Annotated in this window: 48 protein-coding genes (1 of these 48 cut by a window edge); 33 read left to right on the forward strand and 15 right to left on the reverse strand. The window is 55.6% G+C overall.

The window, feature by feature from the left end; translation table 11 throughout:
* Positions 1 to 1,005: the start of an EAL domain-containing protein gene (locus AB1S56_RS03040; RefSeq protein WP_340871287.1), read on the reverse strand. 1,641 nt of this gene lie to the left of the window's left edge; the window shows 1,005 of its 2,646 coding nt (coding positions 1-1,005); it begins with the start codon at positions 1,003 to 1,005; its stop codon lies beyond the left edge, outside the window.
* Between the two features lie 206 nt (positions 1,006 to 1,211).
* On the opposite strand from AB1S56_RS03040, the gene AB1S56_RS03045 reads away from it, so the two are divergent.
* From AB1S56_RS03045 to bcp, 4 genes are all read left to right on the forward strand, one after another.
* The gene (locus tag AB1S56_RS03045) at positions 1,212 to 1,652 is read left to right on the forward strand and encodes a MarR family transcriptional regulator (RefSeq protein ID WP_340871288.1); all 441 of its coding nucleotides are present in this window, start codon (positions 1,212 to 1,214) and stop codon (positions 1,650 to 1,652) included.
* A gap of 48 nt (positions 1,653 to 1,700) precedes the next feature.
* Complete coding sequence (locus tag AB1S56_RS03050) at positions 1,701 to 4,934, forward strand: MMPL family transporter (protein WP_340871289.1); 3,234 nt, start codon at positions 1,701 to 1,703, stop codon at positions 4,932 to 4,934.
* A 146-nt stretch (positions 4,935 to 5,080) separates the two neighbouring features.
* Entirely contained in the window at positions 5,081 to 6,136 is a 1,056-nt protein-coding gene (locus AB1S56_RS03055) for an asparaginase domain-containing protein (protein ID WP_340871291.1), read from the forward strand.
* Between the two features lie 15 nt (positions 6,137 to 6,151).
* The gene (bcp, locus tag AB1S56_RS03060; protein WP_340871293.1) at positions 6,152 to 6,625 is read left to right on the forward strand and encodes a thioredoxin-dependent thiol peroxidase; all 474 of its coding nucleotides are present in this window, start codon (positions 6,152 to 6,154) and stop codon (positions 6,623 to 6,625) included.
* A 97-nt stretch (positions 6,626 to 6,722) separates the two neighbouring features.
* Here bcp and AB1S56_RS03065 read toward each other — a convergent pair whose 3' ends face one another.
* Complete coding sequence (locus AB1S56_RS03065) at positions 6,723 to 8,633, reverse strand: LTA synthase family protein (RefSeq protein ID WP_340871294.1); 1,911 nt, start codon at positions 8,631 to 8,633, stop codon at positions 6,723 to 6,725.
* A gap of 250 nt (positions 8,634 to 8,883) precedes the next feature.
* Between AB1S56_RS03065 and AB1S56_RS03070 the strand changes: the two genes are divergently transcribed.
* The 6 genes from AB1S56_RS03070 to AB1S56_RS03095 all read left to right on the forward strand — a co-directional run bounded on the left by AB1S56_RS03070 (position 8,884) and on the right by AB1S56_RS03095 (position 15,379).
* The gene (locus AB1S56_RS03070) at positions 8,884 to 9,855 is read left to right on the forward strand and encodes a M15 family metallopeptidase (RefSeq protein WP_340871296.1); all 972 of its coding nucleotides are present in this window, start codon (positions 8,884 to 8,886) and stop codon (positions 9,853 to 9,855) included.
* Positions 9,856 to 10,002: 147 nt separating this feature from the next.
* Positions 10,003 to 11,433: a cardiolipin synthase gene (gene cls / locus AB1S56_RS03075; RefSeq protein WP_340871297.1), complete on the forward strand. Its 1,431-nt coding sequence runs from the start codon at positions 10,003 to 10,005 to the stop codon at positions 11,431 to 11,433.
* Between the two features lie 439 nt (positions 11,434 to 11,872).
* Positions 11,873 to 12,265 (forward strand): transcriptional repressor, encoded by a 393-nt coding sequence (locus tag AB1S56_RS03080; protein ID WP_340871298.1) that lies wholly within the window; start codon positions 11,873 to 11,875, stop codon positions 12,263 to 12,265.
* A complete protein-coding gene (locus tag AB1S56_RS03085; RefSeq protein WP_340871299.1) occupies positions 12,244 to 13,020 on the forward strand; it encodes a response regulator transcription factor in 777 nt (258 codons plus the stop codon). Before AB1S56_RS03080 ends, AB1S56_RS03085 begins: the two co-directional genes overlap by 22 nt.
* Before the next feature lie 183 nt (positions 13,021 to 13,203).
* Complete coding sequence (locus AB1S56_RS03090; RefSeq protein WP_340871301.1) at positions 13,204 to 14,661, forward strand: catalase; 1,458 nt, start codon at positions 13,204 to 13,206, stop codon at positions 14,659 to 14,661.
* Positions 14,662 to 14,884: 223 nt separating this feature from the next.
* Positions 14,885 to 15,379, forward strand: a complete 495-nt coding sequence (locus AB1S56_RS03095; RefSeq protein WP_340871303.1) for a cytochrome c biogenesis protein CcdC — start codon at positions 14,885 to 14,887, stop codon at positions 15,377 to 15,379.
* 115 nt (positions 15,380 to 15,494) lie between these two features.
* On the opposite strand, the gene AB1S56_RS03100 is transcribed toward AB1S56_RS03095, so the two are convergent.
* Both AB1S56_RS03100 and AB1S56_RS03105 read right to left on the reverse strand, forming a co-directional pair.
* Positions 15,495 to 16,313: a hypothetical protein gene (locus AB1S56_RS03100; protein ID WP_340871304.1), complete on the reverse strand. Its 819-nt coding sequence runs from the start codon at positions 16,311 to 16,313 to the stop codon at positions 15,495 to 15,497.
* 52 nt (positions 16,314 to 16,365) lie between these two features.
* Positions 16,366 to 18,381, reverse strand: a complete 2,016-nt coding sequence (locus AB1S56_RS03105) for a M1 family metallopeptidase (RefSeq protein WP_340871305.1) — start codon at positions 18,379 to 18,381, stop codon at positions 16,366 to 16,368.
* 170 nt (positions 18,382 to 18,551) lie between these two features.
* Here AB1S56_RS03105 and AB1S56_RS03110 point away from each other — a divergent pair, with 170 nt between their 5' ends.
* From AB1S56_RS03110 to AB1S56_RS03135, 6 genes are all read left to right on the forward strand, one after another.
* On the forward strand, positions 18,552 to 19,076 hold the full coding sequence (locus AB1S56_RS03110) for a YwhD family protein (RefSeq protein ID WP_340871306.1): 525 nt from the start codon (positions 18,552 to 18,554) through the stop codon (positions 19,074 to 19,076).
* A 469-nt stretch (positions 19,077 to 19,545) separates the two neighbouring features.
* Positions 19,546 to 19,671 carry an S-layer homology domain-containing protein gene (locus tag AB1S56_RS03115; RefSeq protein ID WP_340871307.1) on the forward strand — a complete coding sequence of 42 codons (126 nt, stop codon included), beginning with the start codon at positions 19,546 to 19,548 and terminating at the stop codon, positions 19,669 to 19,671.
* 159 nt (positions 19,672 to 19,830) lie between these two features.
* Complete coding sequence (locus tag AB1S56_RS03120) at positions 19,831 to 20,469, forward strand: sigma-70 family RNA polymerase sigma factor (RefSeq protein WP_340871308.1); 639 nt, start codon at positions 19,831 to 19,833, stop codon at positions 20,467 to 20,469.
* Entirely contained in the window at positions 20,466 to 21,014 is a 549-nt protein-coding gene (locus AB1S56_RS03125; RefSeq protein WP_340871310.1) for a hypothetical protein, read from the forward strand. The genes AB1S56_RS03120 and AB1S56_RS03125 overlap by 4 nt, the downstream gene beginning before the upstream one ends.
* A 28-nt stretch (positions 21,015 to 21,042) precedes the next feature.
* Positions 21,043 to 22,272, forward strand: a complete 1,230-nt coding sequence (locus AB1S56_RS03130; protein ID WP_340871311.1) for a hypothetical protein — start codon at positions 21,043 to 21,045, stop codon at positions 22,270 to 22,272.
* 2 nt (positions 22,273 to 22,274) lie between these two features.
* Positions 22,275 to 22,988 carry a hypothetical protein gene (locus tag AB1S56_RS03135; protein ID WP_340871313.1) on the forward strand — a complete coding sequence of 238 codons (714 nt, stop codon included), beginning with the start codon at positions 22,275 to 22,277 and terminating at the stop codon, positions 22,986 to 22,988.
* A 106-nt stretch (positions 22,989 to 23,094) separates the two neighbouring features.
* Here the strand turns inward: AB1S56_RS03135 and AB1S56_RS03140 are convergent, their stop codons facing one another.
* On the reverse strand, positions 23,095 to 24,117 hold the full coding sequence (locus tag AB1S56_RS03140) for a GNAT family N-acetyltransferase (RefSeq protein ID WP_340871314.1): 1,023 nt from the start codon (positions 24,115 to 24,117) through the stop codon (positions 23,095 to 23,097).
* Between the two features lie 245 nt (positions 24,118 to 24,362).
* On the opposite strand from AB1S56_RS03140, the gene AB1S56_RS03145 reads away from it, so the two are divergent.
* Positions 24,363 to 26,453, forward strand: coding sequence for an Ig domain protein group 2 domain protein (locus AB1S56_RS03145; protein ID WP_340871315.1), 2,091 nt, complete (start codon positions 24,363 to 24,365; stop codon positions 26,451 to 26,453).
* Between the two features lie 68 nt (positions 26,454 to 26,521).
* On the opposite strand, the gene cyoD is transcribed toward AB1S56_RS03145, so the two are convergent.
* From cyoD to AB1S56_RS03175, 6 genes are all read right to left on the reverse strand, one after another.
* Complete coding sequence (gene cyoD / locus AB1S56_RS03150; protein WP_340871317.1) at positions 26,522 to 26,866, reverse strand: cytochrome o ubiquinol oxidase subunit IV; 345 nt, start codon at positions 26,864 to 26,866, stop codon at positions 26,522 to 26,524.
* A gap of 1 nt (position 26,867) precedes the next feature.
* Positions 26,868 to 27,512 (reverse strand): cytochrome o ubiquinol oxidase subunit III, encoded by a 645-nt coding sequence (gene cyoC / locus AB1S56_RS03155; RefSeq protein ID WP_340871318.1) that lies wholly within the window; start codon positions 27,510 to 27,512, stop codon positions 26,868 to 26,870.
* The gene (locus tag AB1S56_RS03160; protein WP_340871321.1) at positions 27,512 to 29,500 is read right to left on the reverse strand and encodes a cbb3-type cytochrome c oxidase subunit I; all 1,989 of its coding nucleotides are present in this window, start codon (positions 29,498 to 29,500) and stop codon (positions 27,512 to 27,514) included. Before AB1S56_RS03160 ends, cyoC begins: the two co-directional genes overlap by 1 nt.
* 30 nt (positions 29,501 to 29,530) lie before the next feature.
* On the reverse strand, positions 29,531 to 30,427 hold the full coding sequence (gene cyoA / locus AB1S56_RS03165) for a ubiquinol oxidase subunit II (protein ID WP_340871325.1): 897 nt from the start codon (positions 30,425 to 30,427) through the stop codon (positions 29,531 to 29,533).
* Positions 30,428 to 30,869: 442 nt separating this feature from the next.
* The gene (locus AB1S56_RS03170; RefSeq protein ID WP_340871326.1) at positions 30,870 to 31,151 is read right to left on the reverse strand and encodes a hypothetical protein; all 282 of its coding nucleotides are present in this window, start codon (positions 31,149 to 31,151) and stop codon (positions 30,870 to 30,872) included.
* 370 nt (positions 31,152 to 31,521) lie between these two features.
* Entirely contained in the window at positions 31,522 to 33,678 is a 2,157-nt protein-coding gene (locus AB1S56_RS03175) for a PBP1A family penicillin-binding protein (protein ID WP_340871327.1), read from the reverse strand.
* Between the two features lie 227 nt (positions 33,679 to 33,905).
* On the opposite strand from AB1S56_RS03175, the gene speE reads away from it, so the two are divergent.
* From speE to AB1S56_RS03210, 7 genes are all read left to right on the forward strand, one after another.
* A complete protein-coding gene (gene speE / locus AB1S56_RS03180) occupies positions 33,906 to 34,733 on the forward strand; it encodes a polyamine aminopropyltransferase (RefSeq protein WP_340871329.1) in 828 nt (275 codons plus the stop codon).
* Positions 34,734 to 34,933: 200 nt separating this feature from the next.
* The gene (locus AB1S56_RS03185) at positions 34,934 to 36,544 is read left to right on the forward strand and encodes a response regulator transcription factor (protein WP_340871331.1); all 1,611 of its coding nucleotides are present in this window, start codon (positions 34,934 to 34,936) and stop codon (positions 36,542 to 36,544) included.
* A 6-nt stretch (positions 36,545 to 36,550) separates the two neighbouring features.
* The gene (locus AB1S56_RS03190; RefSeq protein WP_340871371.1) at positions 36,551 to 38,329 is read left to right on the forward strand and encodes a sensor histidine kinase; all 1,779 of its coding nucleotides are present in this window, start codon (positions 36,551 to 36,553) and stop codon (positions 38,327 to 38,329) included.
* 184 nt (positions 38,330 to 38,513) lie between these two features.
* Positions 38,514 to 39,821 carry an extracellular solute-binding protein gene (locus AB1S56_RS03195; protein WP_340871333.1) on the forward strand — a complete coding sequence of 436 codons (1,308 nt, stop codon included), beginning with the start codon at positions 38,514 to 38,516 and terminating at the stop codon, positions 39,819 to 39,821.
* A 118-nt stretch (positions 39,822 to 39,939) separates the two neighbouring features.
* A complete protein-coding gene (locus AB1S56_RS03200; RefSeq protein WP_340871334.1) occupies positions 39,940 to 40,815 on the forward strand; it encodes a sugar ABC transporter permease in 876 nt (291 codons plus the stop codon).
* Positions 40,808 to 41,632, forward strand: coding sequence for a carbohydrate ABC transporter permease (locus AB1S56_RS03205; protein ID WP_340871335.1), 825 nt, complete (start codon positions 40,808 to 40,810; stop codon positions 41,630 to 41,632). The genes AB1S56_RS03200 and AB1S56_RS03205 overlap by 8 nt, the downstream gene beginning before the upstream one ends.
* Before the next feature lie 33 nt (positions 41,633 to 41,665).
* On the forward strand, positions 41,666 to 44,740 hold the full coding sequence (locus AB1S56_RS03210; protein ID WP_340871336.1) for a glycoside hydrolase family 2 TIM barrel-domain containing protein: 3,075 nt from the start codon (positions 41,666 to 41,668) through the stop codon (positions 44,738 to 44,740).
* Positions 44,741 to 45,327: 587 nt separating this feature from the next.
* Here the strand turns inward: AB1S56_RS03210 and AB1S56_RS03215 are convergent.
* The 3 genes from AB1S56_RS03215 to AB1S56_RS03225 form a co-directional block, all read right to left on the reverse strand.
* Complete coding sequence (locus tag AB1S56_RS03215) at positions 45,328 to 46,566, reverse strand: hypothetical protein (protein WP_340871338.1); 1,239 nt, start codon at positions 46,564 to 46,566, stop codon at positions 45,328 to 45,330.
* Complete coding sequence (locus AB1S56_RS03220; protein ID WP_340871372.1) at positions 46,559 to 47,089, reverse strand: sigma-70 family RNA polymerase sigma factor; 531 nt, start codon at positions 47,087 to 47,089, stop codon at positions 46,559 to 46,561. Before AB1S56_RS03220 ends, AB1S56_RS03215 begins: the two co-directional genes overlap by 8 nt.
* 146 nt (positions 47,090 to 47,235) lie before the next feature.
* Positions 47,236 to 47,886, reverse strand: coding sequence for a GntR family transcriptional regulator (locus AB1S56_RS03225; protein ID WP_340871339.1), 651 nt, complete (start codon positions 47,884 to 47,886; stop codon positions 47,236 to 47,238).
* Between the two features lie 188 nt (positions 47,887 to 48,074).
* Between AB1S56_RS03225 and AB1S56_RS03230 the strand changes: the two genes are divergently transcribed.
* The 8 genes from AB1S56_RS03230 (at position 48,075) to argS (ending at position 55,446) form a co-directional block, all read left to right on the forward strand.
* The gene (locus AB1S56_RS03230; RefSeq protein WP_340871341.1) at positions 48,075 to 49,037 is read left to right on the forward strand and encodes a phosphate/phosphite/phosphonate ABC transporter substrate-binding protein; all 963 of its coding nucleotides are present in this window, start codon (positions 48,075 to 48,077) and stop codon (positions 49,035 to 49,037) included.
* A 39-nt stretch (positions 49,038 to 49,076) separates the two neighbouring features.
* Entirely contained in the window at positions 49,077 to 49,874 is a 798-nt protein-coding gene (gene phnC / locus AB1S56_RS03235) for a phosphonate ABC transporter ATP-binding protein (protein WP_340871342.1), read from the forward strand.
* A gap of 2 nt (positions 49,875 to 49,876) precedes the next feature.
* Positions 49,877 to 50,668, forward strand: a complete 792-nt coding sequence (phnE, locus tag AB1S56_RS03240) for a phosphonate ABC transporter, permease protein PhnE (protein WP_340871343.1) — start codon at positions 49,877 to 49,879, stop codon at positions 50,666 to 50,668.
* Entirely contained in the window at positions 50,668 to 51,507 is an 840-nt protein-coding gene (phnE, locus tag AB1S56_RS03245; RefSeq protein WP_340871344.1) for a phosphonate ABC transporter, permease protein PhnE, read from the forward strand. Before phnE (AB1S56_RS03240) ends, phnE (AB1S56_RS03245) begins: the two co-directional genes overlap by 1 nt.
* A gap of 39 nt (positions 51,508 to 51,546) precedes the next feature.
* Positions 51,547 to 52,581, forward strand: coding sequence for a tyrosine-protein phosphatase (locus tag AB1S56_RS03250; protein ID WP_340871345.1), 1,035 nt, complete (start codon positions 51,547 to 51,549; stop codon positions 52,579 to 52,581).
* 126 nt (positions 52,582 to 52,707) lie between these two features.
* Complete coding sequence (locus tag AB1S56_RS03255) at positions 52,708 to 53,247, forward strand: DNA-deoxyinosine glycosylase (RefSeq protein ID WP_340871346.1); 540 nt, start codon at positions 52,708 to 52,710, stop codon at positions 53,245 to 53,247.
* Positions 53,248 to 53,323: 76 nt separating this feature from the next.
* Entirely contained in the window at positions 53,324 to 53,764 is a 441-nt protein-coding gene (locus AB1S56_RS03260) for a DUF1934 domain-containing protein (RefSeq protein WP_340871347.1), read from the forward strand.
* The gene (argS, locus tag AB1S56_RS03265; protein ID WP_340871348.1) at positions 53,761 to 55,446 is read left to right on the forward strand and encodes an arginine--tRNA ligase; all 1,686 of its coding nucleotides are present in this window, start codon (positions 53,761 to 53,763) and stop codon (positions 55,444 to 55,446) included. The genes AB1S56_RS03260 and argS overlap by 4 nt, the downstream gene beginning before the upstream one ends.
* Positions 55,447 to 55,476: 30 nt before the next feature.
* Here argS and AB1S56_RS03270 read toward each other — a convergent pair whose 3' ends face one another.
* A complete protein-coding gene (locus tag AB1S56_RS03270; protein ID WP_340871349.1) occupies positions 55,477 to 56,613 on the reverse strand; it encodes a S8 family peptidase in 1,137 nt (378 codons plus the stop codon).
* 360 nt (positions 56,614 to 56,973) lie between these two features.
* On the opposite strand from AB1S56_RS03270, the gene rpoE reads away from it, so the two are divergent.
* Complete coding sequence (rpoE, locus tag AB1S56_RS03275; RefSeq protein ID WP_340871351.1) at positions 56,974 to 57,549, forward strand: DNA-directed RNA polymerase subunit delta; 576 nt, start codon at positions 56,974 to 56,976, stop codon at positions 57,547 to 57,549.
* The last annotated feature ends 122 nt before the right edge of the window (positions 57,550 to 57,671 follow it).

Genomic DNA, 57,671 nt, shown 5'->3' on the forward strand with positions numbered 1-57,671 from the left:
GAAGGCGATTACGAAGGACCCCGAGCCGTCCGTCATCTTCTCCACATACATGAAGTGCTCCCTGTGCCATGTGTACAGCTCGTGGCGAGAAACCTCATGCACGGTGTGAGACAGGTACAGTGAGCTGTCTGTTCTCTTGTAGACGCGCTCCTCCATAGGATTTGACAGCTGGCCGATGGCGCCGTGCTGATTGGAGGCAACGATCACATGATTATTATCGACAAAGTGGAAGCTGTATGTATCCGTTGTATACCGGTCGATAACAAATTGCAGCTTGCGAAGCTGGACCTCCGTTTTCGGAGCAGTGGGCGATTCGCCTGTCGCTCCCCATTCCTTTTTGACCGTTGTGGTCGTCATATGGATCATGTCCTGTATGTATAAGGAAACTTCCCGGAATGAGCCGATACTGTTGACCAGCATATTGATCAGGAACGACAGCATGACAATGCCCAAGGCGAAATGGCGCAGGAGCAGGCTGATGCTGCCGGGCTCGCGTCTGATGCTGGACAGGCCGCACCAGCGGCTGAGCGGCACGTATTGGTAGAGCACCTCGGCGAACAGGGCGTTGAATATCGCGTTCAGCGTCAGGATACACACAATCAGCTTGCCTTCAATTCCGACGTCGGTGTAGTTCTGGCTGTATATGTAGTAAGTGAACGGAATGCCAAGGAAGACCCAGAAGATCACTGTCGAAGACAGCACCTTGCCGGTGTATCTCCGCAGCAGCAGTCCGACGACAAGCGCTTCCGTGATTCCGGTGACGATGAGGGGCGGATGGTCCATGAGAATGTAGCCTGCCAAGCCAACCGCTCCAGCCGTCATCAAGCCGCCCCACAGGCCGTATAGACGAAGGGAGAGAAGCACGAACAAGCTGGAAAGTGAGAAGCTCATGCCATATAGGAAAGGAATAGGCATCCATTTGCAAGCCACCGCCAGAAACGTACATGCGGCAAATGTAAGGGTGATTAGCCAAAGATTGCGGTTGGTCAATGTTGTTGGGCTCACATGCGTCCTCCTGATACGGGTGTGAAACAAAATTAGAAAAATTAAAATTTCGTGCAGTTTCCCTAATATTCGACAAAAACAACCATATTCCTTCTTCTAACCCCGCGTATTTACTGTGAAAAAATCATCGGTTGCGAAAGGCTGTACGGGTCTGATATAGTTCTATTATCGAATAGTTCGATAATAGAATTACTGGAGGAATGTATATGGAAGCCAGTCGGCTGATGGAATGGGTGCGCAGATACGAGATCGCCGACTTCATCGTAGAACGCAGGCTGCATGCGAAGGTGAAGGACATTATGCCAGAGGAGCTGACGGTGGAGCAGTTCAAGACGCTCCGGTATTTGCGCCATAACGAGCGATGCACGGCGTCGGAGCTGGCGGATTTTTTTTGCGTGGGCAAAAGCACGATAACGGCTGTCATTAATCGACTGTTCGACAAAGGCTTAATTAACCGCGTCCCGGAAGAGAAGGATCGCAGAGTGGTCCAATTGGTGCTGACGGCGGAGGGAATGAGCATCTGCGTTGCCATGGAGGAGCGGGTGCAGTCGGTACTGGCGGGCATTATGGATCAATTCGAGGAGAAGGAAGCCGTCCAGTTCATCGAGACGTTAGAGAAGCTGGCACAGGCTGCCATGAAGCTGTAGCTCAGGCATGCGTCAGGCAAAAGAGGATAAGAGAGAGGGAGAGAGACGATGAAGGTCATTCTGAAGCTGAAGTGGCTTGTGCTGCTTCTATGGATTGCCGGTGCAGCTGGCTTGATGCTGGGCGCCCCGGATATGGCGGAGCTGGTCCGCACCAAAGGCCAGATTGAGGTGCCGGAAGGGTATTCGTCGACAATGGCTGCCAAGCTGGAGAAGGAGATTGGCACAGCCTCCGGTGATGGCGAAGCCCAGGGCTCCGCTGAGGGCAGCGGCTCTGGCGGGTCCGGCGGCATGACGACGGTGCTGGTCTTCCATAAGGAGGAAGGCTTGTCTGACTCCGATTTAGCGCAGGTGAAGGGCGCGCTGGAGAAGCTGGGCTCGCCGGATGCGCGAAGCACGCTGGGCGTACAGTCGGTCATGACGCACTTCGATGTGCCTGAGCTGAAGGAGCAGATGGTGTCTGAGGACGGGAGCACCGTGCTGTCGCTTCTCTATGTGAAGGCAGACGGGCGCGAGCTGAAGCAGGTGAAGAGCGACTTGTACGAGGCGCTTGAGGACGTGTCCGTTGAGCACTATTATACCGGCAACTGGATCATTAATGAGGATGTTGTGCAGAGCTCCGAGGAAGGGCTTAAGAAAACGGAATTGATTACAGTCGGCTTTATTCTTGTTATTCTTTTTCTTGTATTCCGGTCTGCAGCGGCGCCGTTTGTGCCTTTATTCGCGGTGGGCTTCACATATTTGGTGTCGCAGTCGATCGTCGCTTTTCTGGTTCATTATCTTGATTTCCCCTTATCTAACTTCACGCAAATCTTTATGGTTGCCGTATTATTCGGCATCGGAACGGATTATTGCATCCTGTTGATCAGCCGCTACAAGGAGGAGCTGGCTCATCGCGGCGACAGAGCAGAGGCCATCACGCATACGTACCGAACGGCTGGCCGTACGGTGCTGTTCTCCGGCCTTGCGGTGTTCGTGGGCTTTGCCTCCATCGGCTTCTCGGAATTTGTCCTGTTCCGCTCCGCAGTAGCGGTGGCGGTGGGCATTGTGGTGCTGCTGCTGGCGTTGTTCACGCTTGTGCCCGTATTCCTCGCCCTGCTCGGCAACGCGTTGTTCTGGCCGTCCAGAGGCGGGCTGGAGCATAAGCCAAGCAGGCTGTGGGAAGCGGTTGGCAGCTTCTCGTTGAAGCGTCCGCTATGGGCGCTGGTCATTCTGCTTGTGCTGATTGTGCCGTTCCTGACCGCGTACAAGGGCTCCATATCCTTCAACTCGCTTGACGAGATTGGGGACAAATACGATTCCGTCAAGGGCTTCAACCTGATTGCGGAGGGCTTCGGTCCGGGAGAGACGCTGCCGACCAGCGTCATTGTGAAATCGGAGGAGCCGATGGATACGCCGGAGGGACTGGCGGCGCTGGAGCAGGCCAGCCGTGAGCTGTCCAAGGTCGAAGGCGTGCAGGCGGTTCGCAGCGCGACGCGTCCGACGGGCGAGGTGCTGGAGGACTTCCTCGTGGCGGATCAGGTCGTGACGCTTGATGAAGGTCTCGGCGAGAGCGGGGAAGGCCTCGGCCAGATCAGCAGCGGACTCGCTGAGGCGAGCAGCGCGCTGAACGACAACGCGCCGATGCTTGCGGAGGCGGTGGACGGCGCCCAACAGCTTGCAGCCGGCACGAATGAGCTGCGAAGCGGGCTGGCGGAGCTGGCTGCGGGACTTGGCGCGATCGAGCAGGGGCTGGTCAGCGGCACGGCGGGCGCCGAGGAGCTCCTGCAGGGGCTTGCAGATGCGCAGCAAGCGGCTGAGGAGCTGGCGGCTGGCAGTGCGGAGCTGCTGCAAGGGTATCGCGGCGTAGAGAGCGGCTTGTCCCAGCTGAGTGCCGGCTACCAGGGGATAGCTGATGAGCAGGCGAAGCTTTCACAGGGCTTGGTCGGCGTCAGGGAGGCGCTTGGCGCGGTGCAGGAGAGCTATCCCGAGCTGCAGGAGGACGCGGCGTTCCAGGAAGCGCTGGCGACGCTGTCAGGACTGCAGCAAGGAGCGGCAGCGCTTGGCGCGGGGCTGGCGGAGCTGAACCAAGGGCTTGCCGGTGCGCTCACGGGCATAGAGCAGGCGAACAGCGGCTTCGCGGAAGCGTCCGCGGGGCAAGCCGCTGTGGCTCAGGGCTTGAGCCAGCTGGCAGCGGGCTTGGGCGAGCTTAAGGATGGCATTGCGCAGGCCGCGGCTGGCCAAGGCCGAATTGTCGACCAGATGCCAGGCGTCACTCAAGGGCTGGGCGAGCTGGCGGAGGGGCAGGAGCAATTGCAGGCAGGCTTCGCCTCGCTCGGCGACCAGCTCGGTGAGCTTACAAGCGGACTGGATCAAAGCGTGGACGGCCTTAGCCAGGTAACGGACGGCCTGGCTGCCGCCGGAGGCTATCTGCAAGGGCTGGCCCAGGCGCCGGATCGAGACATGACGGGCTGGCATATTCCAGAGGAAGCCATCCAGGATGAGGGCTTCCAGGAGTCGCTGGATGTGTATATGTCGGGAGACCGCCGGACGGCGAAGCTGGACGTGATCTTCTCCAGCAATCCGTACAACGAGGCCACAATGGCGGAGGTGGAATCGCTCCAGGCTGCTGTTGGCCGCGCCTTCCAGGGCACGAAGCTGGAGGGAGCTCAGGTGGCGATCGGCGGAGTGACGAGCATGAATCATGATTTGAAGACGATATCGGACGAGGATTACGCAAGAACGGTTGTTCTGATGCTGATCGGCATTACGCTCATTCTCATTGTGCTGTTCCGTTCGCTTGTCATCCCGCTGTATGTCGTCGCCTCACTTGTCATTACCTTTTTTACATCTTTGGCGATTACGGAGGTTATCTTTGTACGTATGCTGGGCTTGTCGGGCATCAGCTGGGCGGTGCCGTTCTTCGGCTTCGTGATGCTGATCGCGCTTGGCGTGGACTACAGCATCTTCCTGATGGACCGGTTCAGGGAATATCGCCATCTAGAGCCGAAGCAGGCGATACTGGAAGCAATGAAGCATATGGGGGCTGTTATTATGTCGGCAGCCGTCATTCTTGGCGGGACGTTTGCGGCCATGCTTCCGTCTGGGGTCATGTCGCTGCTGCAGATCGCGACGGTCGTACTGTGCGGATTGTTCATGTACGCCCTAGTCATTCTGCCGCTGTTCATTCCGGTGATGGTACGGACATTTGGCGAAGCCAACTGGTGGCCGTTCATGCAGCGGGAGGCAATAGGCGGAGGCGCGCGAGCCGATGCGGCTTATACGCATAGCGCCAAGGAGCATTAAGAGCGCAGAAGAGCTGAAGCCCGAGTCGTTACTGGCGACTCGGGTGCGGCTCTTTTTTTCATGAGCGGCAAATAGTAAGATGTAGAGGTAGAGGGAGAGGGCATCAGCTTAACGACAAGATAAAGGAAGCGGGAGGGAAGCCGCCAATGAAGCGGATTTTGATCATATTTACGGGCGGCACAATCGGGAGCAAGGCGGAGGGAGTGGCCATCAACGTCGATCAAGCCGGCTCTTACGCGCTCCTGGATGCGTATCGGGGGCTGCCGTCTTATCGGCATGATGTCGAGCTGGACACGCTTCAGCCGCTCAATCTGCTCAGCGAGAATATAACGCCGGACGATTGGAGCGCGCTGGCCGCAGCCATTCGAGGGGTCGATTGGACCCGTTACGAGGGGATCATCGTCACCCATGGCTCGGACACGCTCGCATACACCGCTGCGATGATGGGGTATCTATTCGCGGACGCTGCGATTCCGCTTGTGCTGACGGCCAGCAACTATCCCATCGCGGATGCAAGGAGCAACGGGCTTCGCAACTTGTCGAGCTCGATCGACTTTATCGCGGGGGCCGGGCTTCCGGGGGTATTCGTCGTCTATGAAAACGATCGCGGCGAATCGATGGTCTATCTCAGCACGAGGGTATTCCAGAACGAATCGTTCACTGATCAGTTCCGCAGCCCCTATGAGCTCGAATACGGAAGGATGACAGCGCAGCGGACGTTCCAGTGGACGGAGGATGTGCGTAATCCGTCGCCGGACAGCCTTCAGGCGCGGCCCAGCTCCATACATTCGCAGATAGCGACAGCTCTGAGACTGACGGATGAGATCGTATATATCAGGCCGTACCCGGGTCTTCATTATGAGCTGTATGATTTCAGTACGGCGAAGCCGAGGGCCATTCTGCATGATCTGCATCACTCAGGCACAGCGAACGCGCTGGAAACGGGACCCTATTCGCTCGCGGCGTTCGTGGAGCGGTGCAGGCGGGAGGGCATCGATTGTTACCTCTGCCCCATTAAGGACGCATCAGACGCGCTGTATGCTTCCTCGCACCGGTTAATCGAAGCGGGAGGCCGCTTCATTGAGAACATGTCCATGGAGGCGGCGCTTACGAAGCTTATGCTGGCTTACGGAATGATCGGGGACGATGCCGTCCGGGACCGGTTCATTCGGAAGGAGAACGTCTATTATGAGAAGCTATAGAGGAGGAATATAGGCATGAGCACTTCAACCGTAAACGCAGGGGATAAGGTTCCACAGTTCACGCTGCTGGCATCGAACGGGGGGCAGGTATCGCTAAGCGACTATCTAGGCAAAAAGCTGGTCATCTACTTTTATCCCAAGGACATGACGCCGGGGTGTACCGCCGAATCCTGCGATTTCCGCGACTTCAACGGGGAGTTTGCGGAGTACAATGCCGAAGTTGTGGGCATCAGCCCTGACGATCTGCCCTCCCACGAGCAATTCATCTCCGAATACAGCCTGCCGTTCCTGCTGCTGAGCGACACCGAGCATCAGGTGGCAGAGCTGTTCGGGGTGTGGAAGGAGCAGAGCTGGAACGGCAAAACGTATATCGGCGTGGAGCGTTCGACGTTCCTGATTGATGAGCAGGGCGTGCTGGCCCGCGAATGGCGCCGTGTAAGCGTCGAAGGCCATGCCAGTGAAGTGCTGGCGGCGGTCAAGGAGCTGTAGGCTCAACCCTTTCAGGTGCATAGGGTTCATGGAAAAAAGGGTCATCGTTCCCCGTAGGGAATGATGACCCTTGCTGCTTATGCGGTGAAAAAAAGCCCTACTCTTCCGTCTTCCAATTCGGCAGCTGGCTTGCATAGCTGTCGGACAGACGAAGCAGCTCCAGCGCGCGCTCGTATTCATCCTCGGTCGTCTGCTGATTGCTGTGACCGTCGCCGGTTAATGGATAATGGGTGCCGTCCTCGAAGCCGCTGCCCGACATGAACAGCTCCTGGCTGCTTAAGAACGAGCCGCTCGGCAAATAATAGCGCTGAGGCAATATATTGTAGGCTTGCTGATTGAACAGGTCCTGGCCAAAGTAAAGCTGATGCTCCAGCGATACGCCAAGCAGATTGGCGACGGTAGGCAGGATGTCCACTTGTCCGCCCAGATGATCGTACACCGCAGGCCCCATGTCGCTGCCAGGATTCACAATAACGAGAGGGATATTGATCATATCCGTATAGGTATACTCTCGTCCGTACATGTCTTCCATCAATTCTTTCTCATCGCTGTCCAAGGAATAGATCGGCAAGCCGAGATGGTCCCCGTACACGATAATTAGGCTGTCATCCCATATGCCCCGAGCCTTCAAGTCGTCGATGAAGATGCCCAGCTGTTGATCCGCGTAATGCTGAGCGATTAGATAATCGCCTACAAGCGTGTCATGAAATCGCTCCGGCAGCTCGATAAACCGCTTGTCCTCCGGCATGGTGTAGGGGTGGTGAGCCGTCATAGAGAGGACATGGGCGTAGAACGGTTTATCGTTGGCAGCCATCCGCGACAGCTCCTGGGCTGTTTTCTCGTACAGCGTAGCGTCCGATGCCCCAAAGAACACAACGTCCTCCTCGCCAAAAAATGCGGCGTCGTAATAACGATCAAAGCCAACGGCTTTGTACAGCTCGCCGCGATTCCAGAATTCCACAACGTTCGTATGGAAGGTAGCCGTGTCATACCCTTGCGCCTTCAGCATCTTCGGCATGCTCGGAAGCTCCTTGCCGGCATAACGCTGAGTGGCGGCTCCGCGCGGCGGAATGTAGAGCGACGTGTTGACAACAAATTCCGCGTCGGATGTATTGCCCTGCCCCACTTGCTGGTAGAAGTGCTTGAAGTAGCTGTTCTCCTTGACAAGCTTATTCATGTTAGGCGTAATCTCCACGCCCTCAACGGCCAGATCAATGAGGAAGCTCTGCATCGACTCCATTTGGATGATGATCAGGTTTTTACCCTGCGCGACACCTTGGAGGGCCGGCTGGAGGGGGGGCTCGACTTTTTTGACCGCATGAATGCGCTCTTGCGTAATTTCCTCTGAATCGATGTATTCGACCTCTTTGTTCGCGAAGATCGTGTAGGCCTCGTAATTCAATATGCCCATTTGCTCGGCCTTCACAATCTCGTTCATGCTTGCGCGATTCGGCAAAATATTGAACAAACAGATAGCGAACGACACAATGAGGATGGCTGCCATATATCTAGCATTCTCTTTGCGTTTGAAAGATTGTTTCCACCGTATTGCTTGGTTTCGGATGCTGCCGCCGCCATTGCCACCACCACTGCCGCTCTTGATGAAGAGAAGAATGAGCATGATGACGACGTCGGTATAAATAAATAAGAAGTAGGGATCCATCAGCGAGAACACGCTGTTCTTCACAGCCGTTACTTGATTCACCTGCTCAAGCGCCGCGTAGGTCACGATAACCCCGTAATACTTGTAATACATAATGACAGCAAATAGAATAGAAGTCATGAGCAGATTAGCGATCGTATAATAGAGAAACTTGCGTTTGCTTGCAAAAAATTCAATTAGGCTATAAACGATCAGCACAAATGGAATTTCCTTAAACAGCGTTGTCCAGGAGGCGTTGTCCGGGAAGATGACGAACCAAGCAAGCACGCTCTTCAGGAACAAAATAACCGAAAAGAACAAAATCGGTCGAGTGCTTAATAGCTTATTCGATGTTAGAATTGACACGTAAACCCTTCCTTTCACAGCAAATAAGGCTCTCTCCACAGATAGCCCCAGCTCTATTTGTCTCTATATTTTAGAATATTGTAAATGCACTATCATTATGCTCCTTCTGACAGGGAAATGTCAAAAGGCAAAAGGGACCTTAACAGAATTGTCGATTATTGCCATCCTATTAGACGTATCATCCTGACGTTTTGTTGCGTCAATATGTATGATTATTTGGAGGACTAGCATAGGAAGGGGAAAAAGAGAGATGGGCAGAGGAAAGTTTCTGTTGCTTGTGGCGCTTGGAGCCATGCTTGTCATTGGGGGATATGTTGCGGTAGAGGAGGGCGGCTGGATGGCGGAGGAGCCGAAGCTGGCAGAGCAGCCTCAGGCGACTACCGGCGTAGAAGAAGGCCTAACGGGTGAAAGCAAGCCTTCCGACTCCAATGCCAATTCGTCCCAAGCGGGAGCGGACAAGGGCCAGAATGGCGATAATGGCGAAGCCGGCGAGGCTGCGCCAGGAGAGATGCCCGGCGACTCGGAGAAGCCGAGCGGCGAAGGGGAGGAAGAGCCTGACGGCGGCGGCTCCGCGGCTGGACAAGCCCCAGATGAAACGGGCATATCCAGAGGGGAGGATGGCGCAATCGCCGTAATCGCCCAGCCGGAGAGCATCGAAGCGCTTGTGAATCCTTACAATATGCTGCCGGAGAATTATGAGCCGGACGATCTGGTCTATCCCGATGTGCGATTCACCTTCTCCGAGAAGATCGAGAAGCGGATGCTGCGCAAGGAGGCTGCCGAAGCGCTGGAAGCGATGTTCGCCGGCGCTGAGGCGGATGGCATCTATCTCGCCGGAGTATCGGCTTACCGCTCTCACGAGACGCAGAAGGCGCTGTTCAACCGTTATGTGAAGCGGGACGGCTACGAGAAGGCGCGTACATACAGCGCTCTTCCGGGCACAAGCGAGCATGAGACGGGACTGGCTGTCGATGTGTCCGGCAGCGATGGCAAGTGCGCAGCGGCCGACTGCTTCGGTGATACGAAGGAAGCGGCCTGGCTGAAGGAGCATGCGGCGGAGTATGGCTATATTATCCGTTACCCGGAAGGGAAGCAGCATATAACGGGTTATCAATACGAGCCTTGGCATCTGCGTTATGTAGGGATCGATATCGCAAGCGAGCTTGCCGCAAGCGGAGAGACGCTGGAAGAATATTATGACGCGGTGCCGGTCAACGGGTAATGCGCGTGCAGGCGGCCGCATCATTCGGCCGGTAACAAAGCAAACTAATGAACAATGGCAGACGAAGGCGGGACAGCCGGCAGGGTAGTCTTAGCGGCGGCGGCCATACGGAGGTGCGGGGCTCTGAGTACGAATGTGCTCCAGAACATGTATTTAATTATTATGCTGCTGAATATTTTCCTCGCGATAACCGTTATTTTTCTGGAGCGCAGGAATGCAAGCTCGACCTGGGCTTGGCTGATGGTGTTATTTTTTGCGCCGGTGCTTGGGTTTATACTGTATTTGATCCTGGGGCAGAAGGTTCGGAAGAGGAAGCTGAACAAGCTGCTTGGGGACAATCAGCGTATTATCGAGGACGCGCTGGAGAAGCAGCAGCAGGAGCTGAAGGAGCGGCGGCTCCTTCCCGAGGGCAGCGACATGGCCGAATATCAGGACATGATGTATATGAACCTTGTGACAAGCTTTGCCCTCTACACAAGCAATAACGAAATTGCTATCTTCACGGACGGCAATCAGAAATTCGATTCGCTCATTGCCGACATGGAAGCCGCGGAGCGGCACATCCATCTGGAATATTATATCGTGAGAGACGACGCGCTCGGACGGAGGCTTGCTGCGACACTCGCGAAGAAGGCGAAGCAGGGCGTCGAGGTTAGATTTCTGTATGATCATATCGGCAGCTCCAATCTGCCAAGGCGGTTCTTCCATGAGCTTCGCCAATCAGGCGGCATGGAGGCGGCATTTTTCCCTTCGCGCATTCCTTATCTGAACTTAAAAATCAATTATCGCAATCATCGCAAGCTGGCCATAATCGACGGCAAGATTGGCTATATAGGCGGCTTTAATATCGGGGACGAATATCTGGGTCTGAACGCTCATTTCGGCGAATGGCGCGACACGCATCTGAAGGTAATGGGCGGAGCGGTCCTGCAGATGCAAGCGCAGTTCATGATGGACTGGAATTTGGCGACATCCGGCAAAGTCGACCTCAGCTCGACGTATTTCCCGTTGCCCAAAGTCAGCGCAGGCAGAATAGGCATGCAGCTGGTCGCAAGCGGACCCGATACGGAATATCAGGAAATTAAAAACGCCTATATCAAAATGATCGCTTCCGCCAAAAAAACGATCTGCATGCAGACGCCGTATTTCGTGCCCGATGAAAGTCTGATGACCGCGCTCCGCATCGCTTCCTTGTCGGGAGTCAGGGTGAGCATTATGCTGCCGAGCAAGCCGGATCACTTCTTCGTCTATTGGGCGACGCACTCTTATCTGGGCGAGCTGCTGGCCAGCGGCGTACGCGTCTACCTGTATGAACGCGGCTTCCTCCACGCCAAGACGCTTGTTGTGGATGGGAAGGTGGCATCTGTCGGGACGGCCAATCTCGACATACGGAGTTTTAAGCTGAATTTCGAGATGAATGCGTTTATCTATGACAAGGAAACGTCTCAGAAGCTGCAGACTCTGTTCCAGGAGGATGTGCGCCTGGCGCGCAGGCTTACTATGGAGGATTATGGAAGGCGTCCGCTCTTCAATCGCTTCAAGGAATCCATCTCCAGGCTGCTGAGCCCCATTCTTTAATCCAACAACAAATAAAGGGATTTCGCTTATCTAAGATAACCGAAATCCCTTTATGTTTCTGCTAAACGACTATTCAATTGATTTGTACGCTCCATTCTACTGCTTCAACAGCTTATTAAAAAACGTGCTTCCATCCTTTCGGAGAAAGTAAGTATCCTGAGATTCTTTGGACGACAACGCCGGGTCCCCGCATGTCCTACGGATAAATGTTTCTCCTTCCCGCGATAATGGGACATGCTTCGCTAACCTACTTCATTGGACTATCCCCTCTCGGTTAAGATAGGTCTAGTATACACCATTATTATAATATTGTAAATATTCAGATTATTTAAAATTGTGAGTTATAGATTCTCGGTTGGAGGAATAGTCATAGGTTGACGCTTCTCTCGATATAGATTTATACTTAGTCTAAAATCATTGAGAGGCGGCCCAATAAACCATGAACAAAATAAACTTAACCATCCAGAGGAAGGCGGTTTACGAAGTCGTTCACGAGGCTCATGACCATCCCACGGCGGCAGATGTCATCGAACGGCTGAGGACGAAGGGACATCACTTTGCTTATGGCACCGTCTATAACTCCCTTCGCTACCTGACCGATGTTGGCTTGATTCGGGAGCTGAAGCTGGGAGAAGCGGTCAGCCGCTATGATGCCCGGACGGATGACCATCAGCATATTGTTTGCTTGCGCTGCGGACGGGTAGATGAGGTGCTCGTCGATGTGCCGCAGGAGTGGATAGCTGCGGTTGCCGAGAATACCCGTTACCGGATCGAGCACGCTCAGGTTGTGCTGGAAGGAGTGTGCGAGGCATGCGCGAAGAAGAACGGGTAATGGAGCGGTCGGAAGGCATGCTGTGCTCTCTCACGAAACGGGTGATGGTAATCAGCCCGCTGCCGGAGCGGGTCCGCAGTCTGCTTGTCAAGCTGTCGGCGGAATGCTTTGATGTGTTTTCGCTGCATGAATTTAATCGCAGTATGCTTCCGGCGCTGTCGCCAGAGCTGCTCATCTATGACGCGCTGCCCATTCCGCTCTCGTCCGCCGGTGCTGTCGCGGGACAGACGCTGAAGGGCGGAGAGGAGCTGCTGCGAGCTGCGGAGGAAGCGGGAGTCCCGGTGCTGGTGCTGCTTGATCATGGCTCTTATGCAGAGCGGGGACGCGTCGAGCTGTCCGGAGCCGAGCTGCTGCTGTGGCCGGCTCAGCCTGAAGAGGCGCTGACGCTTATTAACCGTATGCTGGAGGAGCGGCCGGTTCGTTCGGTCCCTGCGGCTGAAGCTCAGAACGACGAGCTTCTGGTCTTCAAGGATATTCGCATGGATTTGCGCAAGATGAAGGTGGAGAAGCTTGGCCAGCGCGTGGAGCTTACCAAGACAGAATATGACCTGCTGCTGCGCTTCCTGCGCTCTGATGGCTCGGTCCTGACCCGCGAGTCGCTCCTCGACAGCGTCTGGGGCATGCATTTCTATGGCGGGAGCAATGTCGTGGATGTGCACATCAAGAGCTTGCGCAAGAAGCTGAAGGACAGCGCGGTATCCCCCAAATATATCGTCACAGTCAGAGGCTCGGGATATCGTCTGGCTGACGTATAGAAGCATAGCTGCACGCGAAATGGGAGCGGGAGTCCATGTCAGCGGACAACGTTCATCTTCATCCAATATTCATCCTTCTTTCATCATGTATTCATGACAGAAGGGCGCCTGAGGAGTACTATTCATTTATAGGATTTAGATCAAGTCTAAATATATAAATAAATAATGAACGAGGTGTCCAATATGAACAATCGACTGACAACGAATCAAGGCGCGCCGGTAGGCAATAATCAGAGCTCTCGCACAGCGGGCCAGCGTGGGCCAACGCTGCTGGAGGACTATCATCTGCTGGAGAAGCTGGCGCATTTCGACCGTGAACGGATCCCGGAGCGCGTCGTCCACGCGCGCGGCGCTGGCGCACATGGCGTATTCGTGGCCGAGCAGAGCATGGCCGCATATACGAAGGCTCACTTCCTGAGCGAGGCTGGCATGGAGACGCCGGTGTTCGTCCGCTTCTCTACCGTTATTCACGGAACGGGCTCTCCGGAGACCGCCCGAGACCCGCGCGGCTTTGCGGTGAAGTTCTATACGCAGGAGGGCAACTATGATCTTGTCGGCAACCACTTGCCTGTGTTCTTCATTCGCGACGCGATGAAGTTCCCGGATATGGTGCACTCCCTGAAGCCGGCTCCGGATACGAATATACAGGATCCCAAGCGATACTGGGATTTCATGACGCTGTCGCCTGAGTCCACGTATATGCTGACCTGGGTGTTCGCGGACGATGGCACGCCGGCTTCATACCGCGAGATGGATGGCTTTGGCGTCCATGCCTACAAGTGGGTGAATGCTGCGGGGAAGATGACCTATGTGAAGTACACGTGGCGGTCGAAGCAAGGGGTGCGGAACTTCTCCGCCCAGGAAGCATCGGCTATGCAGGGCAGGGATTTCAGCCATGCGACGCGCGACCTGTACGAGGCGATCGAGCTTGGCAAGTGGCCGGAGTGGGAGCTGCACGTGCAGCTGATGCCGATCGAGGAGGTCGACCAGCATGCGTTCGATCCGCTGGATCCCACCAAGGTGTGGCCGGAGAGCCTGTATCCGCTGGTTAAGGTCGGCACGATGACGCTGAACCGCAATCCGCTTAATTATTTCTCGGAGGTCGAGCAGTCGGCTTTTGCCCCCAGTGTGCTGGTTCCGGGCATCGAGCCATCCGAGGATAAGCTGCTTCAAGGCCGGCTGTTCTCTTATCCCGATACGCAGCGTTATCGGTTAGGCGCTAATTACCTGAGCATTCCCGTGAACTGTCCTTATGCGCCGGTGCGTAATTATCAGCGGGACGGGGCCATGACGATGAAGGCGGACCCGTCACCCATTAATTATGAGCCGAACAGCTTCGCGGATTCACCGAAGGAGGATGCTGCGTACACCGACTCGCAAGTCCCTCTGCAGGGCTCGGCTGGACGACAGCGTATCGACAAGACGGACGATTTCACACAAGCGGGAGAGCGGTTCCGTTCCATGACGGAGGGGCAGCAGGCGAATCTGATCGCGAACCTGGTGAATGATTTGAAAGGGACGAACGAGGATATCCAGCTTCGCGCAATCTGCAACTTCTTCCGCGCTGACCGTATGCTCGGTATGAGGCTTTCAGAGGGGCTGGGCGTAGACATACAGGCGTTTGTGCCGCAAGGCAGATAGAGACACCGAGGCTTCACGTGCTGATGCACTTCTTATATGATTCTCTCAGAGCAAGCCCCGCGCGGACATTCGCGCGGGGCTTGTCTTGTCTTGCTGCAGCTTGGGGGCTGCGCCGCGTTCAGCCGGGAAGCATTTGCTTGAGCTCGACGGGAGGAGTACACTAGTAAGGAGGCAACTGGCTTGAACCATTTAGACGTACATAGACACCACGGAGGTTGGCGTTATGTTTTGGACAAATCCACTGGTGCAGGCGGGGGCGATCCTGTTCTCGGCCATCGCGGGTCTTAGTCTGATCATCATAAGAATACGCGCGGCGAAGAGGCCGACGACGCTGAAGAAGATTGTTATACCGCCGCTGGGCATGGCGACTGGCTTCATTATGTTCGCAGCCCCGGTTACGCATATCCCTTGGATGTGGGGCGTATCCGCATTCGGTACGGGCCTGCTCATGTTTGCGTTTCCGTTGATTGTGACGACTCGTATGGAGCGAATTGATTCGGATATTTATGTGCGCCGGTCCAAGGCGTTTGTCGCCATTATGATCGTCTTGTTCCTGCTGCGTCTCCTGCTGCACGAGGTGGTGGAGCAATATATGACAATTCCGCAGACGGGCGCGCTTTTCTACTTGCTGGCATTCGGCATGATTCTGCCATGGAGAATTGCCATGCTTGGCGACTATTTGCGTCTCGCGAGGCTGGAGCCATTAGAGCGAGGCTGACAGGCGTTGTCCTAACAGCGTACTGCAAACCGAAGACTCCTGACGCGGAGCCCATCTGGGCTGCTGCGAGAGGAGTCTTTTTTTAAACCGGCGCAGCCGTTTACGCTTGGAACCGCTACGATTCCGACCGCAGGTGCTGGTACTGGGTCGCGATGGTCCATACACGCAGCAGCGTCTGGATAAGCGGATAGCCTTGATGCACGATCAGGGCAAAGAGGCCGGCCCAGACCATAGACATGCTGCTGACCGCAAGCCCGAGCAGTGCTGTAATGCCCCACATCATGAGGGAGATGGCGGCATAAGAGAAGAAGCGGCGTACGGATTGCCATAAGGCAGGCAGGACGCCTTCGCCGGATACAGCGCCGAACTGCATGGAGAGGAACAGCAGATGGATAATGGTAATCCAGAGCAGCCACAGGCCGGCTCCCGGCACAATCTCCGTAAGCAGTGAGGGGGTAGCGCCCAGGTGGAGCAGAGCATCCATCCAGCTCGGAGCAAGCCACCAGGCTGGCGCAAGCATAAGCGCGCAGCTGATCCAATACAGGAGCATGACCGGCTTCCAGGCTTTGCGAATTCCCTCCAGCACACGAGTGCCGCCTTCGCTTCTGCTGTGCTGATGATGAATGGAATAGAAGAGTCCCGCGTTGAACAGAGGCGTCAGCAGCATGCGAGCCAGGAATAATCCGCCCAGGAGCCAGAGGTAGGGCTGAATTAGATCTGTTTTGAACAGCTGGAATTGAGCCTCCGCCAGGAAGGATTGAACGGCCTGCTCCGTTGGCGCGTCCGCCGGAAATCTCCTCAGCAGCGGAGCGACAATATCGTCGATGGCCCGGTATACAAGAAAGCCCCACAGCAGCTGATACAGGAACAGGATGAGGATCATGTTCATGTGCTTGAAGGTCAGCCGCCAGCCTAATAACATCTGGTGTTTCATAACAATCTCCCCTTGACAGCGAATACTTACATCCCCGAAGGACTGCGCCCGGCTACCAGCCGAGCGCGCCCAAGAAGGCTTGAATCATATGGGCCACACCGAGGTTCCACCGTGTCCGAGTGTCGCTCGGGAGCTCCGCCAGCATGTAGTTGTTGATCAGCTTGTTATCCAGCACGTTCGTATGGTCGGGATCCACCGTCACCCACTCCAGCGGCGAGGCGCTAATCTCCGTGTATTGAATATGAGCTTCGTCGCCGGCCCATATCTTTGTCTGGCGCGTCCCGTCGGCGAATTGGAGCATGATGGGGATCGGTCCGGTCGTGCCGCCGTTTTTCCTCACCAGAATGTTGGATTCATAATAGCTTTCTCCATCCTTCTCGAGCTTGCGAACATCTATGGCGTCAACGGAGAAGTCGGCCATCAGGTTGCTGTACACATATTGGTTAAAATATTCCGTCCAATTCGCCTTCGTCACCTGCTCCACGACTCGCTGGAAGTCGGAGGTCGCAGGGTGCTTGAATTTGTATTTTTGGAAGTATGTGCGCATGATGCGGTTCATCAGCTTCTCGCCAACCTTGTTCTCGATGTCGACAAGCACCAGCTTGGCGCGCATGTACACGTTCTCCGCATATTGTGTGGAGTCATGGAACGCCCATGAAGGCTGCTTGAGAGGCGCGGGGTCCGTCATATAGCTGGCTTCAAGCCGGTGATTCGGCTCAATGCCGTAGGCGGCCTTCATCACTTTATCCTCGGCGTAGGAGGTGAAGCCTTCGTCGAGCCAAGCCTCCTCGAACTCATTGGAGGCGACCATTCCGTACCAGAACTGATGGCCAATCTCGTGCACGACGGTGCGCTCCAGCTCGAAGCCGGGATTGTCCGTGTCGGCGGCGAAGGCGGTAACCAATGTCGGGTATTCCATGCCGCCTGCTCCACCCGCGCCTTTGGGCGGCACAACGACGGACAGCGTGTTGTAGGGATAAGTGCCGTACCACTTGGCATAATTCGAGAGCGCCGACTTCGCAGCGTGCATATAACGATCCTTCAGCTCTGCATGACTGGGGTCCAGATACAGCTTGATTCGTACACCCGGAATGCCTGTGTCGGAATAGGCGCTCTCCTCAAAAACAAAATCCGGCGACGCCGCCCATGCAAAATCATGTACGTCCTCGGCGTAGAACTGGAACAGCTTCATGCCATTCTGCACGGTAATCGGCTTGGTCTGAAAGCCGGTGGCGGCAACCGTATACGCCTCGGGAACCTGAATGCGCACACTGTATATGCCGAAGTCGCTGTAGAACTCCGAATTCCCGTGATACTGGTGCACATTCCAGCCTTCCGAGGTGCGTCCTCTCGTGCCTGCGGTTTCGTATACGGCAAGCTTGGGGAACCATTGCCCGGCCATAATGAAGTCGCCGGAGTAGCCCATGCGGGCAAATACCTCGGGAAGCTTAACCTCGTAGCTCATACGCAATGTAATGGATTTGCCGGGCGGCACCGGCTCCGGAAGCTGCAGCCGGGCGAGCGTCTGGTCGCTGGTGTTGCCGTCATCCGGCTGCGTGTATTGCAGACGGGGCAGCAGGCTGTCGCCCTCCAGCGTCTGAAGCGTCTGCAGCTTCATGTGGCTGACGCTGTTCGCGGTCGCCTTGTCCGTGCGAAGCTTTCCTTGCGATTCGGTCATGAAGGTCGTATGCTGCGATTGGAACGCGTTGGGATACAGGTGAACATACAGCTCGGACACCGGCTTTCTGCCGGGGTTGGTCCAGGTCACGTCCTGCGTGCCGTCCAGGTGCTGGCCGTCCTCGCGCAGCGCAACGCTGATGTGGTATTCCACAACCCGCTTGCTCAGGGGCTGCGGCTTGGGCGGCATTGCCGTGTCCGGCTGCTGGACAACCGGCGGCTTGGCCGTATTCGGAGCAGGCGCGACAGGCGCTGTGACGCTCGCGGCAGGGGCTAGTGCGTAGGTGTACTGGGACAGCCAAGCGTTCCCGAAGCCGTTCTGCAGGGACAGCGCCAGCAGGACGGCCGCAAGCGAACCGAATGAAATTAATTTGATATGGCGTGGAGTCATTCAACGTTTCCCTCCCGTTGACAAGCATCTACAGCATGTATATGTTTGCAATTCCAAGATTATTAGCTAAAATGGAATAAATGCTGTTGCCAGGCCGAAATGCAAGTTGGAATAGCACTTGGACGGCTTGGGACGCTTCGTGATGAATAGGAACGGAAGGTGGGATTAGCTTGACGGAGCAAGGCAATACGCCGGAGGAGCCGGCGGTGAAGGAGAAAAAGTCCTTGTCGCTCAACGTGGTGAGCAACAAGAAACATAGAGGCTTTGGAGCGGGCTCCATCGATCTTAGCGACGTGGCCTGCGTCATGATTGACGAAGGCGTCGCTTATATCGACGTAGGCATCATGCATGCCAAGAGCAAGGTGGAGCGGGGCATCAAGTTTACCCCGAACAAGGAGGACACGCCGAACGGACGCCCGTGCTGGATCGTATGGGTAGCCGTCGACCGCAACGAGGAAGGCGCGTATTACGCAGGCGTAACCTCCTGCGAGATGCTAGTTGATTCTGAGGCGAAGCGCGGCTGGAAGATCCTCGCGGATCACGTGAATCGTCTGGACTACGCCATCAAGCGCCGCTATATGCTGGACAACTTGGGCGAGACCGAGAAGGCGGCCCTCCGCAAGCTGCTTGTTGAGCACAATGCGGAATGGTGGGACCGCTCCCCGGCCGAGCTGAAGGACGCGCTGGGCGGCTAATAAGAAGGCTGCTGTATGGAAGGGCTGTAAGCCCATCGGTACAGCAGCCTTTTTTTGTTCAGCGTGCCCATGCGCCCGCCGCCGCCCAAATAGACGTATGAGGCACGTCTAAATGCGCCGAACTGCCCGTCTCAGCACAAATAGATGTATGAGGCACGTCTAAATGCACCAAACCGCCCGTCCCAGCACAAATAGATGTTCCTGGCACGTCTAAAAGCGCCGAACTGCCCGCCGCCGCCCAAATAGACGTATGAGGCACGTCTAAAAGCACCAAACCGCCCGTCCCCGCGCAAATAGACGTATGAGGCACGTCTAAAAGCACCAAACCACCCGTCCCCGCCCAAATAGACGTATGTGGCACGTCTAAATGCACCAAACCGCCCGTCCCAGCACAAATAGACGTATGTGGCGCGTCTAAAAGCGCCAAAACTGCCCGTCCCCGCGCAAATAGACGTATGAGGCACGTCTATTGCTCCAGGCAGCCGACGCGGGCATCGTGCAAGGACGCTCGGGCAATCGCTTCGCTCCGCAAGCTACGGCGAAGAGAGCGGAAGCGGTCACGATGATCATGAACATGCTGAAAGCGGAGAAATAAGGGGAGTAAGCTGTTCCTAATGAGGTAGCGGTTCCAGGCTGTATGTTGCCTGGAGCCGCTTTTTTCTATGGGGCCCGTCCTGCTGGGATTGATAGAGCATGTCCGTCAAGGTAGAATGAACCGATATGGAATGGTGGAATCAAAAAAATATTTTATGAGGTGCAGGGTTTCATAAGAGGGGCAACGTCTATTGTATCGGGAAGGGAGGAGAGCGACATTCTAGACGAAGAACAATGGCTGGACGCGGTGCGGAAGGGCGGACCCGAGCATTATCGGCCGTTCGTGCAGGCGTATGGCCCGTATATTTACAAGACCGTCTATGCCGTGCTGCATTCCCCGCATGATGCCGAGGACGTAACGCAGGAGACGCTTCTGCAAATATACCGCTCTCTCCCGAGCTTCCGAATGGATGGTCTCAAGACTTGGATTACGCGAATAGCAGTCAACAAAGCGATTGATTACAAGCGGCGCAGAGCGCGAAGGCCGGAGGAGCTAATCCAGCAGGAGCTCGTCGATCAGCAATCCAGTGACAGCCATGCAGAAGGCATGCTGGCTTCCTCGCCGAAGCCGGCGGCGGAAGCGGTGGCGCTCCGGCGGGAGGAGCTTAAGCAGATTCAGAAGATGGTGGGCGAGCTGCCGGAAGGGTATCGAGACGTGGTGACCGCCTTTTATATGGAAGAAAAGTCATATGAGCAAATTGCGGCCGAGACGGGACTGGAGCGCAAAAGCATCGAGTCCAAGCTGTACCGGGCAAGAGGCTGGATGAAGCGCAATTGGCGGAAGGAGGACTTCGAATGAGCAATAGGAATCACGAGCATCTGACATTGGAGCAGCTGCACCGATATATTCGGAATGAGATGCCGCCTTCTGAGCGGGAGCTGGCGGACCAAGAGCTCATCGCATGCGAGGACTGCATGTCGCGGTTCATGACGGCGTTGGAGGAAGCGGAGCTTGGAGGGCGGCCTCTTGTGCTGAAGGATGCCATGCCAGACATGCAGCGTCTGGAGGATCGTGTGATGGGTGAGCTGATGCGGAACGCAGCCGCTCCAGAACAGTCGGCAATCAGGCCCCCGCATGCAGGGAAGCGGCGCGGCTCCTGGCTGCAGCATCCAGCGGCTCATTACGCGATCGCCGCATCCATCACGCTAATGCTCGTTGCGACCGGCGCGCTGGCCGGCTTCTCGGAGAAGCTCCGGTATGCGGAGGCGGAGCAGGGGAGCTCTATCATTCCGCCATTCTCCGCCAGTGTGGAGTGGAGGGATGAGCCTTCCTGGTCCGACCGGCTTGTGCATCAGGCAGGAAGTTTCCTCGATGGCGTGCAGGCGCTGCGCTTCAAACCATAATACTATTTTCGAGAGGATGTTTAACGATATGAGTAGAAAAAGCCCGTTAGTTGCGTTTCTCCTGTCTTTTATCCCAGGCGCGGGGCATGCTTACTTGGGCCGAGTCGCCCGGCTTATGATATACGGAGGCGGCTTCTTCGGAAGTTTGCTGCTGGGAGCGTTCGCGGTGGCTACGGGTGCGGAAGAACCAGGAGTCTTTATGCTTGTTATAGCCTTTCTCTTCGCCTTCATCAATATGGTCGACATGATTGTAACGATTGTTTCCGGTAAAGCATTTGCGCCCGCGCCGATGGTCTACGGACCATCTAGCGATTTCTCTGCTGCCGGCGCCCCGGAGCCATCCGAGCCGTTTGTTGCTTCCGGGGAGCCTAAGGCCTACTCCTATTCCGATAGGCAGAGCTATCCCGGTTATGATGCTCATGCGCATGAGCGCCAGCAAGAGAAGACAAAAACGCTGCTGCTGTCCGTTATTCCCGGTCTCGGGCATATGAGTATGGGTCTTATGCAGCGGGGCATTACGTTTCTTGTCTCCTTCGTGGGCTTGTTCGCGATCATTTTGTTCCTTGGGTTTATTACGGGCTCCCCGTCCATGCTCGTGTTCCTGCTGGCGCTTCCCGTTATCTGGATTTACAGTATGTTCGACGCCGCGTCTTTGGTGCAGAGCAAGCAGAATGGCGAGCCAGTGGAGGACCGCTCGTTGTTCGAGGGCATTGAATCGCATATCGCATCCGGGCAAAAAAACAAAGTGCTTACCATCGCGCTGTCCATATTCCCAGGAGCGGGCCATCTCTATCTTGGTCTCCAGAAGCGCGGCTTGCAGCTAATGGGCGGCTTCCTTCTCGCGATTTATATTATGGATAACCTTCGGCTCTCTCTGTTTCTGTTCCTGCTGCCGCTGTTCTGGTGCTTCGCTTTCTTCGACGCGCTCGCGCAGCTGTCCAGGTACGGACGCCAGAAGCTGGAGGATGAGCCCGTGCTTCCTTACTTTGTGCCCTACCAGCGCTGGCTTGGCGTTGGACTGATCGGCTTTGGCCTGTATTTTCTAGTTGACCGAATATTGATTGCAGAGCTGAGTGCTCGGTTTCCGCTTCTTTATCAAGAGTATTTGACGTACAAATATATGCTGCCTACCGCGATTATCGCATTCGTCATGATTGTCGTTGGCCTGCGCCTTGCCTTCGGGGGACGCAGCATGCTGAGCGCGGCCGTACGGGACCGGGGCAATGAGCCATTGTCCGACGAAGAAGGGAGGGGGTAAGGATGCCAATCGCAGGTTATGAGCAAGCAGCAACAGCAGCAGGAGGCGGCAACAGGAGCGCAGCCCCTCCTGAGCGGCAACTAGACCACGCTTGGCGTGTGGGATCCTTGTCCATGGGCATTACGCTGATGCTTATTGGTACGGCGTTCGCCGTGTCGTTGTGGCAGGACGCGGAAGCGTATGAGCTGCTGATGTGGGTGGCTCCCGTCATATTCATCCTGCTCGGAGTAGAGCTGTTGATCTATGTGTCGATTGCGGGCAAGCGTTCGGCGAGGGTCCGTTATGACTGGCTTAGCGTCCTGTTCGTCGGACTGATTGGCGCGGGCAGTGTGGTTCTTGCGCTGCTTATGTCTTCGGGTCTGTTCGAGGAGATTCAGCGGGACATGCGGACGACGCAGCGAACGGCGTTCGTGGAGGCGCAGAAAGTAGAGGTTCCGGCAGGTGTGGAGAGCCTCATCGTGATAGCCCCATCGGGACTCGCGATTGAGCATGCGACATCCCGTGAGCTCCTGCTGATGGGACAGGTGCGGTATTGGTCGGCGGAGGCCTACACCGGAGCGGCCCAGGAGATGCTCAGGACGCAAGCGGCGGGAAGCAGCATGTATATATGGATTGGAACGCCAGAGTGGGAGGAGGGAGCCAAGGTTACAGGCATGGCGCCCCAGCTCATTCTGACCGTTCCCGAAGGCGTCACCGTAGAAAGAAGGTTTTATTAAAATATAAGAAGAAAGTGTTCTCTATAGTGGGCTTATATTTCAACGCGAAACGCAGGCTGCTCCGCCAAAGGACGGGGCAGCCGTTTACGCTTGCACAGCTTCATTATTAGTCCTCCTCCAGACCCCCCATGGCTTCCTCCAGCTTCTCCATCGTCGCGATGATCCGGTAGTTGCCCCGGAGCGGCACATAGCCCAGCTTACGATTGATGCCCAGCATCGGCTCGTTCAAGGAGTCGTTGTCGGTGCGGATATAATCCGCGCCTCGCGACTTGCCGTTCCGGATCGTCTGCTGCTTCAGCGCCAACGCGATCCCTCTGCCCCGGTACTCGCGGTCGACGCAGGTGTATTCATGGTACATCCCGTTAGTCGCGGCGATGTGGATGACGTTCGCCAAGCCGACGAACCGGTCTCCATCCGCAGCGATGAGGACAAGCTCGGGCGTGAAGCCGTCTACATGGAGATACCATTTCTTCCATTGGGTAAAGTCCGGCACATCGCCAAGGAAGCCCGGAATGTCGCGCATCGTGGCCGTCGACAGCTCGTAGAGCCTGCGCTCCGTTTCTTCGCCTGGCTCGTCAGCGAGAGAGAAGAACCGCAGACCGCCGGCCCTCAGCGCCTCATGGGGATTGCAGGCGTCGTCCACTGTCACGGCATCTCGTAAGGTTAACAGAGATTGAAAGGATTGTCGCTCCACGAGAAAGCCTCTTCGGACCGCAAAACGAAGCGAGTCCTCGTCGTCGTCCCACACCTCAGTCAGCAAGGCGGAGGCCCCAAGACTTCTGCCCCATTCGTATGCATGGCGGAGCAAGGCCGCTCCGACGCCTCGACCTTTGTATGGCCGGCTGACCACCAAATTCAAGCATACATAGCCAGGCTCCGTCCATGGCGCGCGCCATGGCCAGACGAAGCCGATGATGTCATCCTCTTCGGTCACAGCCACACACCGGCTCCGATCGTACCCCATCAACAAGCCCTGCTCGTTCTTCCATGTGTGCCCCACCTCGTACAGCTTCTTATCGTCCGCCTCCAGCCGTTCAGCGGAAGTTGGTTCAGCCAGATGCTCATTCAGCAGCTCAGCGACTGCGGCATAATCATCCGGCAAGCGCAAGCCTCGTAATTGAAAGCTCATGTGTTCCACCGTCCTTCGTTCGATTTGCCTCATTATGGCACGGACACACCTGCCATCGGTAGGTAATTCTTGCTTTAAAAAATTGTTGGCGAATTTTTACAAAACATTATCCCGAGAATGTTCCGACTTTTGCTAGAATGAGGACGAATCTAATAGAGATGGGAGGGTGCGAAGGCAGAGGTTTAACCGAGTAAAAAAGAAAGAAGAAGCTGGCACCATAATTTGGATGGAGGGAAATCGAAGAGATGATTAGAAATCCACGCTTTATTAAGGTATTGCTGTCCGTCGCGTTAGCATTCAGCCTGCTGCCCGTTGGACATGCCTCCGTACTGGCAGAGGGACCGGCCGATCCGGCGCCTGTGCTTCAGCCGGTTGGTACGCCGAATGGAAAGTCTATCTTGTTCGACAACTCTCATGGGCAGACAGCAGGCGCGGCAGACTGGGTCATTGACGGGGCGTTCTCCGCTTTCGGCGGCGCTTTGGCATCCGCAGGGTATTATGTGAAGGAGCATCGCAAGGCGGGACCATTGGTCAGCGGCGATCTGGCTGGCTACGACGTATTTGTAATACCTGAAGCGAATATTCCATTCAAAACAAGCGAGCAGCAGGTGCTGGCCGATTACGTAGAGGACGGCGGCAGCATCTTCTTCATCGCCGATCATTATAATGCAGACCGCAACAAAAACCGCTGGGACTCATCCGAAATATTCAACGGCTACCGCCGCGGCGCGTGGGCTAACCCTGCGGCTGGCATGAGCACGGAGGAGGCTTCCTCCTCGGCTATGCAAGGCGTGGCAAGCTCGGATTGGCTGTCGGAGGAGTTCGGCATGCGAATTCGCTACAATGCGCTTGGCAATGTCAACTCCGGCACGATTGTCGCACCATCGCAAGCCTTCGGCATTACCTCCGGCGTTGGCACGGTGACGATGCATGCCGGCTCGACAATTGCGATTACGGACCCTAACAAAGCCAAGGGCATCGTCTATATGCAGACGACGAACGCGGCCTGGCCATATGCTGTAGACCAAGGCGTCTACAATGGCGGCGGCATAGCGGAAGGTCCGTATGCGGCAGTCGCGAAGAAGGGCCTCGGCAAGGTTGCTGTCATTGGCGATTCCTCGCCGGTTGAGGATATCTCGCCGAAATACAAGCGCGAGGAGACAGGCGGCACCAAAACGACTTATGACGGCTGGTACGAGATGGACAACGATGTGCTGCTGACGAACATCATGAACTGGCTGGCGACACCGGAGTCCTACACAGATTTGACGCAAGTATCAGGCTTGACGCTGGACAGCCCAACAGCGCTGCTGGCTATGGAGAATCCGCAGACCTCGACGGAGCCGCAGGCGGAGCCCTGGTCTGCTCCGGCAGCCGGCTACAAATGGTGGGATCCGTCCACCTTCAAGGAAGGCTCCTACGGCCATACGGGAACGGTAACGCCTCCGCCGCCAGGCGATGCGACAGAGACGTTCGAGACTGGCGTCAAAGGCTCCTACACGATTGGAACAGTTCAGCTGGAGAGCGGCTCCTGGACATTCGACAACGCTTTGCTCGGTGATATGACAACCGATAAGAAGCTGGGGACCAAGGCGGCTCGCGTAAGGGCGGCTGGCTCTATCGCGATGAACTTCGATATTACGGGCGGTGTGCAGAGCGTGAAGGTGCAGCATGCCCACTTTGGCTCCGACACCGGAGCGACGTGGAAGCTTCAGAAGTCCGTGAACGGCGGATCAACGTGGACGGATGTCAGCGGCACGTTCGCAAGCGGCTCGGCTCTTGCCGAGCAGACGATTGCGGTGAACGAAAGCGGCAATGTTCGGTTCAAGCTTGTGGTGGGCGGCACGTCTGGCAAACGTCTGAACTTTGATCAGTTCGACATTATCCAGCAGCCGTCGGAGGTGCTGATTGAGGAGTTCGAGACGGGCAGCAAGGGGGCGTACGCGGTTGGAACGGTTCAGCTTGCAAGCGGCTCTTGGACGTTCGACAACGCTTTGCTTGGCGATTTGACAACAGACAAGAAGACGGGAGCCAAGGCGGCCCGTGTACGGTCAGTTGGCTCCATTGCGATGAACTTCGATATTGCCGGCGGAGTAACCAGCGTGAAGGTACAGCATGCTCACTTTGGCTCCGACAGCGGGGCGACATGGAAGCTGCAGAAATCCGTGAACGGAGGCTCGACTTGGACGGACGTGAGCAGCTCGTACGCTAGCGGCTCTGCCCTGACGGAGCAGACGATTGCGGTGAACGAAAGCGGCAGCGTAAGATTTAAGCTTGTGGTGAGCGGCACCTCGGGCATGCGCCTGAACTTCGAAGGCTTTAAGGTTCTGCGCTAGGGAATGACAAGAGGAGCAAGGCGTCCCGGACGCCTTGCTCCTCTTCGTTGCTGCTGCACTTCATCTGCTTAAGTGGCGACAGCGTTATAGGTCATAATCCAGATCGAGCCCGCGACGATCGTCACCATAATGACGAGACCGAAGATCAAGGAGATCAGGTTGTAGCGCGGCTTCTTCTCTTCCCGGAGATGCATGAAGAAGAGGAGCTGAACCGCGAACTGCAGAATCGCCATGACGAGGATGAGCACCGTCGTTACCTGCTTGCTGAACATGCCGTTCATAACCGCGACAAGCGGAATGATCGTCAGCACGATCGACAGTACGAAGCCGATGACATACGATTTGAGCGAGCCGTGGCTTTCGTGGCCATCATGCCCATGTCCATGACCGGAGGAAGCATTGTGGTTCGCCATTCTACATCACCCCCATCAAGTAAACAATCGTGAAGACGAAGATCCATACGACGTCAAGGAAATGCCAGTACAAGCTGATGATATTGACCTTGCGCTTCGTTACGGGAGTAATGCCCCGGCGGCGCAGCTGAAGGATCAGCGCAGTCATCCATACCAGACCAACCGTCACGTGCAGCCCGTGCGTACCGACCAGGGTGAAGAAGGCGGACCAATATGCGCTTGTGCCGATCGTGGCTCCCTCGTGCACAAGATGAATGAACTCCGTTACCTCCAGATAGATAAAGGACGCGCCGAGCAGAGCTGTAATGATCAGCCACAGAATAAGGCCCTTCTTGTTGCCGCGGTTCATCTCCAGCAGCGCGACGCCGCTCGTGAAGCTGGACGTGAGCAGGATAAACGTCGAGGCGATAATGCCCGGCAGCTCGATCAGCTCTGCGCCGGTAGGACCGCCTGCTGTATTCAGGCGCAGGACCATAAAGGTTGCGAACAGCGTACCGAACAGAATAACGTCGGTGATCAGGAAGAGCCAGAAGCCGAACGTCTTCATCTCTTCCTGGTCATGATGGTCATGGCCATGATGGCCGTCGTGCGAGCCGTGCGCGGAGTGCCCGTGCGCGCCGGCATGCGATTGGTATGCGTGTGCCATTAATGAGCCCCCCTTGCCGCGGCCTCTGTCCGCTTCACTTCGTCGACAGGTATATAATAGTCCGTATCATAGCTGAAGGATCTGGCCAGCATGCTGATGATGACGCCCGCGAGTCCGACGACGATCATCCACTTCCAATCCCAGACGAAGCCGAAGCCGGCTACGAACCAGGAGAAGGACATGATGAACGGAATGCCGGAGTTGCGCGGCATATGAATCGGCTCCAGCGGCGCCTGATCGGCTGCCGCAACCTCTGGAAGCTCCGCTTCGCCTCTGGCGCGGCGCTGCTTCTTCTCCCACCAGTCGTCTTGGCTCGTCACCTGAGGCAGACGGGCGAAGTTGTACAGAGGTGCGGGAGAAGGAATCGACCACTCCAGCGTGCGGCCGTCCCATGCGTCGCCGGAGGTTTCCTTCTTCAGGAACTTGATGCTGTGGGCGATTTGCCACACCTGGAATATAAAAGCCAGACCCATCAAGAAAGCCCCTACCGTCGACACAACGTTGAGCGGCTGCCAGCCCATGTCGAAGTTGTATTCGTTGAAGCGGCGCGTCATGCCCATGAGACCAAGCGCGTATTGCGGCATGAAGCAGACATAGAAGCCGATATTCCACAACCAGAATGCCCATTTGCCAAGACCCTCATGCAGGCGGAAGCCGAACATCTTCGGCCACCAATAATACAGTCCGGCGAAATAGCCGAATACCACGCCGCCGATCAGCACCTGATGGAAGTGGGCAATCAGGAAGTAGCTGTTGTGGAACTGGAAGTCCGCAGGTGCGACGGACAGCATAACGCCCGTCATACCTCCGACGACGAAGCACGGTATGAAAGCAATCGTCCAAAGCATCGGAGTAGGGAACGAAAGCTTGCCTCGATACATCGTGAACAGCCAGTTGAACACCTTGACGCCGGTCGGAATTGCGATCAGCATCGTGGTGACGGCGAAAAACGCGTTGACGTTCGCGCCCGAGCCCATTGTGAAGAAGTGATGCGCCCATGTGAAGAACGAGAAGAAGCTGATGGACATAAGCGCGAACACCATGGATTTGTAGCCGAACAGCCTTTTCTTCGAGAAGGTGGAGACGATCTCGGAGAATATGCCGAAGGCCGGCAGAATGACGATATACACCTCGGGATGTCCCCACATCCAGATGAGGTTAATATACATCATGGGATTGCCGCCGCCGTCAAGCGTGAAGAAATGCGCGCCAAGGTAGCGGTCCAGGAATAGCAGGAACAGGGTTACGGTCAAAATAGGAAAAGCGAACATAATCGTCACGCAGGAAGACAGCACGGACCAGGTGAACATCGGCATCTGCATGAGCTTCATGCCCGGCGCGCGCATCTTCAGAATCGTCACAACAAAGTTGATGCCTGTCGCGAGCGAGCCGATACCGGATATCTGAATGCCCCATATATAGAAGTCCTGCCCGACCCCCGGACTGCCTAACAGCCCCGAAAGAGGCGGATAGGCGAGCCAGCCGGCATCCGGCGAACCGCCGATGATGAACGACACGTTGAACAGCATAGCCCCGAAGAAGAACATCCAGAAGCTGAGGGAGTTCAGGAACGGGAAGGCGACGTCGCGCGCGCCGATCTGCAGCGGCACGACGATATTGAACAAGCCGAACATAAGCGGCATAGCCATGAACAGGATCATAATGACGCCATGCGTCGTGAATATAGCGTTATAGTGGTCGGCGTGCAGGAACTCCAGCTCTGGCGCAGCGAGCTGCACACGCATGAGCAAGGCGTCGACGCCGCCGCGGAACAGCATCAGGATGGAGGCGATAATGTACATGATGCCGATCTTCTTATGATCGACAGACGTCAGCCATTCCGTCCAGAGCCAGCGCCATTTTTTGAAATAGGTCAAGGTAAAGATGATGGCGATAAGCGTTAGTCCGATCGATACTTGCGCGCCGAGAATAAGCGGGTCGCCCGTAACGAAAAACTCGGATGCAAAATCTTTGATTTTATCCCACATGCTGTGTACTCCTTTCGTTAACGGACCGGATTAATGCTCAGCGGCTTGGCCGTGATGCGCATGCGCGCCGCTGCTGCCTTCCTCGACGTACTGGGTCACAATGTGCTCGAACAAGCCTTCAGGGAAGCTGGAGAACAATTGCACGTTGGATGGTCCGGGCTCAGTCAGCTCTTCATAGACGTTCATTGTGAGGGCAGGAGCGCTGCTTTTCACTTCCTGTACCCATGCCTCATATTCCTCTTGCGAGACGGCATCGGCATCGAAGGTCATTTGGGCAAAGTCCATGCCATTGAAGTTAGCGCCGGAGCCGTAATAAGTGCCCTGCTCGTCAGCTTGCAGATACAAGGTCATCGCCATGCCCGACATGGAGTAGAGCTGGCCGCCAAGCTGCGGAATCCAGAAGGAGTTCATCGCCGTGTCCGAGGTGAGCTGGAACCGGATCGGTGTGTCCTCAGGAAATTTGACATAATTGACGGTAGCGATATTTTCGCCGGGGTATTTGAACAGCCATTTCCAATCCATCGAGGTGACCTGAATCGTAATCGGCGCCTTCTCGGAGGCGATGGGCTTGGAAGGCTCCAGCTTGTACGTGTAATAGACGGTAACGCCTGCCAGAATCACAATAATAACAATCGGTATGCTCCACCACGTCACCTCGAGCTTCGTATTGTGCTCCCACTCCGGTGCGTATTTCGCTTTCCTGCCGGGGCGGTCCCGATAGCGCCAGACGATGACAGCGGTCAGGATAAGCACGGGCACGATGATGATCGCGCACAGCAGGGTTGTAATAATGATCAGATCCTTCTGTGATTCGCCAATCGGCCCCTTGGGATCGAGCACGATATATTGCTCGCTGCTGCAGCCTGAAATCACGGCAACCATCGTCAGGAAGAGAGCTGTTGCCAGCATTCGATAATAACGTCTCATTGCGAATCCACTCCTCGCATTCATTAGCTTGTGAATAATGTAACAAATCCTTGAGCGAATAACATCAGGGTCCGGCACGATGTAAACAATTTGACGAAGTTCCGACAAAGTTTAGTCACGAGCCGGTCACGAGTTAGACATATGAATGAATTTGCCATGGTAAAAAATCATAAAAAAACGCCCGAACAGCGCATCCCTTCGGGAAGCAGGCTTTGATCTGATCGGACGGGCCGTTGCTGGCTTGACAGCTGGGCCAACATCATTCTATTACCGCAGCGGGAAGCTTTTGAATCTAAGTAATAGGAAGTTTGGCGATAACGGCCTGGCTTGGGGCTAATGTGCGAGCCCTCAGAGGACAAAAAAAGGCTGTCTGCAATCACCTGCTGAAAGCCAGGTCATTGCGACAGCCTTTCCTGCCTAAGGGCATGGAATCGAGTAATGCTTATTCCAATGTTTGGTCTTTCGATTTGTTCAGCTCGGATTTCCAAGCGTGAACGAGTCCGATTGCGGTGCCGATCACGTAGATGTGAACACTGCCGACCAAAAATCCGATGCCGACCATTAAACCTATATTCTTGTCGCTGAAGTGACTGAGGTTAACGAGGCAAAGGACGAAACCGATCGCAAGCACGCCCCAAGCGATAGCGGTCATCACATTCACCAGGCGCTTGACGTCGGATTTGGAAGGTCCTGCTTGGCTGATTGTTACCGTTTTTGTCGTCATATCGAACACTCCTAAACATTAATGATGAAGGTACAGTGGGATCTGCGAGCAGATCAAACAAGACTTGTAAGTGCTTTCTTGCTCTTACTATACCACATTTTATGAGGTGTGTTCAAAGAATTTTCACTTTTTGAACATAAATTAGACAAAAAAGTTGGTTTGCCAAGCAGGTTGGTCGTATGCACCCGTTCAAAATGTCACCCGTCTTCGCAGTAGCGTGCGCCTTTGAAGGATCGTTCAAAATCGGATCGGTGAGCTGCGTCGCAGGGGATTTGAACGAAAAATCGTTCAAAGTAGCCCCCGCCAGAGCAGTAACGCCAGCCTTTGAACGAAGGATCGTTCAAAGTGCCCGCTCACGCGGCCTCGCCTGCTAGTCGGTCCACCAGCGCTTCAGGTCCTCCCACCACGAGTGGTGCGACTTGCCCCCGTCGTGCGCCTCTGCCCCGCCCCTGCCAGTGCCGCCGCCAGCTTTGCCGCTGTCGCTGGATGGATCCGCCGCGCCAGCTTCCCGGTCTGTGCCGCATACCTCCGTCGGCTCCGTGCCGGCGAGGAACGCTTCCAGCCGGCGATCCGGACAGGTTGCCGCCGCGAGCTTGCCGGATGCGGGGTCGACGAATACATGCACGACACCCTCCGGCATGGGAAAGTACTTCGGTGGAACAGCGGACAGCGCGCCTTCGATGAAGGCGGCGAAGATGGGCGCGGCGCGGCGCGCCTCCGCCACGCTTAGCTTGCGGTCCTTGTCATAGCCGACCCAGACCGCAGCGGCCAGCTCCGGCGTATAGCCCACCAGCCACGCGTCCGTCGCAGTAGTGCCTGTCTTGCCCGCGACGGGACGTTTGATCGCGGCGGATACGCGGTGGGCGGTGCCGCCCTCGTCGAACACGCTCTCCAGCAAGCTCGTCATCACGTAAGCTTCCGCCGGGGTGATGACCTGCTCCTCACGAGGTTTGGCCTCATAGAGGACATTGCCCTTGCGGTCCTCGATCTTCAGAATCGCAACAGGTTCGACGAGAACGCCCTTATTGGCGAAAACTCCATAAGCGGAGGCCATCTCGAACGGGCTCACGGGGTATGTGCCCAGGGCCAGCGACGGTACAGGGTCCATGGGACTCCGAACGCCAAGCTTTCTGGCCGTCTCGATAACCTTATCTGCTCCAACGGTCATAATGGTGTTCACCGCATAGATATTATCGGAGCCGCTAATGGCAGTCCGCATGTCGATATAATCGTCGGCATAGTTGTCTCCATAATTATGCGGCTCATACGTCTTGCGGCCCTCGTCGTAGCTGAACACGGTCGGCTCGCTCTTGAAGCGGGTTACCGGCGACATGAAGCCGCTCTGCAGAGCGGTCAAATACAGGAACGGCTTGAACGACGAGCCTGGCTGCCTTGTCGACGCGAAGACGCGATTGTATTGATTGTTGGGATAGTCGCGTCCCCCCACCATTGCTTTGATATGCCCGTTGCGCGGATCGATGGCGATGAGCGCCGCCTGCTCCTTGGAGCTTGCCGGCACGGCTTGCTTAATGGCTTCCTCAGCCGCCGCCTGCGTTCCTTGGTCGAGCGTTGTATAAATCGTAATGCCGCCTTCGTTCAGCAGCTTCTCATCAATGCCGTATTTGTCCACGGCCAGCCACCGGATATAGTCACGGAAGTAAGGGGCGAAGCCGGCCTCCTCCGCATTCATCGGCTGGAAGGCAAGCACCTCCGCATAGGCGGCCTCCGCTTGCTCGCTCGTAATCGAGCCGCCCTCCTTCATCGCCTCCAGAATCAGATACTGCCGGTCCTTGGCGTTCTTCATATTCAGGTAAGGCGAATAATATTTGGGCCCCTTCGGTATGCCGGCAAGCATTGCGCTTTCGGCCAGCGACAGCTCCGAGGCATGCTTGTCAAAATACATCATAGCCGCAGCCTCAATGCCATAAGAGCCGTGGCCGTAATAAATCTGATTCAGATACATGCCGAGAATGTCGTCTTTGCTGAATTTCATCTCAAGCTGTGCGGTGTACATCGCCTCCTTGAGCTTGCGCTGCCAGGTTCTCTCATGCGACAAATAGAGGTTGCGCGCCAGCTGCTGAGTCAACGTGCTGGCCCCTTGTCTTGCAGACATGCTCTGCACATTCACGACAACGGCTCGCGCCATCCCCTTCAAATCGAAGCCCGTGTGATCGTAGAAGCGGCGGTCCTCGATCGCCAGCGTGGCGTCGATCACATGATGCGAAATGTCGCCAAGAGCAACCGAGCGGCGATTCTCTCCTGCGTGGAAGGTATCAATGATATTGCCTTCTATATCGAGCATTTGGGACGTTTGGCTGATGGTGGAGACGGGCAGCGTGCCGGTACGGACGTAGAAATATAAACCGGCTATCGCAACGAAGGCGACAAGCCCGGCCAAGCCGGCCCAAGCCAGCCATCTGCGAAGCTTCAAGCGCAAGTGGAGGAAGCGCTCATTCAATAAGGGGAACGCCAGGCGGCGCCGCAGCTTGCCTTGCCCGCCGGGAGAGGATTTCGATGACTTGGTCATGCGGCAGACTCCCTTCCGCGTGTTGCTGTCTTTTTCTTAGTATGGAAAAATGCGGCACGACCTATTCATCGGAATGGACGAAACGGGGCAGCGTCTCAAGCTGCTGTAGAAGGCTAACCTTGGATTAGGTAAATATTTGGTGTAGAGAGGGGCGGAATGGTTGCTTTTTCCCCATGAAATACTATAATACAACTTGAAGCACTGACGGAAAGAAGGGATCAATCGACATGGAATTATGGTATACCGAGAAACAGACTGAAAGCTTCGGCATTACGGCGAAGATTACAAAAAGCTACGTACATGAGCAAACCGAATTTCAACAGCTGGATATGATCGAGACCGAGGAGTTCGGCACGATGCTGGTGCTCGACGGCATGGTCATGACGACTGTGAAGGACGAGTTCGTCTACCATGAGATGGTGGCGCATCCCGTGCTGTTCACGCATCCCAATCCGGAGCACGTGCTTGTTGTAGGCGGCGGCGACGGCGGCGTTATCCGCGAGGTCATGAAGCATCCCAAGGTGAAGAAGGCTGTGCTCGTTGATATCGACGGCAAGGTCATCGAATATTCCAAGAAATACCTGCCGACAATCGCGGGCGAGCTGGACAATCCGCGTGTCGAGGTGCTGGTGAATGACGGCTTTATGCACATCCACGATCATAAGAATACATACGACGTCATTATGGTCGACTCCACTGAGCCTGTAGGTCCTGCTGCCAACCTGTTCACTCGCGGCTTCTACCAAGGCATCTACGAGGCGCTTAAGGAAGACGGCATCTTCGTAGCTCAGACGGACAACCCGTGGTTCAAGGCTGACCTGATCCAGAGCGTCAATCGCGACGTGAAGGAAGTATTCCCGATTGTTCGCGTCTACGGCGCGAACATCCCGACGTATCCGTCCGGTCTGTGGACGTTCACGATGGGCAGCAAGAAGCATGATCCGCTGCAAGTGGACGAGTCGTCCATTCCAGAGCTGGATACGAAGTATTACACGCCGCGCCTGCACAAGGCCGCGTTCATTCTTCCGAAGTTTGTTGAGGATTTGGTGAAGTAATCAAGGCGCCATTTCACGACCTGCCCCCACATGAGAGCCTTCCGCTCGGCTAAGCGCCGAGCAGGGCTCTTTTTCTTTTTGCTGGGGAGATGATGAGGGGCTGCAGCTAGTTTGTTCCGCGCGGAGAGGTATATACTAGAGCTACTTAAATGCAGAGCTGCTTCAATTCGGCTTGGAGCAAGCGTGGAGGGAAACGAAGAATGGCGACCGGCGAATATGTCAAAATATTAATCGTAGACGATGAGGTGCTGATCCGCCAAGGCGTCAAGCACTTCATGAACTGGGAGCAGGAGGGCTTCCAGATCGTAGGCGAGGCGTCGAATGGGGAGGAGGCGCTGGAGCTGATCCAGAGACTGCGTCCGCATATTGTGCTGACGGATATTGTAATGCCTGTCATGGATGGCGAGGAGCTGACGAGGCAAATCAAGCAGCAGTATCCAGAAATCGAGATCATCATACTCAGCAGCTTCGGCGAATTCGATTACGTGCGCTCCACCTTCCAGAGCGGCGTAGCGGATTACATCCTGAAGCCGAAGCTGGATATTCAGCATCTGCTGACCGTTCTGAAGCTGACGGCGGAGAGGATACCTGCTCTTGCGGCAGGTCAGAGCGGCGTTGTGCAGAGCGCTGCAAGCGGGCAAGAGGCGAAGGCGACCCGCGGGGGCGTCTATTCGCCATCTGTAGAGCGCCTTCTGGAGCGGCTGATGTCAGGGTACGAAGCGGATGCGGTAACTGAGGAGATAACGGCTTTGTTCCCTTACGCATTATTTCGAATAGCGGGGATAGATACAAGGGGGCTCCCGAATGGCGGCGCGCATGAATGGAGCCAGCTGATGGAGAGCTGCAAGTCGCTGCTGCCGGGCGCTGTCATCCATGAGCTTCCAGAGGACGGGGCTATTCGGGCCTGCTTCATTAATGGTGATGCAGCCTCGATGGAGCGCCTTGAGGCAGCTGTTGCTGATTCGCTGCGCCGGCAGTCTTCCGAGAGATCGCAAACGCCAGTGGCGATTAGCGCAGCCTTCAGGGATGTTCGCGAGCTGCGTACATGCTATCGCGACTCTCTGCTCGCGCTGCTGGATTATTCCTTCTATGTCCCGGATATACCGGTATTGACGAAGAAGGAAGGGCTCGCCGTGACGCCTCACACGCCTGTCTTTCATCTCGATCGGTTCATTGATGAATTCAAGCGGGGGAGATTCCAGCAGGCGTTCGAAGACTTGCGCAAGCATGTCTACGAATTGGCAGAGTCGGCCGCGGCGGAGGTTATCGCGTTCAAGTCGCTCCTCGGCAATATTGTATTTAATGTAACCGTCTTGTTAGGGAACATGAAGTACGACATCAAGGAGCTGGATAAGAACAAATACGCGTATTTCAAAGCGATAGAGGATGCAAGGTTCGCGCGGGAGGCGTTGGAGCGGCTGGAAGCCTTCATTGGGGAGGCGGAAGCCTGCATCGCGGACAAATCGGCGGCTCACGGGAGCACCAATATGAAGAAGCTGCTCGATTATATCCACGAGCATTACGCGGAGCCGCTGACGCTCTCGGACATGGCGAGGCATTTTCACTTCAACCCCTCCTACTTGTCCAGCTATTTCTCCGCCCATAACAGCGAAGGATTCGTGGATTATCTGCACAAGGTGAGGATTGAGAAGGCGGAGGAGCTGCTGCGCCAAGGAGACGCTTCGATCGCTCAGATCGGAGAGATGGTCGGCTACTCTGACCATAGCTACTTCACGAAAGTATTCAAGAAGCTTACGGGAGAGTCGCCTAGTCGCTACCGTCGCCAATTTACGAACGAAGAGAAGGAATGAGTCATGATGGGGGAACTATTCGATCGATTCAAATATAACGGGCTGTTCATCAAAATGTTTATTATTATGGTCGTCAGTGTGATTGCCGTGTCTGTCACGTCAACTTGGACAACGATCAACACGTCGGAGCGGGTGTTTATGCAGACGTTCAGCATTACAAACGCCAAGATTATCACCCAAATCACGAATAACATGGACGCCTTCAGCGTGGCCGTAGTGACGGCGGTGAACAACGTCCAGCAGAGCGGCTCCATACGAGCCTTTCTCTCGGAAGGCGACGGTAATTCGATAGCCAACAGCCGGGCGTATTTCACGATGGGCCAGCAGATCAAGGCGATCCAATCCGTGCTTGACGCTTACGAGACTAGCATAATCGTCACGGGCGTGAACGGCCGCATCTACACGACCGATCCGACGATCTGGCCTATTCCGGAGAACACGCTCCGGAATCATTCCATTACACAGGCCACGCTGGCGGAGCCGAGGCGCGTCCATTATCAGTATGATGACGCGGCCAGGTCGGGGGGCGCCGGCGTCGCTCCGACGATCGTCGCATCCAAGGCGCTAATTGATCGCTCCACCAACGACATATACGGCACGATATACGTGGCCATCCGGGAGAAGGAGTTCAAACGGTTTTACAATAGCTTCACGGCTTTGGGCAACGATGTTGCGATTATGGACGGAGAGGGCGCAATCGTGTCGTCCAACCGTTCCGATTGGCAGGGACAGCCGTCCCTTGATTTATTGGAGCACGCCAAGCGCATAGAGCAGGAAGCATTGCCATCCATTAACGCGCAGATCTTCGGGGTAGACCGGGTCATCCTCTCGCAGCCGCTGGATTCCTTCGGCTTGTACGTGATCAATCTAATCGACAAGGACTTGGCAATTGGGCAGCTGACCGATATGAGGACGATTTTCCTAAGCGTGATTGCCATCGTGGCCGGCGTGCTCTTGATCGTCTTCCTTATCTCCAGAAGACTGACGAAGTCGCTGACGCGGCTGGTGAAGCAGATTTCGAACATTTCCAAGTACGAATTCGACCATCATGTTGCGGTTGACGGGAGCTACGAGACGCGTCAGATCGGATTGGCCTTCAACTCCATGATGGATGAGCTTCAGGAATACGTGAAGGAGCTCATACAGTCTCAGAAGCAGCAGCGCAACGCTGAGCTTGAGGCGCTTCAGCAGCAGATCAATCCGCATTTCCTCTACAATACGCTTGCTTCGGTCAAGTTCATGGTGCAGCAGGGAAGCAAGGATAAGGCGGCAGAGACCATCAACGCGTTGATCTCCCTGCTCCAGAACGCAATCAGCAACGTAAGCGAGACGATCACCCTGGGTCAGGAGCTCGTCAACCTGCGCAATTATGTGTTCATTAACCATGTTCGGTACGGGGAACGGATCAAAATGAACTATTTTGTCGCTCCGGGCTGCATGGGCTTTCATGTGCCGAAGCTCATCATTCAGCCCTTTATCGAAAATGCCTTCTTCCACGGCTTCAATCGGAAGGGAACGGGCAATATTTACTTCATGGCTTCGGTGGACGGAAGCGCGCTCGTGTGCGAAGTGGTGGACGACGGAGACGGCTTCGACGTAAGCGAGCAAGGCGGGGAGGAGCTCGGGCGCGGGAAGGTCAAGCGTCAGCTGTTTGCCGGTATTGGAATGAAGAACGTGCATGACCGGATTCAGCTGCTTTACGGAGAGGATTACGGTGTAGTCGTGGAAAGTGAGCCGGGGGAAGGGACGAAGGTCAAAATTCGTATTCCTCTATTGGAACAATAGAACTGAACAAAGATTTTGCCAAAAACCAAAAATCGTACCAAAACGAGATGAGCGCTCTCGGCAAGATGCAATAATCGAACAAATGTAAGCGAAGATTTTCATAACGTCATAAATTTGTGGAATGCTAAGATGGTATCAGTAAGCAGCAAACGCTTACAACATAGATAATATGGAGGTCAAAGAGATGAGAAAAATGATGGCTGTAGTACTCGCCGGCATGATTGCGCTCACTGCTGCGTGCGGTACGAATAACAACACAACCGACAGCGGAAACGCGGGCGGCGACAATGGCGGCAAGGAAACGGAAAAAATCACAATTTGGGCATGGGATCCCAATTTCAACATCAAAGTATTGAATTTGGCCAAGGATACTTACGGAGCTGAAAATCCAGACCTGGACATTGAAATTATCGAGAACGCGCAAAACGACATCGTATCGAAGCTGAATACGGGTATGAGCTCGGGAACGACCAAGGGTCTTCCGAACATCGTCTTGATCGAGGACTACCGGGCGCAAGGCTTCCTTCAAGCTTATCCGGACATGTTCTATCCTTTGAATGATACGTTCAAAGCAGAAGATTTCGCGGATTACAAGCTTGGGCCGACAAGCCTGGACGGCAAAAACTATGGTCTTCCGTTCGACTCCGGCGTAACGGGTCTGTATGTAAGAACAGACTATTTGGAGCAAGCCGGCTACACGGTCGACGACGTTCAAAACATTACATGGGACAAATACATCGAGATCGGCAAAGCGGTGAAAGAGAAAACGGGTAAAGACTGGCTGTCGCTCGACCCGAATGACCTTGGCATCATGCGCATCATGATCCAATCCGCTGGCGCGTGGTACACGGATGAAGACGGCAAGACGCCTAATATTCAGAACAACCCCGCTATCAAGGAATCGTTCGAGACGTACAAGAAGCTCATGGACGCTAACATCGTGAAGGTTCATGCCGACTGGAGCCAGTTCGTGGCTAACAACAACAGCGGCGCAGTCGGTTCCGTGCCGACGGGCAACTGGTTCACGCCATCCATCACAGCTGCGGCGGATCAAGCGGGCAAGTGGGCAGTCGCTCCGATTCCGAAGCTGACGAATAACGCTGACTCCATCAACGCCTCCAACCTTGGCGGCAGCTCGTGGTATGTGCTGAACGTGCCGGGCAAAGAAGCAGCGGCTGAATTCCTGGGCAAAACATTGGGCTCCAACGTCGATCTGTACCAGACGCTGATTACAGAAGTAGGCGCGATCGGCACGTATAAGCCGGCTGCGGAAGGCGAAGCGTACAAAGCCGCTAACGAATTCTTCGCCGGTCAGAACATTGTTCAGGATTTCGCTAGATGGACAGCTGAAATTCCGAATGTGAACTATGGCATGCACACGTACGCGATCGACGACATCTTAAAGGTAGAATTGCAAAATTACCTGAACGGTAAATCCATCGATGACGTGCTTGCCGACGCTCAGAAGCAAGCCGATTCGCAAATCAAATAAGATCTTATCGTAAAGGGAAAACCTTGGACAGACGCTCGCTGCCTAGCCTACGGGTAAGCGGCGGGCGGCCTGCTTCAGGTTTTTTCTTTGAAATATAGGTGCATGAGGAGGCAAGGCCATGAACATTAAGGCGAAGACGAACGCGATCAGCTGGTCCTTTATCGCCGTCGCGGTCATTATGATCTGCGTGTTTTATTTTTATCCGATGATCCAAGCGCTCATTATGTCATTCCAGTCCGGGACCGGAACTAACCTTAGCTTCGTCGGACTCGATAACTACAAGCGGCTGCTGTCGGACACATCGTTTTTAACAGCGCTGAAGAACACGTCTATCTACCTTATCGTTCAGGTGCCGATCATGATCCTGTTGGCCATGTTTATCTCGGTGCTGCTGAACGACAAAAATTTGAAGCTGAAGGGCTTTTTCCGAACCGCTATTTTCTTGCCCGCAGTGACGTCTCTTGTTGCTTATTCTGTTATCTTTAAGTATTTGTTCGGACCGGATGGCCTGATCAATACGATGCTGCTCAAGCTGCATATTGTGAATGCTCCCATTGAATGGATTACGGATCCCTTCTGGGCCAAGATTACGATCATTATCGCCATTACGTGGCGGTGGACCGGATACAACATGATTTTTTATCTTTCCGCCCTGCAAAATATCGACAATTCCATCTACGAAGCTGCGCGCATCGATGGCGCATCATCCTTCCGGCAATTCCGGAGCATTACCGTGCCGCTGCTGAAGCCGATTATCTTGTTTACGTCGATTACATCCACGATCGGCACCCTGCAGCTGTTCGATGAGGTTATGAACATTACGAAGGGCGGACCCGGCAACGCGACTATGACGTTGTCCCAATATATCTATGACCTTTCGTTCAAATACACGCCCAACTTCGGCTATGCCGCTACCGTGTCCTATGCGATCGTTATTCTGATCGTGATCTTCTCGATCCTACAGTTCAAATTGGCAGGTGATAAGAATGGGTAAGCTGAAACGCTTCTTCATGTACCTCTTCCTGAGTATCGCGTCGCTCGTATCGATCTTCCCGTTCCTGTGGATGATCGTCAGCTCGACCAATCGCTCCATCGACGTCACCCAGGGCAAGCTGCTTCCGGGTCCATATCTAGGCGAAAACTTGAAAAAGGTATTCGATACGATCGATATCGTTCCGGCTTTGCTGAACTCTGCTCAAATTTCAATCACAACAACGATTCTTGCGATGTTGATTGCTTCCCTTGCGGGCTACGGGTTCGAAATTTTCCGCAGCAAGTCAAAGGATATCGTCTTCAGCATTCTGCTGCTGTCGATGATGCTTCCGTTCGCGGCGCTTATGGTGCCGCTCTACCGGATGTTCGGCAGCATCTCGCAGACGATGCCGTTCATCGGGATCGATACGATTTCTTCGGTCATTTTGCCCACGGTGACCACAGCGTTTTTGATCTTTTTCTTCCGTCAAAGCACGAAGATGTTTCCGAAGGATATGCTCGAGGCTGGGCGAATTGACGGCTTGAGCGAGCTTGGCGTATTCTTCCGGGTCTATGTGCCGACGATGAAGACGACCTACGCCGCTGCGGCGATTATTACGTTCATGTCCAGCTGGAACAACTACCTGTGGCCGCTCGTCGTGCTGCAATCGCCGGAGAAGCGGACGATTCCGCTCCTCATCTCGAACCTTGGCTCCAGCTATTCGCCGGATTACGGGGTAATCATGACGGTTATCCTGATTGCAACCTTGCCAACCGCGATTGTGTTTTTCTTGATGCAGAAGCATTTTGTCGCAGGTATGACGGGCTCGGTGAAGTAATAAAATCAACGTTTAAAAGCGGAGGGGATAGGTGTGGCAAGAGTAACGAAGCCCAGCCTTGATTGGCTGAGCGATCCGGCTGTATTCGCGGTGAACCGCCTGCCGGCGCATTCCGATCATACGTATTACACCAGTCGGGAGGAAGCGCTGGCGCGGGGGACGATGGTTATGCGTCATAGCTTGAACGGCACATGGAAATTTATGTACGCACCGAACCCGGCTTCGCGCGCGGCTGACTTCTATAAGAGCGAGTTCAGTGTCGCCGGCTGGGGAAGCATCGAGGTGCCGGGCCATATTCAGACGCAGGGCTACGGCCAGATGCAATACGTGAATACCATGTACCCATGGGATGGTCATGAGCTGCTGCGGCCGCCGTTGATATCGGATACGGATAATCCCGTTGGCAGCTATGTGAAGGAATTTGAAGTGCCGGCATCGATGGCGGGAGGACCGCTGTTTATCTCGTTCCAAGGCGTAGAGACAGCGTTCTACGTCTGGCTGAACGGCGAGTTCGTCGGCTATGGCGAAGACAGCTTCACACCGTCAGCCTTCGAGCTGACACCATTCCTGCGGGAGGGCGTTAACAAGCTGGCTGTTGAGGTATACCAGCGGAGCACGGGAGCTTGGCTGGAGGACCAGGATTTCTGGCGGTTCTCTGGCATTTTCCGCGATGTCTATCTGTATACCGTGCCTGAGGTTCATGTATATGATCTCCATATGAAAGCGGAGGTAGAGGCGTCCCTGTCACGCGGCTCGCTGTCGGCTGCGCTCTCGTTCCGTGAGGCCCCGCCAGCGGGAGTGAGGGCTCGACTGACGTTAAGCGACGCTGACGGAGAAGAGGTCGCGAGCGCAGCGGTAGAGCTGGATGGCTCGCTGCAGCCATCGTTAACGGCAGAGCTGTCTTCGCCGTCGCTGTGGAGCGCGGAGCGGCCCTATTTGTACGATGCGTTGATCGAAGTGCTGGATGGGGAAGGGCGTCTCATTGAAGCGATTCCTCAGCGTGTAGGCTTCCGTCGGTTCGAGATGAAGGATAAGCTTATGCTGCTGAACGGACAACGCGTTGTATTCAAGGGCGTCAACCGGCACGAATTCAACCCTCGCCGAGGAAGGGCGATTACGAAGGAAGACATGCTGTGGGATATTCAGACGCTCAAGCAGAATAATCTGAATGCGGTGCGAACCTCCCATTACCCCAATCAAAGCTATTGGTACGAGCTCTGTGATCTGTACGGGGTCTATGTCATTGACGAGATGAATCTGGAGACGCATGGCTCGTGGCAGAAGATGGGCGCGGTGGAGCCGTCTTGGAATATTCCGGGCAGTCTGCCGGAGTGGCAGGATATTGTGATGGATCGTGCGGTCTCTATGTACGAGCGGGACAAAAACCATCCCTCGATCCTCATCTGGTCGCTTGGCAACGAATCTTATGTCGGGGACGTGCTCGTAAACGTGGCTCGTTACTTCCGCTCCGTGGACAACGGCAGGCTCGTCCATTACGAGGGTGTCTTCTACGACCGCGCCTTCACGGAAGCAAGCGACATGGAGAGCCGCATGTATGCCAAGCCGCAGGATATTCGGGAGTATCTCGACAATGATCCGGACAAGCCCTATATCAGCTGCGAGTACATGCATGCGATGGGCAACTCGCTTGGCGGGATGAAGAAATATACGGACCTGGAGCGCGAGTATCCTATGTACCAGGGCGGCTTCATCTGGGATTATATCGACCAGTCCGTCTACAAGAAGGATCGTTATGGCCGCGAATATCTGGCATACGGCGGAGACTTCGGCGACCGGCCGACCGACTACGGCTTCTGCACGAACGGCATCGTCTATGCGGACCGGAGGCTGTCGCCGAAGATGCAGGAGGTCAAGTATCTGTATCAGAACGTCAAGCTGACGGTGGATCGGAACGGCGTAACGGTGCGGAACGAGAACTTATTCGTCGATACGTCAGGGTACGAGTTGGTCTGCACGCTGTCTAGGGACGGCCATGTACTGGAGAGTGTCGTCGTCGAAGCGGTTGTAGCGCCGCTTGCGGAGCAGCGGTTCCCGGTGAAGCTGGGCGAGCCGCAGCTTGAGGCGGGCGAATATGTGCTGGAAGCCTCATACCGGCTGAAGGAGGGCACGCTTTGGGCGGAGGCGGGCCATGAGGCAGCCTTTGGACAGCATGTGTTCCGCGCTGCTGGAGCGAGTGCTGCTATAGGAGCGGGAGCTTCTGCCGCCCGAGGTGAGCCGCTTCCAAGCTTGGGACTGAAGGTCGTGCATGGCGATGTGAACATCGGCGTCCATGGCCGCGACTTCAGCGCCATCTTCTCCAAGCAGGCGATGAGTCTGATCTCGCTGCGCTACGGCGGTCGCGAGATGATTGCGGCGCCGCCCGCGCCGTTGTTCTGGCGGGCGACCACCGACAATGACCGCGGCTTCGCGCAGGGCTTCACGTCTGGCGTTTGGTTTGCCGCCAGCCTGGCGCGCAGGGGTGTGCTTGCCGAGGTGAAGGAGGAAGCGGAGGGCGTCACCATCGCATACCGCTATATGTTCTCCATAAGCGCGGAGACAGAGACGGTTATCGCGTACACGGTGCGCGGGGACGGCAGTATTCGCGTACAGTCGAATTACAAGGGTGCGGCAGGCTTGCCGCAGCTGCCGATCTTTGCCGTTTCCTTCAAGGTTCCGGCGGATTACGACCGGCTGGACTGGTATGCGCACGGACCGTCGGAGAACTACGTGGACCGTGCCAATGGCGCAAGGCTGTGCCGTTTCTCCGGCACGGTTGCGGAGGCGGTGTCGGACTACGCGATGCCGCAGGAGTCGGGCAATCGCACTGGCGTGCGCCATGCGAGCGTCACAGACGCTGTGGGCCACGGCATCCGCATCGTCTCCGACGGCGAGCCTGTGGAGTGCAGCTTCTCGCCGTACACGGCATTCGAGCTGGAGAGCGCGCAGCATGTCTACGAGCTGCCGCCGACCCACTACACCGTCGTGACGGTGGCCGGCCGCCAGATGGGTGTCGGCGGCGACGACAGCTGGGGCGCCCCGGTTCATGAGGAGTTCACCATCCCGGGCGACAAGGATCTATCCTTCTCGTTTGTGATCGAGCGGGTGTAGATGGTAGTGCGTAGTGCCGTAATGGCGTAATGCGTAATCGACAGATTGTAAGGATAATAATTGAGGCTATCCCTCGCTGCTTCGGCGGCTGGCGGGATAGCCTCTTGTCGTTTGTCGTTGTTTAGATGATGAAGAAAGCGCAGCTTATCAACCCACACTCTAGATGCAGAACGTACAGTTATTTTTATCAATTGGCCTCTTATGACCGACACTAGCTGCAGAAAGTACATCTAAAAAGATGGGCTTTTGGGGATATGGCCCTTTTCACCTTAGGCCCCCAGCGAGCAACAGCGACACGAGGGATCGTTATGGAAGCTGAGGAGCAGCTAGTTTGTGCCATAGCCACACGAGGTGTGGCTATGGCAGCGACTGGGGCGCCCCAGCGAGCAACAACGACACGAAGTATCGTTATGGAAGCTGAGGAGCAGCTAGTTTGTGCCATAGCCACACGAGGTGTGGCTATGGCAGCAATTGAAGCGTCCCAGCGAGCAACAGCGACATGAGGTATCGTTGTTTAAGCTTAGGAGCAGCTAGTTTGTGTTATAGCCACACGACGTGTGGCTACGGCAGCTGCGTCCACCCTCGTTTTAAGGGTTAAGCTCCAGCACCCAGGGTCCCCTCCAGATGACGTCGGGGTTGGCGAGCTTTAGCTTGACCGCCTTCTCGTCAGGCTCAATCTCAAATTCCGTGTACAACATCGCATCCATCTCATCGTTAAGCTTAATCATGTGGCTCCTCTCCTGCAAATCAAACATCACTAAAGAGCTGGCGGCTGCCTCGTCGCGGTGAACATCTACATAGACGCGCATACTGTTCTCCCCAATCAGCTCAGTCCCGGTAATCGTGATCGGATACCCCGCAAGCTTAATCGTTTTGTCCAAGCTAAGATTTGTTTCTGCTGCGAGCATAATTGAGGTTTCATCCCTGTAAGTGACGGCAATGTGCGGGATAGTCAATGAATAAGAGCGATCTGGAAGCTGCAGAAGCTGAACGGTAAAATCACCCCCAGGAGCGCTTATTCCTTGAATTTTTTCAATCTCATACCGTGTCCCTTGATCATCCTGTACCGTTAGCTGCTTGCCGAATGTCTCGATAACGCCGTAGTTGGATATACGAAAATCATCGGGGTGTCTAGCAGCCAAATAAATTCTGGTGCGATCGCCGAACTGTGACAACACGGCCGTTATGGAAATATCATGTTTGGTCGCTGTAGGTCCCAGTTCCTCGTAGCTGGCATAGGAGTCGGCGTATTCAAGCGACAGAGGAATAAGGAAGTCTTGATTGCTTGCACGCATATTCAGCATGACGTGTCCAGACTCCAGCTCCAGCTTGCCGTCGTACCAATAGGCGGCTGACCAATCCCTTAAGCTGCTGACAGACATGGATCGTTTTAAGATAAATGCCTGGCCATTCTGCTCTAGCGCCAATTGTTCTCCGAACCACGAGCCTCCATCCCCGTTCATCTCGATATAAGCCATATTAGAATCCACGGATACGCTTTTAATGACAATGAACCCGCCTCTCACCTCATGCCGAACGAGCTCCTTCAGCACTAGCCGCTTGTTCTCGTCTTCATTAGCGACTACACCAAAGCCCGGCACAAATTGCAGCGCCTTCTGAATGGAAGCCATCACTCCAGAATTCCAAGACAATGCGCTGATCAGCGTAATTCCGGCAATGACGGCGGCGGTAATCCCGACAAGTCGTCTCCTGCGACGACGCTCCGACAGCTCGGCCGCCGCCTGCAGGATGCCTTGCCTCCCGCGTTCGCCAAGCTCGGACGGGAGCGGAATAGATGAAATCCTATCACGAATCGGTTCACTCATCGTAATCCTCCTCTCGCATGGCGAGTCTCAGCTTGCCAAGCGCCCGATAAAGTATGGTCTTAGCGGTACCCAAAGGCATGTCTAGCAGCTCTGCCGTTTCACGAATGGTATAATCCTGATAATACCGCAGCAGGATCAAGCCTTTTTCTTTGTCGTCCAGCTCATGAAGGATGGATTGCAGGGACAAGGACAAATCAACGCTCTTCTCATTGCTGCTCTCGAACATCGGCTCTGGCAAGTTATCCATATGACTCGGAGCAGAGAGCAGTGCCAGCCGCTTCCGTTTTCTTAGCAAATCCATTGCGCAGCTGATCGCGATACGGATGAGCCATGTTTTGAAGTAGCGTGTCTCCTTCAGTTGATGTGCGCCTTTGAACGCGCGATACGCTGTTTCCTGTACAACATCGAGCGCATCCTGCTCGTGGCGAACATAGACAAAGGCGATGCGGTACAGCTCCGCCTCATATTCGGCGAATAGCCGGGCGAAGCTGTCGACGTTCCCGATTTGGCTCCACTTGCGAATGCCGCTCCTCCTCCTCTCGCAGTTGCTGTCTTATATTAGACGTCTGGCACAAATATTTGGCTTTGAGAAGTAGAGCGGTCTCTACAGATTTTGCGGCATAAGCAAAAAAACGCTCCCCAGCAACCAAGCTGGAGAGCCATTCGGTCTTAGAACTGGCCGCTCGAGAGCATACGATCCCGTGCGGACGCCAGCACCTTCTTGACGAGGCGCTTCGCCTCTTCCTCCTGGCCGTCGGACAGCGCGCGGAAGATGCTGCGATTCAGCTCATTCATGGAATAATGTTTGACGTATGGCGTGTTCTTATAGTTCAGATAGGCCGCCATCGATATTTTGTCGACATAGCCGTCCATCACTGTAATCATGGCTTGATTATGAATGGAGGAGACCACCGCTTTAATGAAGAGCATGGAATGCTTGATATAGGCCAAATAATCATCCGCCTGCTCCGCCTCCACCTGCTTCTCCAATATTTCCTCCAGACGAGGCAGGTTAAGCTGAATTTCTCTCTCCCGAATCACATCCAAGGTGTAGACCAGCATGGCCAAGGTTGCCTCGTACATATCGAGAAACTCCTTGCCGAGAATTTCCTTCACGAGCACGCCCCGGTTTTTGAGCGACACAACAAGCCCCTCCGACTCCAGATGCGTGATCGCGTTGCGTACCGGCGTGCGGCTCATCTTGAGCTCGTCCGCGATCTCATTCTCTGATATAAGCGTTCCTGGAACGAGCCTGCCTTCTATAATTCTCTGCTTCAAAATCGTATAAGCCGTCGCTACCAAAGATTGAGAGGCCATCATCCATATCCTTTCATCGTTCCGCATAAATGCCGCTATTGATTAACTTCATCTTAACAGTCGGGCTTTCCGCCGCGCAAGTCATAAATGCCCTTCACAATCTCTCAAAACAGAGCAAACATTCTATTTACATTCAACTTGTATTCTAGTTGCGTACCAGATAAACTCAAACCCATTTAGGAGGCTGTACTGTGCTTAAAAAGTTGAGAAAAAACAAATGGCAATTCGCTTTGCTTGTAACGGCTGTAATGGTGATGCTGGCAGGCTGCGGCAACAACGCCAACTCCGGCAGCACAACCAATGTCGGTTCCGAGAGTGAGCAAACGACGGCATCAACGGAATGGCCAGAGGTGCTCCGAATTGGCAGCCTGCCGATGGAGGATGGCGAGCTGAGCCGCAGCGCGGACCAATTCGCGAAGGATCTTGGCGAATACCTGGGCATTGAGGTAGAGACGTTCGAAGGCGAAGATTACAATATGATGATTGAAGCGATGCGCTCCAAAAAAATAGATATGACCACCTATGGCCCCTTCGGCTACATTATCGCGGTAGAGAGAAGCAATGCGAAGCTGCTGGCGGCGATGAATAACGGTCCGGGCTCGGAGGGCACCAGCGTCATCATAGTGCCAAAGGATTCCCCGGCACAATCGGTAGAGGACTTGAAGGGCAAAAGCTTCCTCTTCGCGGACCCAGCTTCAACGACTGGACATCTGTATCCGCGCGCTACCTTAATGAAGCTTCTGAGCCTGAAGAATGATGAAATTCCGGAATACTTCAGCAACGTATCCTTCTCCGGCGGCCATGATAAATCCCTTCTGGCCATTGCGAATGGCGACGCTGACGGAGCGGCGACTTGCAGCCAGTGTATAGAGATGATCGCGGGAGCAGGCCTGATCAAAGCGGAGGATGTCCGCGTCATTGCGGAATCTGATCCCATTCCGGGCGGAGGAGCGCTTGCTTACCGCGGCGACTTGCCGCAGGACCTGGTAGACAAGATGCGCGAGTTCGCGCTTAGCTACGCGCAGAAAAATCCGGCTTATTTTGAAGGCGTGGGGGCCAAGGGCTTTTTCCCTGCGGAGGATTCAGATTTCGACGGTGTTCGCGAGGTAGCGGCTATGCTGGAGATGTCTCCGGAAGAGATGCTTAGCCAATAACAAGGACAGACCCAATAAGGATCAGGAGGACGAGGGAACATGGCATTGCTGCAGGTGAAAGGCTTGAAGAAGGTGTATGCGGACGGAACGGTAGGGCTCTCCGGTATTGATTTCGAGGTGAAGGCAGGCGAATTCATCGCGGTGATTGGGCCGAGCGGAGCGGGGAAGAGCACGCTGCTGAGATGCTTGAACCAAATGGTGGAGCCAACGGAAGGCAGTATTGCCTTCCAAGGGGTGCAGACGATTGGATCGGGCAGACGCAAGCTCCGGAATATCCGCCGGGAAATGAGCATGATCTTCCAAGGCTTTAATCTGGTTGAGCGCGTGTCCGTGCTGACCAACGTTCTCCATGGCCGATTGGGTTATATGAGCAGCTGGCGCGGCGCGCTGGGGCTGTTCTTGAAGGATGACGTAGCGGAAGCCAAGCGGCTGCTGGAGCGGGTCGGGCTGAAGGAGCAGACCCATAAGCGGGCGGACGAGCTCAGCGGAGGCCAGCAGCAGCGCGTTGGCATCGCCAGGGCGCTTGCGCAGAAGCCGAAGCTGATTCTGGCCGACGAGCCAATCGCGAGTCTCGATCCCGCTGCCTCCGAGACCGTAATGAGCAGCCTGCACCGTTTCTGCTCGGAGGACGGTATTGCGTGCCTGTGCAACCTGCATCAGGTGGATATGGCCAAGAAATATGCCTCGCGCATTATCGGCATTCACAAGGGCAAGAAGGTGTTCGACGGCACGCCTGATCAGCTGACGGACGAGATGATTGGCATGATCTACAACCAGCAGCCGGCCGAGCCTGCGAGCGAGGGCGACGAGGAGCTGGCGCGGAAGGAGACGGCATAACGATGAGCTCGGAACAGCTTCAGAGCATCAAGCGTACAAAACGGAATCAGCTCATTCTTATTCTGGCTCTCATTATCGGGCTGTCGGTCTGGTCGGCGCTCGGGACGAACTTCAGTCTGCCGGCCCTGTGGGGAGGCTTCGGCGACGGAGCGAGCTTTCTGTTCGTCGATCTGATGCCGCCAGACCTCTCCGGCTTGCCTGATCTCATCGGGCCGGCGCTCGACACGATCTATATGAGCTTCGTAGCCATGTTCATAGGCTCCATTATTGCGGGTGGGCTTTCGATCTTCGCGGCTGCTACGACATCTCCGCATCCCGTTCTGCAGGTAGCGCTTCGTGCGTTTTCGGCCATGTTCCGGAACATTCCGGTCATCATCTGGACGATTCTATTGGTCGCGTCATTCGGTCTTGGCAATCTGGTGGGCACCTTGTCTCTCCTAATTGTGTCCATTGGCATGCTGGTTCGCTGCTTCGCGGAGTCGCTTGAGGAGATCGACATGGGACAGGTCGAAGCGCTGCGCGCAGCGGGCGCCGGCTATTGGCAGGTCATCGGGCAGGCGGTCTTGCCGCAATTCCTGCCAAGCTTCATCGGCTGGTCGCTCTATAATCTCGAGATTAACGTACGGGCGTCGACGATTGTCGGCATGGTCGGAGGCGGGGGTCTGGGCTTCGCCATTCAATCCGGCATTAAGCTGTTCCAATACAAGGATGTCAGTATGGCGGTTATTCTGGTGCTCGTCATCGTGCTGGCGACAGAAATGCTGACCAATTCCATCCGAAGGAGGATCATCTAATGGCCGTCCATCCAACAACTATGCCTGCAAATCGGCAGCCAGAAGAACAGCCGGCTTCGGCACCGGCCACCGGCGGCAGCCGCCGTATGCTGGTGGGGTACGGTCTCATCGCCGTCGCCTTCTTCGTCTTCAGCTTGATTCAGCTGAAGCTGGACTACTCCCGCCTGCTGTCAGGGGCCATAAAATTCACGAAGACCGTCGAACTGATGTTCCCGCCGGACGCTTCGCAATGGCAGCATGTGCTAAGCGCGGCTGTGGAATCCATTCAGGTAGCGATTCTGGGGACGGTGCTGTCCATTGTGATCTCCTTTTTCCTGGCGTTCCTGGCGGCAGACAATACGACGCCGCATCCAATCGTCAGCTGGCTTGTCCGCAGCGCCGCTTCTCTGCTGCGGGCGATCCCGACGCTGATCTGGGCGCTCATCTTCATCGTAGCGGTCGGCATGGGACCGCTTCCCGGCGTGCTGGCCATTACGGTCGGTGCAGCGGGCAGTCTGGTGAAGGTGTTCGCTCAGTCGCTGGAGGAAGTGGATGAAGGCGTGATTGAGGCGCTTCGCTCGACGGGCGCAAGCTGGCTGCAGATCATCCTTCAGGGCGTCCTGCCTTGCGCGTTGTCCGCGCTGCTTGCCTGGTGTGTCATGCGGTTCGAAGGGGACTTGGCGGAGTCGACGATTCTAGGTGCAGTTGGAGCGGGCGGGATTGGCTTCGAGCTGTCTCACGCCATGCGCAGCTATCGGTTCGATCAGGCGTTATTTGTCGGCTTTGTGATATTCGTGATGGTATTCACGGTGGAGATCATATCCAACCGGCTGAAGCTGCGCATGCGCAAACGGGCGTAGGCGGACAATCCGCTGTCATTTACTATACGAGGAGAGACGATGATGAATCTACAAGAGCAGACATCCCCAAGCGAGGCGCTGGGCATTCATACGGTTATATTGGAGAGGCTGGACAAGGATCAGCTGAGGTTGTCTTGGTTTCCGCCGGCTGCGGTGGGCAAGGCGGCTGTATATCGCAGCGACTCCCCGGGCTTCCGGGAACAGGAGGCGCATCTCGTGGCGGTCGTGACGCAGGCTCAGCAGCTTACGTTCGCGGACCCGAAGCCAGGCAGTCGAGGCTATTATTTCGTGACGTTCGAGGATGATAGAACGTTTGCGGTGGCCGAGCGAATTCTGCCGCTTCAGGGCGCGTTCAACTTCCGAGACATGGGCGGATATCCGTCGGCGGACGGGCGTTCCGTGAAGTGGGGCAAGCTGTTCCGCTCCGCAGACTTGTCGCGCTTAACGGAAGCCGATCTCTCCTATCTGACTTCGCTCCAGCTGACATGGATATGCGATTTGCGTTCGGACGGGGAACTGGCGATCAGCCCTAGTCCGCCTATCGGCTCTGCGCTGAATGAGCAGCTGAGCTTCCTGGCTGCGGCTAATCCGGAGGAGCTGATGTCGGGCCAGACGATCAGCATGGATATGCTGGCGCACATGAATCGCGCTATGGTAGCCAATACGGCTCTGACGGCGGACTACTTCCGCAGGCTGCTGCAGCGCAATGGCGCTCCAACCCTGTTCCATTGCGCCGCTGGCAAGGATCGTACCGGCTTTATCGCCTCGGTCCTGCTCCAAGCGCTGGGTGTGAACCGCGATACGATATTGGAGGATTACGCTTTAACGAATCATTTCTCGGAGCGCTTCAAGACGTCTATGGTTGGCAGCGCGCAAGCAGAAGCGCATGCTGCGATGCTTGCCCGTTTGCCTGTTGAAGTGATTGAAGCCCTTGTGGCGGCTCGACCAGAATATTTGGCGGCTTCCTTCGAGGAGATGGATGCGCGCTATGGCAGCTTTGAAGGCTTCTGGCAGCATGGGCTGGGCTTAAGCGAGGAGGAGCTGGAGCGGCTGCGCGACTATTATTTGGAATAAACAGCGCCATAGGCGCTATAGGAATAGAGACATGCGAGCGGCATGTCTCTGTTTGCTTATGCGTGACGCCGCTCGCAAGCGGGATTGCCGATGGGCTATAATGGGGGGACGAAAGGGGGCGACGCGATGTCGCGCATTTATTCCTTCCCGCCTATTGTCGATGAGCGTTCACGTGTACTGATCGCAGGCACGGCGCCCAGCGTGAAGTCGCTCCAGCATGGGCAGTTCTATGGCCATCCACATAATTATTTTTGGCGAGTGATCTACGGTTTGTTCCAGCACCCAGTGCCAGGGCAGGAGGGGTATCCGCCGCCGGATCCGGACTATGAGCAGCGCATTCGATTCGCTCGGGAGCATCGGCTGGCGTTATGGGATGTCATCGCTTCCTGTGAGAGGGAAGGCAGTCTTGACGTGAACATTAAGGGAGAGGTGCCGAACGATATTCCTGGCTTGCTGTCGGAATACCCTGGCATTCGATGCATCGCGTTTAATGGAAGCAAGGCCTGCGACACGTTCCGCAGAGCTTTCGGCAACCACGCCAGCCTGGAGGGCATCGCCTTGCTGCGCATGCCGTCCACAAGTCCAATTCCCACTAGGAATATGCGCAGCCTGGAGGATCGGCTGGCTGTCTGGCGGCAGCTGGTGCCGTACGCCAAAGGGGAATGAGAGCGAGTCGTTGAAATTGCGCGGTTTCCTGTATATAGTAGTAACATATGTATGAAAGATATGCGGGAGCGGAGCAATGAACGACAGCGGCAAGGCAATCATTATCATTGAGAGCAAGGCGAACGGAGAGAAGTCGACCCATAAGCATCAAGGCGAGTGGTTCCGCAAGGAGCGATCGCTGTATATCCGGTATGCGGAGAGCGAGGAGACGAGGGCGCTTGTCCGGTATTCGCCGGGAGAGCTCTATATCAAGCGGAGCGGCGGCGTACAGTCGGAGCAGCATTTCATCCCCGGGCAGGCCCGACAAGGCACCTACCGCTCTGCGCTGACGACCTTCGAGCTGGAGACGCGAACCAGATCGCTGACGCTCCAAGCCAAGGCGCCGGGCGATAGCGGGGCAGTGCTGCCGTCGAGACCGCCCTTCACACTGGAATGGCGGTATGAGCTGTACGTAAGCGAGCAAATGTCGGGGCGGTTCCATATCCGCCTCCATATACAGGAGGATCATCAATTATGAGCGTGAATGGCAATGTATTGGACAAGCTGTATGAGCAAGTGAAAGCGGCGATCGCGGACGCGGCCGTAGCTGCGGGTTTGGCGGCGAGAGAGGAGCTGCCGGCGTTCGCGCTGGAGGTGCCGAAGGACAAGTCCCATGGCGATCTCGCGACGAACGCGGCCATGCAGCTGACGAAGCTGGCGAAGAAGAATCCGCGCCAGATTGCGGAGGCGATCATCGCCAACCTGGATAAGGCGGGAGCTTCTATCCAATCCGCGGACATCGCGGGCCCGGGCTTTATCAATTTCCGGCTGGACAAGAGCTATCTGTATCCCATCGTTACTCAAGCGCTGGAGGCCGGTGACGATTATGGGCGAGTGGGCGCCGGCGAAGGCAAGCGTGTGCAAGTGGAGTTCGTCAGCGCCAACCCGACAGGCAGCCTGCATCTGGGCCATGCGCGGGGAGCGGCTGTAGGCGATTCTCTCTGCAATGTACTGGACTTTGCGGGTTATGAGGTGACTCGCGAATATTATATTAACGACGCCGGCAAGCAGGTCGAGAACCTGGCCTTGTCTCTGGAGGCGCGCTACCGCCAGGCACTTGGCCAGGAAGCCGAGATGCCGGAGGACGGCTACTACGGCGAGGATATTATCAATTTTGCCAAGGGGCTTGCGGAGGAGCAGGGCGACAAGCTGCTCAGCCTGTCCCACGAAGAACGGTTCTCGTATTTCCGCAGCTTCGGACTGGAGAAGGAGCTGGAGAAGATCAAGCGCGACCTGGGCCGGTTCCGCGTGGGCTTCGACGTCTGGTACAGCGAGACGTCTCTCTACGAGAGCGGACAGGTCGAGCAAGGGCTGGAGGCGCTGAAGGCTTCCGGCCATGTGTATGAGGAAGAGGGCGCAACATGGCTGTCGACCGTTCCGTTCGGCGACGACAAGAACCGCGTCCTGGTGAAGAATGACGGCTCGTACACCTATCTGACCCCGGACATTGCGTACCATCGGGACAAATACGCCAGGGGCTTCGACCGGATGATCAACATCTGGGGCGCCGATCACCATGGCTACATTCCGCGCGTGAAGGCGGCAATGGCGGCACTTGGCAACGATCACGAGAAGCTGACAGTGCTGATCGCCCAGATGGTCAGCCTGTACCAGAACGGCGAGAAGATGAAGATGTCCAAGCGTACGGGCAAAGCGGTGACGATGGAGGACCTGATGGACGAGGTCGGCGTCGACGCGATCCGCTATTTCTTCTCCATGAGAAGCATGGATTCGCATCTCGACTTCGACATGGATCTGGCGATCTCGACGTCCAACGAAAATCCGGTGTTCTATGTGCAATATGCCCATGCCCGCATCTGCAGCATCTACAGACAGGCGGAGGAGCAGGGGATCGCAATACCGGACTTCGGCTCTGTGCCGCTGGGCAAGCTGAACACGGAGGCGGAATACGATCTGATCCGCAAGGTTGGCGAGCTGCCGCAGGAGATAGCGGAGGCCGCCGCGCAATACGCGCCGCATCGCCTCATCCGCTATGTATATGAGCTTGCGGCCGAGCTGCACAGCTACTACCGCGCGGAGCGCGTCATTACGGAAGATACGGAGCAGACCACGGCAAGGCTCGCGCTGTTGGGAGCCGTACGCGTCGCCATCGCGAACGTGCTTCGCCTGATCGGCGTATCGGCGCCGGAGCGTATGTAATCAACATCAGCAGGCCAACAAGCCGCGGAGCTATAATCGCTCGGCGGCTTGAAGCATGCGCAGCACATCCAGCTCCCCGACGCGGCGGGTCTTGCTGTTGCGAAGCGGCTGCATGGAACGTTTCATGATCGCTTTGATATCGCCGGGCGACAGACCCGGCTTGAGGGAGAGCAGAAGCGCAATCGCGCCGCTCACGTGCGAGGTGGCCATAGAGGTGCCGCTCATCTCGTTGTAGTTGCCGCGCAGCCAGGCAGACATGATCTTGTCGCCGGGCGCGTAGACGTCGATATAGGCGCCGCGGTTGCTGAACGGGGCAACGCGCCGCAGCCTGTTGGTTGCGCCGACGGAGATTGTCTGCGGATAACGAGCAGGATAATCGACGGAGCGCAGCTTGCCGTCATTGCCGGACGAAGCGACAATGATGACGCCGGAGTTGTAGGCGTTCGTAACGGCGCCGAGCAGCGCCTTGCTTCTTGTTTTCATGCCAAAGCTCATATTAATGACGTCGATGCCGTTCCTTACGCACCATTCGATGCCGAGAATAATATCGGAGACGAACGCGCTGCCGTTGTGGTCGAAGGCCTTGACGGGAGCGATCAGCGCTCTGGGCGCCACGCCGATCATGCCCTGCATCTGATTGGCGGCGGCGATGGTGCCGGCGATATGCGTGCCGTGTCCGTTGTCGTCGTAAGGCATTTTGCTCCGATTGAGCAGGTTGATGCCGCGGACCAGAGAATGGCGGAGATCGGGGTGGCCGAAGTCGACACCAGTGTCGATGACGCCAACCTTGACCCGGTGGCCCGTTGTGATGCTCCATACATGAGGCGCTTTAATCTGCTGTACGCCCCAAGGAATACCGTTGTCGATGGCGGGTGATTTGTGGCTGGAAGGGCTGACGCTGATTCTACAGTCCTTCTCCATCCAGGTGCGCCCTGACAACCCGTCCGGCAGCCTTACGTCGGACCCCAGCATGCAGGCAACGCCTTGAATAATCGGCAGGGGCCTGATGGACTTCAGGACGGAGGCTTTGGAGGAGGCTAGCTTCAGCTTCTGAAGGAAGCGGCGATAGTCGCCGCTGTTCTGGAATCGGATAATTCTTTTGTCCCTGGAAACGTCGTTTCTTGACATCGCTTGCTGTAACCATCGAATTAATGCGGCGGTATCCACTTTTAGGCTTCCCCTCCCGAAGGACGATGCTTCATCATTTTATGAAGGGGAGCAGGAAGCCGCATGAGCAACCTGCCTTTTTTATAAGAAATAGGCTTCGAGCCGTGGCAAATTCCGCGGACACACATAAGATAGAGGAAGAGCTAACCATGCTCTTGCATTTCCGATCGAGCCGCTTGCGGCGGGTCGGATGGATACAGTCAAAGCGGAGGGGCCTCCCCTCCGCTTTTTGCCATCTGCGTCCCATCTGGACGCGAGCTTGATTTTTTGAATGAAATAGGTTTTACTATACTGTGACTAGCTTGCATAATGAACTAAGGAATGCGTACATATTTTTAAGGCAAGAGAGGATGTGTCCATATGAGCGGCAGCAATTACGTACTGAAGCTGGATCCCGAGCGCGTGAAGGAAATGCCTATGGTCGACTTGGCGTTCGAGGTTCTGAAAGCGGCCAATACGCCTTACTACTACCGTGATCTCATGATGGAGATCGCTAAGATACGCGGTCTGTCCGAGGACGGCATTAAGCAATTCATCGCGCAGGTGTACACCGAGATCAATATCGACGGCCGGTTCGCCTGTGTCGGCAGCAACATGTGGGGACTGAAGCGCTGGTATCCGGTTGAGCGCTCCGAGGATCCTGTCGGCAACGCGAAGCGTACGCGCATCATCAATGACGATGACGATCTTGAGGATGACGATCTGTTCTCGGATGAGGAAGATGACAGCTACGCGTCAGACGATGAGGATTTCGACGCATACGATGAAGACCACGAGGACTTCGAGGATGCGGAAGAGGATGCCGAGGTCGACGAAGACGTGGAGATGGAGGACGAAGAGATCGACGAGGAAGTTGACGATGAGGATCTGGATTCCGACTCCGAAGAGGACGAGGAAGAGGATTCATTCGACGACGAAGAGGAAGACGATCGTTAGTCCGCAGAATGAAGCTAGTTTCGCTTGACATGTCCTATGAGCCCGGAGTAAACTATTGCATGGGCTTAAGAATCGGTTAACAAATAAACGCATTTTATATGCAGATGAGAAAAGTGCCCCCG

The organism is Paenibacillus sp. PL2-23, assembly GCF_040834005.1.
In the GTDB taxonomy this organism is placed as follows: Bacteria; Bacillota; Bacilli; order Paenibacillales; family Paenibacillaceae; genus Pristimantibacillus.

Excerpts from the sequence above, each read along its gene's own strand:
- AB1S56_RS03050 (WP_340871289.1), top strand. The coding sequence starts at position 1,701 with ATGAAGGTCATTCTGAAGCTGAAGTGGCTTGTGCTGCTTCTATGGATT.
- AB1S56_RS03255 (WP_340871346.1), top strand. The coding sequence starts at position 52,708 with ATGTCGCGCATTTATTCCTTCCCGCCTATTGTCGATGAGCGTTCACGT.
- AB1S56_RS03145 (WP_340871315.1), top strand. The coding sequence starts at position 24,363 with ATGATTAGAAATCCACGCTTTATTAAGGTATTGCTGTCCGTCGCGTTA.
- AB1S56_RS03200 (WP_340871334.1), top strand. The coding sequence starts at position 39,940 with ATGAACATTAAGGCGAAGACGAACGCGATCAGCTGGTCCTTTATCGCC.
- phnC (WP_340871342.1), top strand. The coding sequence starts at position 49,077 with ATGGCATTGCTGCAGGTGAAAGGCTTGAAGAAGGTGTATGCGGACGGA.
- rpoE (WP_340871351.1), top strand. The coding sequence starts at position 56,974 with ATGAGCGGCAGCAATTACGTACTGAAGCTGGATCCCGAGCGCGTGAAG.
- cyoD (WP_340871317.1), bottom strand. The coding sequence starts at position 26,866 with ATGGCGAACCACAATGCTTCCTCCGGTCATGGACATGGGCATGATGGC.
- phnE (WP_340871343.1), top strand. The coding sequence starts at position 49,877 with ATGAGCTCGGAACAGCTTCAGAGCATCAAGCGTACAAAACGGAATCAG.
- phnE (WP_340871344.1), top strand. The coding sequence starts at position 50,668 with ATGGCCGTCCATCCAACAACTATGCCTGCAAATCGGCAGCCAGAAGAA.
- AB1S56_RS03250 (WP_340871345.1), top strand. The coding sequence starts at position 51,547 with ATGATGAATCTACAAGAGCAGACATCCCCAAGCGAGGCGCTGGGCATT.
- speE (WP_340871329.1), top strand. The coding sequence starts at position 33,906 with ATGGAATTATGGTATACCGAGAAACAGACTGAAAGCTTCGGCATTACG.
- AB1S56_RS03080 (WP_340871298.1), top strand. The coding sequence starts at position 11,873 with ATGAACAAAATAAACTTAACCATCCAGAGGAAGGCGGTTTACGAAGTC.
- AB1S56_RS03045 (WP_340871288.1), top strand. The coding sequence starts at position 1,212 with ATGGAAGCCAGTCGGCTGATGGAATGGGTGCGCAGATACGAGATCGCC.
- cls (WP_340871297.1), top strand. The coding sequence starts at position 10,003 with ATGTATTTAATTATTATGCTGCTGAATATTTTCCTCGCGATAACCGTT.
- AB1S56_RS03095 (WP_340871303.1), top strand. The coding sequence starts at position 14,885 with ATGTTTTGGACAAATCCACTGGTGCAGGCGGGGGCGATCCTGTTCTCG.
- AB1S56_RS03205 (WP_340871335.1), top strand. The coding sequence starts at position 40,808 with ATGGGTAAGCTGAAACGCTTCTTCATGTACCTCTTCCTGAGTATCGCG.
- AB1S56_RS03090 (WP_340871301.1), top strand. The coding sequence starts at position 13,204 with ATGAACAATCGACTGACAACGAATCAAGGCGCGCCGGTAGGCAATAAT.
- AB1S56_RS03105 (WP_340871305.1), bottom strand. The coding sequence starts at position 18,381 with ATGACTCCACGCCATATCAAATTAATTTCATTCGGTTCGCTTGCGGCC.
- AB1S56_RS03140 (WP_340871314.1), bottom strand. The coding sequence starts at position 24,117 with ATGAGCTTTCAATTACGAGGCTTGCGCTTGCCGGATGATTATGCCGCA.
- AB1S56_RS03185 (WP_340871331.1), top strand. The coding sequence starts at position 34,934 with ATGGCGACCGGCGAATATGTCAAAATATTAATCGTAGACGATGAGGTG.
- AB1S56_RS03170 (WP_340871326.1), bottom strand. The coding sequence starts at position 31,151 with ATGACGACAAAAACGGTAACAATCAGCCAAGCAGGACCTTCCAAATCC.
- AB1S56_RS03160 (WP_340871321.1), bottom strand. The coding sequence starts at position 29,500 with ATGTGGGATAAAATCAAAGATTTTGCATCCGAGTTTTTCGTTACGGGC.
- AB1S56_RS03225 (WP_340871339.1), bottom strand. The coding sequence starts at position 47,886 with ATGATGGCCTCTCAATCTTTGGTAGCGACGGCTTATACGATTTTGAAG.
- AB1S56_RS03100 (WP_340871304.1), bottom strand. The coding sequence starts at position 16,313 with ATGAAACACCAGATGTTATTAGGCTGGCGGCTGACCTTCAAGCACATG.
- AB1S56_RS03085 (WP_340871299.1), top strand. The coding sequence starts at position 12,244 with ATGCGCGAAGAAGAACGGGTAATGGAGCGGTCGGAAGGCATGCTGTGC.
- argS (WP_340871348.1), top strand. The coding sequence starts at position 53,761 with ATGAGCGTGAATGGCAATGTATTGGACAAGCTGTATGAGCAAGTGAAA.
- AB1S56_RS03130 (WP_340871311.1), top strand. The coding sequence starts at position 21,043 with ATGAGTAGAAAAAGCCCGTTAGTTGCGTTTCTCCTGTCTTTTATCCCA.
- AB1S56_RS03195 (WP_340871333.1), top strand. The coding sequence starts at position 38,514 with ATGAGAAAAATGATGGCTGTAGTACTCGCCGGCATGATTGCGCTCACT.
- AB1S56_RS03190 (WP_340871371.1), top strand. The coding sequence starts at position 36,551 with ATGGGGGAACTATTCGATCGATTCAAATATAACGGGCTGTTCATCAAA.
- AB1S56_RS03055 (WP_340871291.1), top strand. The coding sequence starts at position 5,081 with ATGAAGCGGATTTTGATCATATTTACGGGCGGCACAATCGGGAGCAAG.
- AB1S56_RS03215 (WP_340871338.1), bottom strand. The coding sequence starts at position 46,566 with ATGAGTGAACCGATTCGTGATAGGATTTCATCTATTCCGCTCCCGTCC.
- AB1S56_RS03260 (WP_340871347.1), top strand. The coding sequence starts at position 53,324 with ATGAACGACAGCGGCAAGGCAATCATTATCATTGAGAGCAAGGCGAAC.
- cyoC (WP_340871318.1), bottom strand. The coding sequence starts at position 27,512 with ATGGCACACGCATACCAATCGCATGCCGGCGCGCACGGGCACTCCGCG.
- AB1S56_RS03070 (WP_340871296.1), top strand. The coding sequence starts at position 8,884 with ATGGGCAGAGGAAAGTTTCTGTTGCTTGTGGCGCTTGGAGCCATGCTT.
- bcp (WP_340871293.1), top strand. The coding sequence starts at position 6,152 with ATGAGCACTTCAACCGTAAACGCAGGGGATAAGGTTCCACAGTTCACG.
- cyoA (WP_340871325.1), bottom strand. The coding sequence starts at position 30,427 with ATGAGACGTTATTATCGAATGCTGGCAACAGCTCTCTTCCTGACGATG.
- AB1S56_RS03125 (WP_340871310.1), top strand. The coding sequence starts at position 20,466 with ATGAGCAATAGGAATCACGAGCATCTGACATTGGAGCAGCTGCACCGA.
- AB1S56_RS03135 (WP_340871313.1), top strand. The coding sequence starts at position 22,275 with ATGCCAATCGCAGGTTATGAGCAAGCAGCAACAGCAGCAGGAGGCGGC.
- AB1S56_RS03175 (WP_340871327.1), bottom strand. The coding sequence starts at position 33,678 with ATGACCAAGTCATCGAAATCCTCTCCCGGCGGGCAAGGCAAGCTGCGG.